This is a genomic window from Vibrio sp. Vb1574, assembly GCF_033338675.1.
In genome coordinates, this window is the sequence record NZ_JAWOTC010000032.1 from 1 (window position 1) to 54211 (window position 54211).

Below are 54211 nucleotides of genomic sequence, written 5' to 3' on the forward strand. Positions count from 1 at the left end.
GGTTGAAAGCACCGGTCTTGAAAACCGGCATACGTTAATAGCGTATCTAGGGTTCAAATCCCTATCTCTCCGCCACTATTAAGAAGCCTCGCTAGAAATAGCGAGGCTTTTTTCATTTCCGTACATCTTTATTACTCTATCTGTGCTTGCCAAAAATCAATTCCATATGCGATCTACTTTTCGACAAAGTAATATTGGTATCGGTATTGGTTGTGATGTTTTGATTTTTGCTAAGAAGTGCAGTTGCCTCTAAAGCTGTTCATCCTCATCACTGCATGCTGTCCAGATAAGGTTGTTGGAGATGCTTTGTTAAGTTGTTGAACCATCTATTGCCTTATCGTTCTCTTAAAGCACTACCATTGCTTCTCTAGCCCCTTTTACCGGATAGACCGAACATAATAAGCATACTAAAATAGCCACTGTTTCACTGATGTATCTTTTTGTTTTGCTCAGTCTAGCGATGCGTGTGCTCTATTGCCTAAATCTAGCTACGTCTTAAAACCATACATCAACAGGCTAAAGTTACGTATTCCTGCATCTTTTAAAATTGTTTTTGGATTCTGCTGGAATGACAGGATCAGAGTAGTCAAAAGAGAAGAGTGAAAGTGAAACGATAGTGAGTTGCTAGGAAGTTGGAAATTACTTGGGAACCAATGAATTTGATAAACATATTGATGTAAGGACTAAAGGGTTAATAGCAGGCAATAAAAAAGCCGACAGTGAGCTGTCGGCTTGGTTAGATGACTGCTACTTAGTCGTTCTGGACGAGCGTGAGAGCTTTACGAGAGACTTCGTGAGCAGCTTTGGTTAGATTTTGCTTCTCTAGTGTGTCTGCTAGGAATGCATAGTCAGAGACGTCAGAGCGAAGCTTTAAGGCGATCTCAAAGTGATCTTGGGCTTCTTGCCACTTCTCTTGACGGAAATAGAAGTGCGCTAATGCGCTATGGGCAGCGGCGTTATCCGGTTCTTTCTTCACTACGCCCTCTAAGAAGACCACGACAGGGTGGGTATCTGGCAGATTTAGATCTGGCAGTAGTTGATAAAGCTCTGGGGCAGGTTGTTTTTTTAATGCTTCTTTTAGCACGGTAAAGGCTTCTGCATCAGCTTTTCGTGTGATGAGTTCTCGAGCAAAACAGGCAACGAGGTGTGTGTCTTGTTTCACTTTACGTGAGAGACTATTCCAATGGGAGATTAGCCCTTCGCTACCTTGTTGTTGCGCTACTTCATGGAGTAAGCCGCACTGCGCCTTTTGAATCAGCTCTGCATGTTCTTCTTCCGTGATGAGTTTTGCTTTGGTTAGTTGTGGCAAGAGGTCAATAAGAGGTTGCCACAACTTTAGCTGCATGTACGTTGTTTTCAGCAAGTTCAATACAATAGAGTTACTCGCATACTGACTTTTTAACGATTGCAAGGTATCGAAAGCGGACTCGAACTCGTTGTCGCGGATAAATTGTTTCGCTCGAGTCAGTTCTACTGCGAGATGGGCGTTCTCTTGTTGGCTCGCTAGCTCTAGATAGTGATCTCGTTTTGCTTTATCACCTTGGCCTTGTGCGGCTTCAGACGCAACCAAGTAGCAAAGCAGCGGCATATCGTGATGATTTGCCCAGCGAGTTACTTTCTTCTCAGCACCTTTCCAGTCACCTTCTAGAAGTTTAATAATGCCTTCATTGGTGTATCGGCGGGAATGGCGCATTTTGCGAACACTGAAGTAGTTCCATGTTGTAGAACTAGCATAAACTAACTTCTTAATCAGGTACTCAAGCAGAAAAAGACCTGCGAGTGCAGCGATAACGAAAACCACTAATGTCGTTACGCTCATCTCGATCGTTTTCTCGGCAATGGAGATGAGTACATAGCCTTGCTGACCAGAAAACTGGGTGCCAACAAATAGTCCTGCGCCTAGTACAACAAATAGGAAAATAAGACGAAACATTACTTATCCTCCATGCCTGTCATCGTTGTGACTTCACGACGTAGGCGTTCACGGATGACATCTGATAGTTGAGACTGACTTTGCAGTTTTGTTGGGTATTCCACTTGAATATTTTGCTGACTTAGTAGGTTAACCGTTTTGTTGAACTCTTTAACAGAATTATCGTCTTGGTTGAAGAAAGCTAATGCCCATTTGTCTGCTGTTTTTAGAGACGTGGTGTAAATTTCACCTTGCTCTTGGTACACCGCTTTTATTGCCGTTTCCAATTTGGCTTTGATGTTTTCTTTCAGGTAAAAGTGTTGCTCAGGAGAAAGCAGTGGAATGACGTTACCATCGCGCGTGCGGAAGGTAATGAAGTTTTCTGAAAAGTCCTTCAAAGAGGTCATTAAGTTATCTTGCCAGTTTGCGATATCTTCAGACACTTCAGTGTTTTCTACGGCTTCAGCTTCAGGTAGCAGTGCATTGGCGAGAGGGAGCTTGTCTACTTGCTGTTGTAGGGCAGTTAAGCGTAGTACCAATCCATCACGGTCAATCAGCGGGATAGTGCGAAGTTTGGTGATATCGTTCGCCATTGCTTTACGTAGTTTGACGAGGCTAGGGTCATTCAGTGCTGCAATGCGTTGGTCTGCACTTTCCATCAGTTGAGTCGCGCTTTCTACATCGTGCTCTAAGAACAATTTACGACCAGCTAATTTGACAAGGTAATCGGCTTCCGCTAATAACCAGTCGTTTGGTCGACGACCTTTCACATCGGCAACGGCGAGCTGTAAGCTTTCAATGCTCTTCTGTTGCTGTCCAAGTACCACTTCCGCTTTGTGTGTCACGGTTGTTGCTTTCTCGATGGTTTCTTCTTGTACCCGGCTGAGTTCTTGCTTCATGGAAGCTTGAGTGCTTTCTAGCTGACTTTTTAGTTGGGCGATCTGCGCTTGGTAATCGGCTTGCTGTTGATGCAGCTTGTACGCGAGGCCACCGCCAAAAATAATCGATAAGATGATAGCGACCGTACCTAGTTTGACACCACGTTTACCTTGTTTTTCTTCAAACTCGACTTTGGTTGGCTCTGCTGTTTTTGGGGGCTCGGCCGCTTGTGGTTGCTCTTTTTTAAGGTCCGCATCCTGCTGCGATGTGGTTTTTTCGACTAGCGGTGCCGATGAGGTTTCTTCGGAAAGGTTTTTATCGTTATTTTTTTGGTCGTTATTTTTACTTGTCATGCCTATATCCTGTGTAGCTAGGGCTGGAGAGCCGCCAGTAATTCTTGGTTGGATGCGCTTCCCGTGCATCTCACGCGAGTGAACCCCCTTTGAATTGCGATGTCAGCGATACGCTGACTGGGGATATACAACTCTTGTTGATTAAGCCAAGTCAATTGCTCCGACGTCAATTGGCTGCACAAATAATCCAGTTGTTCACCACTGGTGACAATAATCTGGTTAATTTGTAGGTTTTTCCATAGTGAGATACAGCTTACTGGATCGAATGGGATGAATTCTCTCTTGTAAGTCTCACTATAGTGAACTTTTGCGCCACGCCTCACCAATGCATCTTTGATCAGCTCTCTTCCGCCGTTACCACGAAGGATAAGAACTTGTTGTTGTGCCACATTGTTGAGCTCTGGCAGTCGCAATAAGTGTTCACTATCACTGACTTGGGGATAGTGTACTTTCTGTTGGGTACATTTGCTTAAATAGTGTGCTGTTTTTTGACCAACGGCAAGGTAAATAGCTTGTTTCGGCCATGACATCCCGTTACTGGCTAAGATTTGCTGTGCACATTGCACGGCATGTCGACTAACAGCGATAACAATTTGAGCTTGATGTAGATGTTTAGAGAGGTGCGTGTCCGTGAGATCGGCGACAATGTCGATCAGAGGATGGTGATATGCGGAAATGCCGTGCCTTTCGAGCAGAGAGCAAAGCGCGTTGCCTTGCTCTCCCGGCCGAGTGACCAACACTGCCATGGTTATTCGTGATCTGCGTACAGCTTAGTTAGGATTTCACGAGCGCCGTTATCTAGCAGCTCATTGGCTAGCTGCACTCCTAATGCTTCGCCATCTTTACGATGGCCACGAATTTCACCACGCACAATTTCGCTGCCATCTGGTTCGCCAACTAATGCGCGTAGCCAAATGTTGTCGCCGTCTAGCAGGGCATAGCTGCCGATAGGTACCTGACAGCCGCCTTCTAGCGTAAGGTTCATTGCGCGCTCACACAAAACGCGGTCTACGGTGTCTTGGTGGTTAAGTGGCTCAAGCAGCTTAAGCAGTCTTTCATCGTCAAGGCGGCACTCAATACCGACAGCACCTTGGCCTACCGCTGGTAGTGATTGCTCTGGTTCGATAAAGCTACGAATGCGTTCTTCAAGCTTCAATCGTTTGAGGCCAGCCGCAGCAAGAATGATTGCATCATACTCACCCGCATCTAACTTACCAAGGCGAGTGCCCACATTACCGCGAAGCTCTTTGATGATGATGTCCGGACGATATTCTTTCAGTTGGCATTGACGGCGCAAACTGCAAGTACCAACCACGGCACCTTGAGGGAGATCATCAATGTGGCTATAGGTATTAGAGACGAAGGCATCACGAGGATCTTCACGCTCACAAATGGTCACGAGGCCAAGGCCTTCTGGGAAATCGACGGGTACGTCTTTCATTGAGTGAACGGCGAGGTCTGCACGTCCTTCTAGCATCGCGATTTCAAGCTCTTTTACGAACAAGCCTTTGCCGCCAACTTTTGCTAGTGGTGTATCTAAAATCACGTCACCTTTGGTCACCATGGTTACTAACTCGACTTCCAAGCCAGGGTGAGCGGCTTGAAGGGCGTCTTTAACAAAGTAAGCTTGCCATAAAGCAAGAGGGCTTTTTCGAGTTGCAATGCGAATCGGTGTGGATTGTGTCATGATCTTCTCAATGCTGTTTGGATTTGGGTTTATCCTACCATTCTCATCAAGAAATGCTTACTGTTAGTTCGTTATCTCTGAAGGCTATGAATGGAATTACATGACGTTATGAAAATAGTGTGACTGGATTCTCAATTAGACTAAGGACTATTATTAGTAATAGGTAATAAGAGCGACACTACCGCGCGATTAATTTTGTGACTAAAGTATGGTTTTGTATCCGGAGTGATACACGGGCGTGAAGCTTTACCCGCACCAATAAAAGTGTTAAATTGATCACGTTTTTAAGCCGTTTTGGTTTAAAACGTCAGCAGATTTTCGTGATTGTTCAACCAAGGAATTCCCCTTGCAGGCTTACACCCAAAAAATCATCCAGCGACTAGATAATTTGAATCAGCAGCGAGTTGATCGCGCGTTGGCGCTTATGGATTCGCAAAGCCAGCAAGTCTTCCACTTGATTCCTGCCTTGTTGAACTACAACCATCCTGTAATTCCTGGCTATTATGATGCCGATGTCCCGTTTGGTGTGCATGGGCTTGAACTAAATAGCATTCAGCAACAATTCATAGATGATATTCAACTTGCCATTGGTCAGCCGCTCAAGACGGTAGAAAAGCCCGCTATATTGGGTTTATACACCATGGGCAGTACCTCCTCGATTGGTCAAAGTACTTCCAGTGATTTGGATATTTGGGTGTGTATCTCGCCCGATATGGATTGTGACGAACGTGAGTTATTGACCAATAAATGCTTACTCATCACGGATTGGGCACAAAGCAAAGGCGTGGAAGCGAACTTTTTCTTAATGGATAAAGAGCGCTTTAGAAGCAATCATTCTGAAGAGATGACGGGTGATAACTGTGGTTCATCTCAGCACTTACTTTTGCTAGATGAATTCTATCGTAGTGCGGTGCGTATTGCCGGACAGCGTTTGTTATGGCAAATCGTGCCGCCAGAAATGGAAGAGTGTTACGACGAGTACGTTTCTCAACTGTGCAGTGATGGTTACATCGACTGTAGTGAATGGATCGACTTTGGTAAATTGAACTGCATTCCTGCTGAAGAATACTTCGGCTCGAACTTGTGGCAGTTATACAAAAGCATCGACTCTCCCTACAAATCGGTATTAAAAGCCATCTTGCTAGAAGCTTACTCGTGGGAATACCCGCATACTCAATTGTTAAGCATCGACACTAAACGTCGTTTCTTTGCCCATGAGCCTGATCTCTATGGCATGGATGCGTACTACTTAATGTTGGAAAAAGTAACCCGTTACTTAGAGCGAATTCAAGACGATACACGTTTGGATTTGGTGCGTCGCTGTTTCTATCTCAAAACCCATGAAAAACTATCTCGTGAGCCGAATGTTGGCTCAGTAGCTTGGCGTCGTGAAGCGCTGAGCGATATGATTGCAAAATGGAATTGGGATGCCAGTGTCGTTGCAGAGCTCGATGACCGCCGTAATTGGAAGGTTGAACAAGTGAAGGTGGTACATCATGCATTGCTGGATGCGTTGATGCAAAGCTACCGTAACTTGATTCAATTTGCGCGTCGTAACGACATCACTTCTGCTATCAGTCCGCAAGACATCAGTATTTTGGCCCGTAAACTCTACGCTGCTTTTGAAGTATTGCCGGGCAAAGTAACGTTACTAAACCCACAGATTTCACCTGATCTGCACGAGCCTGACTTGAGCTTTATCGAAGTGAAAAAAGGGGGAGTGAACAAGTCTGGTTGGTACCTCTATAAACAACCACTTATTGCGCACCGCATTTTGGGGCAACCATATCTAGAGCATCATGAATACTTGAGTAAGTTGGTTGCTTGGGCATTCTTCAATGGCTTGATTACTGAATCGACTCGTTTACATGCCGTGGTACGTGAAGCGCAGCTAGATATTGATAAGTTTTACCAAATGGTGAGTGACTTACGAAATACTTTTGCGTTGCGTAAGCGTCGTCCATCTATGCAGGCGCTAGCGAGTCCTTGTGAAATAAGCCAGCTTGCGATGTTCATCAACTTTGAAAATGATCCGACGTCTGAACTTTCTGGTCGTTCGTTGAAAGTGGATGTTAAGAACACCGATATTTTTAGCTTTGGTCCAGAACATAAAAATTTAGTCGGCAGTGTTGACCTTGTTTACCGTAACTCTTGGCATGAAGTGCGTACGCTGCATTTCAAAGGGGAAACGGCGATGCTGGATGCACTGAAAACCATTTTGGGCAAAATGCACCAAGATGCGTTGCCACCAGAATCAGTGGATGTGTTCTGCTATGCGAAGAACATGCGTGGTGTGATGCGTAATATGGTTTACCAGCTTTTAGCTGAATGTATCGACTTACGCTTGAAACCAGTAGAGCAAGAGAAACGTCGCCGCTTTAAAGCGATGCGTCTTGGTAACCAGACTTATGGGTTGTTCTTTGAACGTCGTGGTGTGTCGGTGCAGAAGCTAGAAAATTCCATCGATTTCTACCGCAGCATTTCTACTAACAAACTCAAAGGCTCGCCGCTGTTAATGCTCGATCGTGAGCAAGAATATCAAATGCCGGAAGCGGTGGATGGGTTTGCCAGTGAAGGTCTGGTGCAGTTCTTCTTTGAAGATAACGAAGATGGCTTCAATATTTATGTGTTGGATGAGTCAAATCAAGTAGAAGTGTATCACCAATTTAGTGGCTCCAAAGATGAAATGATTTCGTCTGTAAACAGTTTCTACACGTCGGTAAAAGACGATAGTCGCGTCGCGTCGAAGTTTATTAATTTTAACCTGCCTCAGTACTATCAAATTATTCACCCTGAAGAGGGGAATGCGTATATCATTCCTTACCGTAATGACGGTTGTTCACCGAGTCGCCCGACCAAAACTGTGAACGCGTAATTAAACCCTTATCAATAAACAAAAAGAGCACTTCGGTGCTCTTTTTGTTTTGGTGACGATTGACCAGTATTATACCCAATCAATGGCTTCGCCCGCGTGCTTTTCACACTCTTGCTTCACCATTTCAAATAGCTCCATACCCGTTTTTGAGCAGGTCCATTTATCTTCAATAAGTTTGAAGTGGAAACCACCAGATTTGGACGCTAGCCAGATCTCATGCATCGGCTCTTGGCGATTAATGATGATTTGGCTGCGGTCTTCAAATTCCAATGTCATTACGTTGCCAGTGACTTCGTAATCAATGTCTGCGCCTGAATCATCGATGGATTCTTCGATGATTTGCATCTGCGCATCCACCAGTTGATGAAATTCAGTATCGTTCATCCGTCTATCCTATTGCTTTTCCTGAGTGTGGTGCGATTATAGGGGGCATTGATTCAATAATCACGATATGCGAAATGAAAAAATTAGTTACTGTGTTGTTTGTGATGGTTGCCGCGACCTTAGCGGGGTGTGGTCAGTCTGGCTCACTATACATTCCAGATGACACTCAACAGAATGAGCAATCACAATAAATAACCGCACCTTAGGGTGAAATTAGGGTTCAGCAGTCGAATAAAATAAGGGAAGCGAATTTTGGATTACTTCAACTATCAGGATGATGGCCAGCTTTGGGCCGAAGACGTCCCACTTCAAGCTCTTGCAGAGCAATATGGCACTCCTCTTTACGTATATTCTCGAGCCACGCTAGAGCGCCATTGGAAGGCGTTTGATAGTGCTGTGGGTCAGCATCCTCACCTGGTTTGCTACGCGGTGAAAGCCAACTCAAACTTAGGCGTATTGAACACGCTAGCGCGTTTGGGATCGGGTTTTGATATCGTGTCGGGTGGTGAACTTGAGCGTGTGATTGCCGCAGGCGGTGATCCGAAAAAAGTCGTTTTCTCTGGTGTTGGTAAAACACCGGCAGAGATGAAGCGCGCTCTTGAGCTAGGTATCAAATGTTTCAACGTTGAATCTGAGCCAGAGCTAGAACGTTTGAACAAGGTTGCGGGTGAGCTTGGTGTGATTGCGCCAATTTCTCTGCGTATCAATCCAGATGTCGACGCGAAAACACACCCTTACATTTCGACTGGTCTTCGCGACAATAAATTCGGCATTGCGTTTGATCGTGCGCCAGATGTTTATAAATTCGCGCAAAGCCTGCCGAACTTGAATGTGCAAGGCATCGACTGCCACATTGGTTCTCAGCTGACCAATATAGACCCATTTATCGACGCGACAGACCGTTTATTAGCTCTGATTGATGATTTAAAAGCACAAGGCATTAACATTCGTCACCTTGATGTCGGCGGCGGTTTGGGTGTGGTCTATCGTGATGAATTACCACCTCAGCCTTCTGATTACGCCAAAGCGTTACTAGGCCGTCTTGAAAATCACCAAGACTTGGAGCTGATCTTTGAGCCAGGCCGTGCAATTGCTGCGAACGCAGGTATCTTGCTAACGCGTGTTGAGTTTTTAAAACATACTGAGCATAAAAACTTTGCGATTATCGACGCTGCAATGAACGACTTGATGCGTCCTGCGCTATACCAAGCATGGCAAGATATTGTGCCAGTTTCACCGCGAAAGGGTGAAGCTCAGACTTACGACTTGGTTGGTCCTATTTGTGAAACCGGCGACTTCTTGGGTAAAGATCGCGCACTCGTTTTGCAAGAAGGTGATCTACTCGCGGTTCGTTCAGCAGGTGCCTATGGTTTTGTGATGTCTTCGAACTACAATACTCGTACCCGAGCGGCAGAAGTGATGGTGGACGGTAAACAAAGCCACTTAGTTCGCCAGCGTGAGGAGCTGACCAGTTTGTGGCAGCTGGAACAGATTCTACCGGAGTAACACACAACAAATGCATTTCCACTTTTCCAAAATGCACGGTTTGGGCAACGACTTCATGGTCGTCGACTGTATTACCCAGAACGTGTTTTTCTCGCAAGACCTGATCCGCCGCTTGGCGGATCGTCATACTGGCGTTGGTTTTGACCAATTGCTTGTGGTAGAGGCCCCTTACGACCCTGAAACCGACTTCCATTATCGGATTTTTAATGCCGATGGTAGTGAAGTTGAACAGTGTGGTAACGGTGCACGCTGTTTTGCCCGCTTTGTTCGCTTGAAGGGGCTGACCAATAAATACAGCATCAGCGTGAGCACCAAGAAAGGAAAGATGATTCTCAACATCGAAGATGATGGGGAAGTGACGGTCAACATGGGCGTACCAGAGTTTGAACCGAACAAAATTCCTTTCAAAGCGAAGCAAAAAGAGAAAACTTACATCATGCGAGCAGGCGACAATACCTTGTTTTGTGGTGCTGTGAGCATGGGTAACCCGCACGTAGTGACCGTGGTCGACGATGTGGATACGGCAGAAGTGGAAACTCTCGGTCCGCTGCTTGAGTCGCATGAGCGTTTCCCAGAGCGCGTCAACGCTGGCTTTATGCAGGTGATGAGTCGTGACCATATTCGTCTTCGAGTTTACGAGCGAGGCGCAGGAGAAACGCAAGCTTGTGGTAGTGGTGCATGCGCGGCAGTCGCGGTTGGGATTCTGCAGGGCTTGTTGGATGAAAACGTTAAGGTTTCTCTACCTGGTGGTGAATTGCGAATTGCATGGCAAGGTCCTGGCAAGCCGTTGTTTATGACCGGACCTACAACGCATGTATTTGATGGTCAATTGTCTTGCTAGTTGAAGAAAAAGGAAACGGTTTGTCTCAAGTAGAAGCAGATGCCTTAACGGCTGAAGTCGTGGCCGAGTACCTCAAAGATCATCCAGACTTTTTTGTGCAACGTCCGGAGCTTGTGGATCGTTTATCTTTCCCACACTCAGACTTAGGCGCGGTATCTTTGGTGCACATCCAAATGAATCGTCAACGTCAGCGCATTGAAGAGTTAGAGGAAGAGATCACTACACTAATGTCGCTTGCGGCGAACAATGATCGCACCTTTTACGAATTTATGGATTTGCAGGGGCAGATTCTAAAGTGTGGTGACTTTAAACAAGTCATTCATTCTATCGAAGATAAAGCCAAAGCATTGGGCTTACGTGCGTTTGTTCGATTGTTTAGTCAATGCGACGCATCAATTCAATTGAGTAAGGAAAGTTATCAACGCTTTGCGACCACTCACTTAAATGGCAAAGATGCGTACTTAGGACGTCTTCGCAAAGTGGATCGTGAAGCTTTGTTTGGCAACATGGAAGTGCCGGAAATGGGTTCCTATGTGGTACTGCCGCTCGTGAAACAGCAAACACTGGGCGTGCTTGCTTTTTCTAGTGAAGATGGCGGCCATTTTCAGCCAGATATGGATACCTTGTTTTTGCGTCACCTATCATTAGTAGTGGCACATCTCGCTCAAACACTGGTATGGCAAAGTTACGATGACGACAACTCCCAACACTCCTCTGCCAAATAGTCTGCAAAAGCCTCTTGAGCGCTTCTATGAATTCTTACGAAGCGAAAAGGGGCTTAGCCTACATACTCAGCGCAATTACAAACAGCAGCTAGAAACTATGGCGCAGCACCTAGCTGAAATGGGGCTCAAAGATTGGTCTCAAGTGGATGCTGGTTGGGTGCGCCAATTAGCAGGTAAGGGCATGCGAGAAGGCATGAAAGCCAGCAGTTTGGCAACGCGCCTCTCATCGCTGCGTAGCTTTTTCGATTTCCTTATTCTGCGTGGCGAGATATCGGCTAACCCAGCCAAAGGGGTTTCAGCACCTCGCAAAAAACGCCCGTTGCCCAAAAACCTCGATGTTGACGAAGTGAGCCAATTACTTGAAGTCAACGAGGACGACCCGCTGGCTGTGCGCGATCGCGCCATGATGGAGCTGATGTATGGCGCCGGCTTACGTTTGGCTGAACTGGTGGGTGTGGATGTACGTGACGTACAACTGCGTAGTGGTGAGCTTCGTGTTATTGGTAAAGGCGATAAAGAACGTAAAGTGCCGTTCTCTGGGATGGCAACCGAGTGGGTCGGGAAGTGGTTACGCGTTCGTGGTGATTTAGCCGCTCCAGGTGAGCCCGCCTTGTTTGTATCTAAGCTTGGAACGCGTATTTCGCATCGTAGCGTGCAAAAGCGCATGGCTGAATGGGGGCAGAAACAGTCTGTCGCAAGCCATATTAGTCCGCATAAATTGCGTCACTCATTTGCGACACATATGCTCGAATCAAGCAATAACTTACGTGCGGTGCAGGAGCTTTTAGGGCACGAGAACATTTCGACGACCCAAATCTACACGCACTTGGATTTCCAACATTTGGCGCAAGCCTACGACCAAGCCCACCCACGCGCACGTAAAAAGAACGGGGAGTGAGCCGAAGTATGAAATTTTATCGCCGTATCGAGCCTATTAAGGCAATGACCTTTGACCTAGATGATACCCTCTATGACAACTATCCTGTGATAGTTCGCATGGAGCGTGAGTTGCTATCTTGGCTCAAGCACCATCATCCAGCGGTTGCTCATATGAACAAAGCGGATTGGTTTGCTCTCAAGCAGCGTGTTGTGCAGCAACAACCCGAGCTGAAGAGCGATGTCACTTTATGGCGTTTAGTGCAACTTCAGCAAGCCTTCTCCCAAGTAGGCTACGACGAAGACGCAGCACATGCCGCCGCGAAAGCCGCAGTAGACGTTGCGTTGGACTGGCGTAACCGTTTTGAAGTGCCGCAGCAAAGCCTCGATGTACTGGAGGAACTCGCGCAGCACATCCCGTTGGTAGCAATCACCAACGGTAATGTGGATTTAGACCGCATCGGTCTTACGCCTTATTTCCAACAGGTACTTAAAGCAGGACCAGATGGATTGGCGAAACCCGCAACCGATATGTTTACTAAAGCGAAGCGATTCTTGGATATTCCTGCGGAGAATATTCTGCATGTCGGTGATCATCTAACCACGGATGTGCATGGTGCAAAGTTGGCTGGTTTTGCAGCCTGTTGGTTTAATGATATGAATAAAAATGTCATTAACCATTCAAAAACACGTACTTTACCTGATATTGAAATCAATAGTTTGCAGCCGTTACTCACACTTTTTTAATTGCTTTCGCATTAATCCATTCTAATCTCATTTTGTGTCTAGAAAAGCAGCGCAAAGCCACGTAAATTATTCTCTATTAAATAAAAATAGTAACGCCACACGTCGTGGTGAAGATAGTGTTACGGCAGTGGTAGGTCCATGCGAGCTTTTTCAAAACTGGTTCACGATGTCAGTCAACTGAATGACTTTTTAGTCACTTTTCCGACTTCCTCAGATAAACAATATTTAGTACAAATATTGTCGACGCAATCGCGCGAAATTACGACCACACTTGCAGACGCCGTTTTGTCGTCGCTGCCGAATGCTCATGTTATGGGGCATAGTACGCGTAATGTGATTCTGGAAGGGGAGATATTTACCTCTGGTTGCCTAGTGAGTGTGATTGAATTTGAGCAAGCCACGCTGACTTCTGCGGTACAAACATACTCTTACTCCCCTGATATTGATGGCGGGGAGCTCAAGCGCTCTCTTCTAATGCAGCATAATTCACAGGTGATCCTCAGCTTTGCTGTGCAAATTGAACGACGTGACTATCCCTTGTTTCAAACCTTCGCCAGTGAAGAAGTAGTGATTTCTGGAGGGTTGGCGCAGAGTATTGACGATGGCTGCTGGGTGCTATATCAAAACCGAGTTTACGATAACGCTGTGGTTGCCGTAGCTTTGCACAGTGATACTTTGAAGCTATGGACTGATGCGTATTCGGAATGGAACCCGATTGGCATGCCACACAAAGTCACTCATGCAAAAGGAACGCGCTTGTATTGTTTAGGTGAGAAGAAAGCGCTGGAAGTATACAAGCGTTACTTGGCGGATGGCCATGACGTGACGCTGAGTCAACTGCTCAGCTTTCCTTTGTATCGAGAAAGCTTAGGGCGAAAGGAAGTTTGTACGGTAACGGAGCTACACGCTGATGGCAGTATGAGCTTCGACAGGCCCTGGTGTCTTGGTGACGAAGTGCAATTTTGCTATAACCATCCCTCGTTAACGCTCGAGCAAGTGCGGCATGGTGTGGTTGAGTTAGCCATGCACCAACCTGAAGTCGTGATGATTTTTAACTGCGCGTCACGGTTAGACTTTATTGACAGCAGCGACGAAGTCCAAGCATTCAAAGATATTGCGACGACGTTTGGTAGTTACTGTATGGGGGAGCTGCATGGTGGTATTGGTCAGCCCGAAATTCTTCATCACAGCCTGACGTATTTAGCGATGCGAGAGGGAGACGAAGTGCAAACATTGAACTTGCCTAAGTCGCCCGTTAGCTCCTCTATTTCACCGCTGTTTAGCTTGATTCGAAATGCGATCGGCGATCTCAACCATATGAACGCGCATATGGGATATCAACTCGATCGCCAAACGCGCAAGTTACAAGAAAGCTATCGACGCGACAGTCGCACGGGATTACAAAACCGGGTCGCATTGCAAGAGCGGCTGAGTAACATCGATTTGGATGAGCATTTGTTGACTCTAAAGCTACTTAACTTTAGTCATATCAACGAAAAATACGGCTACCGAGTGGGAGATCAATTACTCAAAGATCTCTCAATGCACTTTACGAATCGATTACGAAAGCGTTTTGGCATGCCAACGGCTTTGCAGCTTTATAGTATTGGGGTTGGTGAGTGGGCATTCATATTTAAAGCTGACCAAAGCAGCGAAACCATCAAACAGCACTTTACGCGTTTTGCTGACGCGGTAGAACAAACTAATTTTGAGCCAATAGGCCTACGTGAAATAGATTATCTTTCTATCTCGCTATGCGGCGGCTTAGTGAGTCGCCGAGATTTTCCATCCGCTTCAGTGGATGAGCTCTTACTCAAAGGCATCGAAGCGAGACGCTCCGGTGTACGCAGTAATACTCATATCTGTAATGCGAAAGATATTGAAGTCAGTGAGGATGTGCGTAAAGAGCAACTTGGATGGCTAAGTTGCGTCAGTAGAGCCATTCTCAAACAGAACATCATCACTTATAGCCAACCCATTGTGCATGCTGGTAGCCACAAATTGGCAAGCCAAGAATGTTTGGTTCGTATTCTGGAAGCCGATGGAACGGTGATTGCGCCAGGGCGTTTTCTGCCAATTATCTCTGATACGCATCTTTACACTCGACTAAGTCGGCACATGATTCATTCTACGTTGCATTACATGCGAGATAAGCAAGGTGACTTTTCTATAAACTTATCGCCGCAAGATTTGCTCAGTGATAAAACTTTAATACTTTTAGAGCATGAAATTAGCCAGCTAAATGACCCAAGGCGAATTGGTTTAGAAGTGCTGGAATCTGAGCAGATCAAAGACTATGGCCGAATGATAGAAGTGTGCAGTCATTTTAGAAGCTTAGGGGCGCGTATCATTGTTGATGACTTTGGGTCCGGCTATTCGAATATCGATGAAATCCTAAAGTTGGAGCCAGAAGTCATAAAGCTCGATGGCAGCTTGATTCGTGATATTGATAAAGACTTAAAACAGCGCAAGATCGCTTCCCAGTTGGTGCGTTTGTGCCAGGTGTTTAACGCGGAGACGGTGGCGGAGTTCGTCCACAATCAGGAGGTGTGTACCATTGCACAAGACATGGGGGTGGACTATTTGCAGGGTTACTATCTTGGCAAGCCGACTCGACTGTTTTAATGATGTTTCACGTGAAACTTCTTGTCGTAAAAAACGCAGCGTAGGCTGCGTTTTTTGTTTGGTTCTTCTACTGAGCTTAATGGTTAACGCTTAAGAGCGTGTCCACTCTTTTCAGCTTGGAACAGAGCGAGGTAATGGGCAAAAAAGCGCTGCATTTGTTGTTGGTTGTTTTGTTCTCCAAGTTGCCCGAGCAAATGTGCAGCGACTTCAAACGTACACAAATTACCTTGTTGTTGGTTGCGTCGCAGCTGATATTGTGAGTCCGCCGACGCAGACAATCCCATAGTAGGGATACCTTCTAACCAACGGCTCTTATTTATCATCTTGCGCGCCTCTTGCCAGGTGGCATCTAAAATAATAAACAGCGGAGTTTTGGTTTGTTGCTGGCTTTGGAGTACCACATGTTCGAGTGTGATACTTTCTTCACAGGGGAAGAGCAACACCGGATACCGCGACGGATCAGCTAATAGAGTGAGCAATTCTGCTGGTGGCTGTTTGCGATCCCAGATTACTCGCTCAATGTTGAGTTGGCACTGCTCTAGTAGCTGGCCGGTATTAGTATCACGCTTCAGTTCATTCGGATGCATTAACAGCAGGATGTTGTGCTCACTGGTAAGTTTCGGCATTAGCGAGCACATACAATTGAATTGAAAACCGCAGGTTGGACACGGTTGTGACATTACAGACGAACTCCTTCGCGCACCGGGCTTATCCCATCAGAGAACAGACGCACACCACTGACTTGGTTCGGCGTTGCCGTTGGCGCCATGCTTGGGTTGAGTGGGTAGCTAACCCCAGTGTATTGCATCACGTGTTGAGCCGCTTTAGCTCCGCCACCGCTGACATTAAAAATCAGATCTCGCCAACCATGAGAGGTTTGTTGGCCGAGCATAATCGGGCTTTGCACTAGTGTAATGCGGCTATTAAAGCGCCATTCCTTTTCGTGATGTTCAAATATCAGCAATGTACAGCCTCCGGAACCACACCAATCCAACTGTACCAATAGCTCTTCGTTACCATCGCTGTTGAGGTCGTAAGTTAGCCAACGGTATTGGTTATTGTTGGGGGTGGTTTGATGGATAAAGAAGTAGTTGCGCACCGCGGCATCTACTTTTGAATCAAACTCTGCACTAGAAGGGACGTCAGCACTACCGATGGGGTTGTTGGTGCGTTTTTCGGTTGGTTGCATGATGCCTTCATCACGAACGATGGCAGGATAAAGGACTAAACCACCATCGGCGATTGGGTATACTAAGTTACCGACTTTTTCTTTGGTCGCTTTGAGCTGATTGCCTTCTCGAGTAAACAGTCGTTCTGACATTAGCCTTTGCTGTTGATGATGCGTCATGACTACTTGAACCTGAGACGGACTTAACTGTTGCCAGTAACCACGCTCGATTAATGGTGCTTGTCCATTGGCGTAACGATATTTTGTTGTGGCGCTGTGGTCTGGGTTTAAGGTCATTTGTACTTCAAAGCCTTGTGATTGGGTTGAGGTCGCGACATAGGTATTAGCCCAGCCAAGCGTTGCATCGACGTTTGCAGCCATACCACAACCTTGATACGTCTCGCCATCATGTTTTAGTGTTGCTTTCCAGCCATACAAAGAATCGCTCATTGTGTCTGAGCAGAGGTTTTCTGTTAAGCGAAGCTCACCACCTTGCAGTTGATAAGTGCGCTGGCGAGGTTGAAGCTGACTGCTGTTAATCGCTAATTTTGTGGTTTGTTTGCCGATTTGCTGGAATGTTAGTCCATTAGCCTCAAAGCTTGCCGACCAAGAAGGCTCATTACCAAACACGCGAGTTGGTTTGTTTGGTTGCTGACAACGGTTTGGGTTTTCCGTTGTGAGGAAGTTCACTTGTTCCACGACAAAGTTAGCATCGAAATCAGCAGAAAACCCATCGATGCCCGGTGGGTTGAGGTGGCCGATAACCTCGCCATACATAGTCTGGTAAGGCTCGTTATTTAACTGAATTGCTTGTTGCATTTGCTGTGGTGATAGTTGCAACCAATATTGCTTGTCGCTGCCACAAGGCATGATGTATTGGCTCTCGTGACCGACGATCACTTTTCCGCGCAGCATAAAAGTTTGAGGTTGAATGGTTTCAGGCTTATCTAAGGTTGCTGGTGGAGAGGTTGGGTCAGCGGCACCAGATTGTGGCGACTGTGAACTACATGCTTGCAGAACCAGCAGGGTGGCAAGCGCCACTGGGTTTTTCAAAGCCTTCATGTTATATCTTCCTTATTATTGTTACTCAATCGGCATCGGATGGCATTATGGCATATTGGTTATTTAAAACTGAACCAGATACCTTTTCTATTGACACGCTTCGAACCCAAAAGGTTTCATGTTGGGAGGGAGTTCGTAATTATCAGGCGCGCAATATGATGCGTGACCAAGTGAAGGTGGGCGATTTAGTCCTGATTTACCACTCTTCTTGTAAACATGTTGGCGTGGCAGGTATTGCTAAAGTTGTGAGAGAAGCCTATCCCGATCATTTCCAATTCGATCCCGAAAGCGATTATTACGATCCAAAGTCAGACCCAGACAACCCGCGTTGGATTATGGTGGATGTCGAGTTTGTACGTAAAATGGCGCGAGTGATTCCGTTGTCGGTGATGAAAGCGATGCCAGAACTTGAGAACATGCCGTTGGTGAAACGTGGAAATCGCTTGTCGATTATGCCCGTGACAGAAGAAGAATGGGACGCGATTCTTGGCAAAGAGAAGCTGCCAAGTCAGCGATAAAAGAAAAGGGCTGCGAATGTGCAGCCCTTCATAATTTGGAGTATTGAAGCTTACAGCAAGTGTTCTTGTAGGTAGTGTGCAACCGCATCTTCCGCATTGCTGCCAATCACTTCATTATTTGGTAGAGCTTTCATCACTTTTTCGTGTGATGTACCCATAACTAGCCCTTTACCTGCCATCGACAGCATTTCTACGTCATTCATGCCATCACCAAATGCTACGCAGTTTTCTAACGTGAGGTCGAGTTTTTTCGCTACCGCTTCAAGAGCATGGCCTTTAGACACGCCAGCGCTCATTACTTCCAAACACCAAGGCGTTGAAAATGCGATGTTCAGCTTATCACCAAACTGCTCACGTAGTTTGTTTTCAAATACGACCAAACGTTCGTGGTCTTCTCCTGGATGCGTGAAGAAAACTTTCGCAATACCGTCAGTTGGGGCGTGGTCTTCATCAAATAAGACGTAAGTGAATTCATCGTGGAAGTCACGTAACGTTTCATCATCCTTGTTCATCAACCAGCTATCATTTTGATACATGTGAATAAGTATTTCTTGATCATGTTTGATCGTGTCGATCACGCCTTGTACCAGTTCCGCAGGGACATTCTCGCTGTACATTAGCTGATCTTCCTGGTCATGCACTCGGGCACCATTCGACGTGATCATATAAGCTGGAATGCCAACTTGGCGACGGATGCTCGCAACGTCTACGTGGTGACGGCCGGTTGCAAAGACAAAGGTATAACCCTTTTCATGCAGCGCTTTTAGCGTCTCTTTTGAGTAAGCACTGAGCTGATGGTTTGGTGCGAGTAACGTGCCATCCAGATCAGAGGCAACGATTTTGGTGATCTCTTTGCAAGGTAGCGATGTGCTCATGAAGTCCTCGTAAACGGTTTGGATAGTGTGGAACAGGTGAATTGCAAACGGAGTACAGCAGACTGACTAGATCGTACTGCTCCGAATGCGGGGGAACTTGGGCCCGTAGCACTATGCGGTTAAACACTGTGTCAAAGTAGCCAAGTTCAAGCAGTGTACGCCAAAATGAGGATGAAAAAGAGGGTAAATCGATGTGTAGACATTTCCTCTTTAATCTTAGTCGTGAAATGGTCGCCTAGAGTTCTTATTGTGCTTGTTCGTTTGATGGCGATTTAGGGTCATTCATAAAGCGGAAAATCGCATCGAGCGCTTGATTACGATACTTGTCGGTCTCGAATAAGATTTCATGCTGTGCGCCTTCGATGGAAAGCAGCTCCGCGTGCGGGTTGGTTTTCCGCAATTTATCAATAAAACGCTTTTGCGCGAGGTTGCTAACAATCCGATCGTTTCCGGCTTGGATTAGGATTACTGGTATTTTGACTTGGCGAGTTAATAAAAAGCACTGCTTAGCGGCCATGAGCCCTTGCCAAACCCAGCGAGTGCTTGGCCCACCGACTTGCAGTTCCGGTTTTTCCGTATATAGGTTTCGGAACCATTGGTAGCGGCCGTAACTTTGGCTAAGTGGGTTATCTTCAAAGGGCTTAGGGAAGTAGGCCTGATGTCCTGGTGCATAGCGTGGCAAAGTCGATACCGCTGACATAATTTGTGTGACCGGAATCGCTATTGGTGATAGGTACCATGGCAGGTTAATGCCAAACATGGGCGCACTTAGAATCAAACCAGTAAAAGGGTGTTCTGGGTGAGTTTGCAGGTAACGTGTGGCGATCGCGCCGCCCATAGAGTGCGCGATGATGAAGCATTGTTGATATTCGCTAAGGTCGTGTTTTTTTACGACGATGTCCATATCATCAATATAATCAGTAAAGTCATAGACGTGACCCATATCTGAGTCAGATAATAAACGATCTGATAAACCTTGTCCGCGGTGGTCAAAGGAATAGACATCGAAACCTTGGCGGTAGAGATCGTAAAACAGCTCTTGGTATTTCCAGGAAGACTCAATGCGTCCATTTACGATGAGCACGGCTTTTTTATGCTCTGGGTTGGTTAGCTTGCACCAGTAAATGTTCTTTTTCTCAGTCCCTTTAACAAAGCCCTCTTGGCGAGTTTGCCAAAGTGCTGCGATCGGACCACCAATTGCTTGCTCAAATAATGTCTCTTGAGTATAAGTCAAAGGTGAATGGTTAGTCGCCATTAGTTGATTACCTGAAGATACGTTGTTTACGCGATGTATCATCGAAGAATTAGTGAGGAAATGCAATGGATACCCATGTCTGGTTAGCTTATGTAGTAACAGCAATCGTTTTTAGTTTGGCTCCGGGCTCTGGCACGGTGAACTCAATCAGTAATGGTTTGAGTTACGGTACCCGTAAATCACTGGGTGCCATTATTGGCTTACAAATTGGTTTAGTTATCCACATCGCGCTGGTGGGGGCGGGTATTGGTGCGCTTGTCGCGCAGTCAGCAACCGCATTTTCTGTCATTAAATGGGTTGGTGCCGCTTATCTGGTTTGGTTGGGGATTCAGAAATGGCGCGATACATCAAGCTTAGTCGCAGCTGAAAACCACAACGAGATGTCAGGCACGGCGCTGTTGTACAAGGCAGTGTTGATTAACCTCACCAACCCTAAATCGATTGTTTTTCTGGTGGCGTTGTTCCCGCAGTTTATTGACCCGGCAAAAGACCAAATCACGCAACTGTTGGTGCTTGGCGTCACTACGGTCGTGATTGATGCGTGTGTAATGTTGGGTTACACGAGCTTGGCAGCACAAATGGGACGCTTTATTCGCTCCGATAAAATCATGGGAAAAATAAACAAAGTATTCGGTTCAATGTTCATGGGTTGTGGTGCATTATTAGCAGCTGCAAAGTCATAAGCCATTTATAGGTCCTTCTTTAGCATGAATACAACGTATGTCGCTCGCCAGCCGATCTTTAACCGAAAAAGACAGACGCTGGGTTATGAATTGTTGTTTCGAGACGGGGAGAGTAACGCATACCCTTCACATATTGATTCAAATCGAGCGACATACCGACTGATCGTCGAAAACTTCCTATCACTGGGTACTAACCCAGTGATTGCCTCTTCAAGATGCTTTATTAACTTTCCTCATCAAAGCTTGGTGCGACGTTTGCCGCGCAGTTTGCCGAAAAACAAAATTGTCATCGAAGTGTTGGAAACGTGCCAACCTACGGATGAGCTTCTTGATGCGATTCGTGAGTTTTATCGAGAAGGTTACTTGATCGCTTTGGATGACTTCACCCTAACACCAGAATGGCGTCGTTTTTTGCCATATGTGCATATTGTGAAGCTCGACATTATGGCGATGGGGCTCGAAAAGGCCTGTGAACTGGTCAAAACACACCTGGCCAAACGCGTCAAATACCACTTTTTAGCAGAACGTGTTGAAACCGCAGAAGAGTTTGAGCAAGCGAAAGCGGCTGGCTTTAAATTTTTCCAAGGTTATTTTTTTAGCAAGCCACTCGTCTCGCAGACTAAATACGTCAGTCCTGAGCAAGTGTTGGCATTGCAACTGTTTCGTGAAGTTTGTGCTCCTGAGCCTGACTTTACTCGTATCGAGTCCATCATTACGCAAGATGTCGCGTTGTCATATAAATTATTGCGTTTTGTAAATACGCAAGCGCCGAATTTGGCTGTCGAAATCAGCTCTTTTCGTCAGGCATTGATTTATCTTGGCCAGGATAACCTTAAGCAGTTTGTCTCTTTGGTTGTGGCATCGTATATCTCCAGTAACAAGCCTCGAGAGCTGTATCACCTTTCATTGCAACGAGCTCAATTTTGCCAATTGATGTCGCGCTATCAGCCATTCTCTCACCTCAACGAGCAAGGTTTCATGGTTGGTTTGCTGTCGATTCTAGATGCGCTGCTGGATCTTTCGGTGGAATCTTTAGTTAGGCAGTTACCGCTTAGTCATTCAGTACAACAAGCGCTATTACATCGCAAAGGGGTTTATGGTGCACTTATTTCCCTCGAAGAGTGCTACGAGCGTGCCGATTGGTCAGGGGTTGAAAAAATCACGATGCAATTGGGGTTGCCTTTAGAGGAAGTGAAGCTCTCCTTAGGTGAAGCGGCTCGCTGGAGTCAAAGCATCGCGACTGCATAATTTCTTGTCTTATCTTTTATCTCTTTGAATCTCTCTCTTTACAATCAAGCTGTTCGTTAGATGTGAAACTTTTATGACGATGGACGGTTTCCTCTTGACGATATATCTTAATTAAATAAACATATACGCATATCCATATATAGGTATGTTCATTATGCTTCCACATCAGTTTTTTAAGCTGTTATCCGATGAAACACGCGTACGTTGTTTAATGCTCGTGGCCCGTGAAGGTGAAACTTGCGTTGGTGATTTGGCGTTTGCTCTACAAGAGAGCCAGCCGAAAGTTTCTCGTCATCTTGCTCAGTTACGATCCAGTGGCATCTTGGTGGATAAACGCCAAGGACAATGGGTGTATTACGAGTTATCACAGCAATTACCAGGTTGGATGCGAAAGTTAATTGAAGACTTAGTGGCATCAAACTGTTTGAAGCAGGAATACCAAGACGACATCACACGCTTACACGATAAAAGTCGTGAGGCTTGCTGTTAACAGCGAATAGAGATTCAAGGTAGAAGATTAGAGGGTAAAACTATGACAATTAAAGTAGGAATTAATGGCTTTGGCCGAATTGGTCGCTTAGCGCTGCGAGCGGCATTTGATTGGCCAGAATTGGAGTTTGTGTTAATCAACGATGTCGCAGGTGACGCCGCTACGCTTGGTCACTTATTAGAATTCGATTCAGTGCAAGGTCGTTGGCATCATGGAGTTCAGGTCGAAGGCAGTGAGCTCGTCATCAACGGCAAGCGTGTCGCCACGACTCAACAACGCGATATCGATGCGGTGAACTGGTCTGATTGTGATGTTGTGATTGAAGCGACAGGCGTACATCGCAAAACATCATTCCTAAACAAATACCTAGAGCAAGGCGTGAAACGTGTCGTGGTAAGCGCACCTGTGAAAGAAGAAGGTATTGCGAACATTGTGGTGGGCGTGAACGACCATATTTTCGACCCTGAAAAACATCGTATCGTGACAGCAGCTTCGTGTACGACTAACTGTATCGCACCTGTGGTTAAAGTCATTCATGAGAAATTGGGTATCGAACAATCTTCTTTTACGACCATTCACGACCTGACGAATACGCAAACTATTTTGGATGCGCCACACAAAGATCTACGCCGTGCAAGAGCATGCGGCATGAGCCTTATCCCGACCACGACGGGTAGCGCGAAGGCGATTGTCGAAATTTTCCCAGAATTAAAAGACAAAATTAATGGTCATGCGGTTCGCGTACCTCTAGCAAACGCATCGTTAACAGACATCATTTTTGATGTGAAGCGTGATACCACAGCAGAAGAAGTGAATGCACTGTTAAAAGAAGCATCTGAAGGTGATTTGAAAGGCATCCTTGGCTTCGAAGAGCGTCCTTTAGTTTCTATCGATTATAAAGGCGACCAACGTTCAACCATCGTTGATGCGCAATCAACCATGGTTGTGGGTTCTCGTATGGTTAAGATTTACGCTTGGTACGATAACGAAATGGGTTATGCAACGCGCACAGCAGAGCTGGTTCGTAACGTTGGTTTGGCTTAAAAAGGGGGTCACAATGTCTCATCCTACATGGCAATTAGATTTGGACTCCGGTGCTTTAATCTTAACATCGTGCCCAGGAACGAAAGGTGTCGATTTGCATGCGTCGTTAGAACAGTTGAAAGAGCAGGGTGTTCAAGCGGTCGTTACTGCATTAGATGATAGTGAATTAGCTGCGAAGAATGTCTCTGCATTGGGTGAAGCCACTCAGCAACTGGGTATGAAATGGTTCCAGATCGAGATTGAAGACGACTGCGCACCAAATGAAGAATTTGCGACGAAGTGGCAACAAGCCAGTCCGGAACTGCACGCGATTCTTGCTCAAGGTGGCAAAGTTGCGATGCATTGTATGGGTGGTTCGGGGCGCACAGGTTTGTTCGCTGCTCACCTACTCCTAGAAAAGGAATGGCAGTTAGAAGATATCGTGCGAGAAGTGCAGGCATTGCGCCCTGGTGCATTTACAAAACCTGTGCAAGTTGAGTACATCGAACGCGTGGCTCAAGACGCTTGATCAGCTTAAATAGCTTTTGGTTCATTATGATCCAAAAGCTAAATTCGAGCTTCTTTAGGATACGACTGTTTACAAGAAAAGCCATTAATATTAACTAATGCATTGTTTTTAAGGTGTATTTTGCTTTTTATTGATGTTGGGGCATTTTTTGAAAATCACAGCAACATTGTATTGGTCAATGTTGCTGTACAGGTTAGGAAGTATTTAGAACATGATGATCTAAATGCTTCTATCGCTGTACATATGAGGTCAATATGATTTCTCAATTAAGCAAAAGTATTCGTCAGTACATGTTAGTGACGTTTAACTATTGGAACTTTACGGTGACCGATGGCGCACTGCGTATGCTGGTGGTGCTCTATTTTCATGACTTAGGTTATTCCACGTTAGCTATTGCCTCACTGTTTCTTTTCTATGAATTTTTTGGTGTGGTGACAAACCTGGTTGGTGGTTGGTTGGGCGCAAGGTTAGGCCTAAATAAAACCATGAACATTGGTTTAGCGATGCAAGTGTTTGCGTTGCTGATGCTCGCAGTACCAAATGCATGGCTGACCATTCCTTGGGTGATGGCAGCGCAAGCTCTGTCGGGGATTGCCAAAGATCTGAACAAAATGAGTGCTAAGAGCGCGATTAAAACGCTAGTACCAGACGAACAGCAAGGTGCGCTCTACAAATGGGTAGCGATTTTGACTGGCTCGAAGAATGCACTCAAAGGAGCGGGCTTTTTTGTTGGTGGCTTGCTGCTGTCTTGGGTGGGTTTTCAAAACTCGATGTTTATTATGGCGGGTGTACTTACATTAGTGTTTGTTTGCAGCATGATCTGGCTAGAAGCGGACATGGGTAAAGCAAAGAGTAAACCTAAGTTTCGCCAAATATTCTCCAAGTCTGAATCGATAAACATTTTATCCGCAGCACGCATGTTCTTGTTTGGTGCTCGTGATGTGTGGTTTGTCGTTGCTCTGCCTATTTATCTTGGTAGCGTGTTTGGCTGGGATCACTTGTGGGTTGGTAGCTTTCTCGCAGCGTGGGTCATTGCTTATGGGTTTGTGCAAGGCTTTGCGCCGCGTATTACTGGCAAAGCGCAAGGTCGTGTGCCTGATGGTAGTGCAGCATTGGTGTGGGCAGGAGTCCTAGCGTTAATTACGGCTGGTATTGCTTATGGTGTGCAAATCGGTTGGCAGCCTGAATTGGTGATTGTGGTAGGTTTGATGATTTTTGGCGCTGTGTTTGCCATTAACTCTTCGCTGCACTCGTACTTGATAGTGAGCTACGCTAAAGGCGATGGCGTCTCGTTGGATGTCGGTTTTTACTACATGGCCAATGCGATGGGACGTTTGATTGGCACGGTATTATCGGGTTGGATCTACCAAGAGGCTGGTCTTGCAGCGTGCTTATGGGTTTCTTTTGCTTTCTTGGCACTGACGACGCTGATTTCAATTAAGTTGCCAAAAGCTGATGTTGCTACTGCGTAACTATCCCCAGTATCGCTATCTGTAGATGGTATAAATGGCTCCAAATCGGAGTTTTTTTTGTTTCTTATGCGCCGTTTGCTGTAATCAGATTGTGTCGGTTTGGCATCGAGAGTGAATACTGATGCTTGGTTTTTGGTTCTCGTTAAGTGATTAGAGTGGTGATGAAATCCCCGTTGTAGGTCATTGTTGAGTTAGAAATAAGCAAAAACAGATTGTTAACCATTTCACTGGTTGAGATTTACCCTATGCTATAAACGATAAGCGACTCAAAGTAGGGAAAGGTATGAGAGAAAGGGTTCTGTTTTTTGATTTATTGCGCTGCTTCGCAGCGGTAGCAGTGATCGCCATTCACGTCTTGGCACCGTATCGAAATGAGTTAGGAGTGATTCCATTTGACCAATGGCTGACAGCGGTAGGCGTGAATAGCGTAACCCGCTGGGCAGTGCCAGTTTTTATTTTGATCACCGGAGCGCTAATGTTCAGTGACACTCGACCATTTGACGGTAAGTATTATATCAAAAGGCGTTTGGGCAAAGTTTTAGTTCCATTTCTTATTTGGTCGATGTTTTATGCATACCTTTCAGGTTGGACTTCTCAAGGCTTTGATTTTGAAACCGTAAAAGAGGTATTAAGCAATAGCCCATTCCACGCAACGTATTACCATCTCGGCTTTTTCTATTACTTTATACCACTGTATTTTGTGATTCCGCTGTTTCAATGGATGGTACGCAACGTGGATGATAACGTCTTGTATACCTATCTCGCATTTTGGCTTTTCACCAGCACACTGTTCTTGTTCAAGATTGATGGCCCGTGGAGTAATCAGATGTGGCTTTATATGGGTTACCTTCCACTGGGGTATGTTTTATTTCAAAAGGTACCTTTGAATCGCTCTATGGTGACCTTATTTGTTGGGCTAGGACTCGTGGCGTTGGCAGTGACCTTTACGATGGTTGTGACAAATAGCTTAGAGGCGGAGAAGTATACGGTTGGGCGCTGGCTCTCTTATAAAACACTGAATGTGATTCTAGCGGCTTCGATGATTTTTATGATCGGGCGTTACTTTGGTGAAGGCTTATCACCAAAAGTACAAAAAGTGGTTAGTGTGATCAGTCAGCACAGCTTAGGGATTTACTTACTTCACCCTATTTTCTTATGGCCGATGAAAGAGTTCGGTTGGTACACAGGACATCCTGCGTGGGTGATTCCAGTCTGGATCGTTCTAAGTGGAGCTGGAGCCTTGGCGATGAGCTATCTCTTTTCTCGTTCTGCCAAGACTCGTTGGTTACTGCCTTAACGTTTGATAGCGAAGTGAAGGAACTTGTTGCCGCGATAGGTCAGTGTTCCCTTATCTCCAGGGTTGAGTGCATGGTAGTAATGCACTCCAATTTGGAATTCACGCTTTGGACCGATAGAACCACGTTGAACGTAAATCCAATACTCTTGATCGTCTTGACCTGGTGGTGCGTTTGGTATGTCTATCGCTTGTTTATCTAAAACCGTTACCTGCGCGCTTTGCTCTGGAGCGTCTTCGCCCACATAGTGCTTACTATAAAAACGGAAAAACACCCACGCGCCCAAGGCAATAAGGGCGAATAGGGCGAAAATAAGTGAGATTGGCATATTAACCTCCAATGTTTTATCGGGTCCCATTCTACAGAACTCGCTGACGAAACGATGAGTTGAGGTAACTTATTCATAATCTAATGAAAGGGACATGAATTTTATTCGGCGCACTTCACGGTTTATCTCAATGGGGACGCGATGAAATTGTTGCTTCATCTGTAAGCTACGTCACTAAAGCTGAACTAAGCAGCTTTCACTTGTCTGGCTATATGAGCTCAAGGGCACAAATTGAAAGTAAAATTGCACTTAACGGCTCGAAAAAGCTCTAAATTTATAGAAGAATAAAAATAATGAACATAGGAAGGGTCTGGTAAGGAGGGTTACGATGTCAGAGATTGAAAAAGTAGTCATGCGTACCCGAACGATCGAAAAACTTTTGCGTACTCAGTACCATGCAGAAGGGAAAGGGTTGCACCAACTTATTAATAGTTGTGAAGAACGTTTACCGCATGACGTGATAGCAAAGCTTCGATTCATCGCAACCGTGCGTAACAAAGTGGTGCACGAAGACGATTACAAGCTGGATGATCGTAAAGGCTTTATGGCGGCATGTGATGCTTGTGAAAAAGAGCTGACACCAAGAAGCTCTCGCTTTATTTGGCGTACAGCAATTTTGCTAATGACGTTGATTACGCTGGCCGCTCTTGGTTTCTACTATATGCACTGGGATATTTTGTCTAAGCACATTCAGTAGAGCTATACAGATAAATAAAAAAGGACGCATTTGCGTCCTTTTTTATTTTAAATCATTGGGTTAGTACATCATTGGCAGTGTCATTAAACCCACAACCACTGCAATCATAACCAGCCCTTGTTTTTGAGAAGATGAAATCATAACACTACCCCTTAATCTTTGATGAACTCGATGAATTTAATATAGCACTGTTTTTGGGGTTTGATCAACATATGCTCGTTAATCTTTTCAAAAATCACACTTAACTTGTCTGGTTTTACGTGATTCTGACTAATGAAACTATGTTTTTTGTGCTGTATTTAAAGTGTTCACATTGTTTTATTTCTATCCTTTTTTGTTTTAAGTATATGATTTTATAATGTTAAATGGTTTGTGATGTTGGCTTTGTAATTGTTTTTTGTTTCGAATGGTATGTTGGGTGTTTATTTTGTCTGTATTTCTCAAAAATTGAGAAAATTAAAAAATGTGCTATGAGGTTGCATCGTCAAATCGAAAGCATGGAGTGAGATTTTCTTACCTTATGAGAAAATATGGGCTTCAAAAGTGTTTAGTGATTTTATGGTTTATGAAGTCCGCACTTTTATCTGTTATTGAAATTATGGTTTTATTTATCATTGACTTACTTTTCTTGTCTGATGTTTTTTTTACTGAATTAAGGTCGGTTTTCTTAGTTTTTACCCCTAGTCATCAGTGGTTTCTCCTCTCTTAGAGCGCTACTAAGACTATTTTCTATTTTGTGTCTGTTATTTATTCTTGTTGCCTGCATTACATACATCCTGGTGGTTTAATCGTCAGTTTGTGAAATGGCGGCTTACCTGGAGCACTTATCTGTTTTTCAGTTAAATAGTTTTAGAAAGCGTTGGTTATTGTGTCGTGTGATTTGATGGGTTCGGCTGATGAGCAAAGCTTGGCCCCAATGTTTAGTGGCATCATTCAGGCTCATCGGCTTTATTATTACGTAGGCTGAGGGTTACAAAATGTTTCGAATCGCTAGCGAGATCCAACTTTCGTAGATTGTGTCTTTACATCAAAACTGGTCTACCTAGACTAGCGGCGAGTTTAAGTAAAAGGTGTATACTGCATGTGGAGTTGGCTGGCGATAGGGCTATCAGGTGTGTATTCCGTGTTGGGAGCAAAGCAAGCTAACCCGACACAATCCCTCGTGTTTAAAATCTTTACTCTGCTACTTCTTCTTGTGTTGGTGTTAACTCAAGGTGCATCCGCAACATATACCTACTGGATTGCGGGTGGGCTTATTGTGTCTATGGTGGCAGATACGCTGCACTCGTTTAAAACTCGTAAGCTAATCTATTTTACGGCTTATCTGGTTGCCCAGGTATGCTACAGCAAGTCATTTTGGGTGCAGCTTAATGGTGAGATTGTCTGGTGGCTGTTGGCCCTGCTGCTTGCAGCGAGTATCGTGGCGTTCTTTTTGTTGCTACCTCAACTCGACTCTCTGGTATTCCCTGTTGTGATCATGGGGATGATGCTGGTTCAACTTGCTTGGGCAGCCGGTGAAGTTTGGTTACAAGTGCCGAGTTACGCCAATGCTATCGGCTTTAGCGGAACCTTAGTTCTCATCTATTCGGCGCTGGCATACGCGATACACGGTTATCGAAAACCGATGAAACACGCCTATTTGTGGGTGAGTGGCAGTTACTTTTTTGCTCATGCCCTCATTGTTGCCTCAATCATTTACTAATTTAAGTCAAAGCAGCTCTTGAGGATTTCAGTAAACTGAACGCATTGTTCTTAATAACTGGAGTCAATAATGAGTGAAATCCATGCTCACGAGCTGCTAAACCTACTTAGAGAAACACCAATGGATCGCGAAGCCCTCACACAGCACTTTGGTGCTAGCGTTCGCTTTCACACCTGTAAACTGAATGATCTAGACTTAGATGCATTACTAGCATTTTTGCTCAAGCGCGACAAAATTCGTGAGCTTGAAGGTAAGTTTGTGGTCAATATGGCGCGAGTTTGCAATCACTAAACGGCGGCTAAGATCGAGGGTGACTATGGTGTTTTCACCCTCAGTCATATACTCATGTTGTCAGTTTGCTATACACTGGCCGCCATTTTTTAGGTGAGGCCAGAATATGGACATTCTTTCTGCAGCGACCATGCTGTTTCTAATCATGGACCCTCTCGGTAACTTGCCGATTGTGTTGTCTATTCTCAAACATATCGATCCCAAGCGTCGTCGTAAGGTATTGATTCGTGAACTACTGTTTGCCTTACTGATTTTGATGTTGTTTCTGTTTGCAGGACAAAGCATCTTAAGTTTTTTGCATGTCCAGCCAGAAACGCTCAGCATTTCAGGTGGCATTATTCTCTTCATTATTGCGATTAAGATGATTTTCCCGAGTGCTGGCAGCATCACTGGACTGGCAGCAGGCGAGGAGCCCTTTATTGTTCCGATGGCCATTCCTATGATCGCGGGCCCTTCAGTGATTGCAGCCTTGCTTTTACTGTCTTCGCAACATCCAGAGAAAATGTTGGAAATGTCAGCATCAGTCGTAATTGCGTGGGGCGCAACATTTTTTATACTGATGTTTTATGGCTTCTTTAATCGCTTGTTGGGTGAACGTGGCTTGAAGGCGGTAGAACGCTTAATGGGCTTGTTACTGGTGATGATCTCCACTCAAATGTTCTTGGATGGTGTAAAAAGTTACATTGGGTGACGAACGAAACGCAGAAAAAAAGCCGCTCACAAGAGCGGCTTTTTCGTATCTGAGCGATTACATCATGTGTTTACGACGAATATCGAGTAGGGCAAAAATACCAAAAATCAGGATTGAATATTTTTCCCAACTGCTCATTTTTATTTTGTCGCCAAATGCACCAATGAAGATGGCCATTTGTAAACCGTGCATGATGAACAAAAAAGCGGTCATGATGTATAGCGCAATCGCGGCATTGCCGGGAAAGGGCATAAAAATATTTAGGATTAATACTAACCAAACAAAGGCGATAGCCGCTTTGGCCAGCATAATTAGTGCTTTCATTTAAGTATCCTTTTAAATCGAGGCGTTATGCGGAGGTACGTTCGTACAGACGATAGCTCACTTGGCCTGCTGTTTTTTCTCGATGTAATTGCCAGTTTTCTGGTAAGTCGGCAATATTGAGTTCTTTTTCTGTTTCAATATAAATCATCGCATCTTCCGCGAGCCAGCCATTTTGTTCTAGCAGAGCCACGGTCTCATCCAATAGACCTTTGCGAAACGGTGGGTCAATAAACACCACATGGTGAGCAGAACCCGGTTGCTTCAAAAAACTCAGTGCGTCGGTATTTACCACTTGGATGTTGTTCGCGTTAAGAGAGGCAACATTCTTTTGTAACTGTTGGAAAGCTTGTGGGTTTAGCTCAACCATGGTCACTTGCTCTGCTTGGCGCGAAGCTGACTCAAATCCCAAGCCGCCAGAGCCAGCAAACAAGTCGAGACATTTTGCCTGTGGTACATCTTGAGCTAACCAGTTAAACAGCGTTTCTTTGACGCGATCTGTCGTGGGGCGTAAGCCTTCAGCATCGTGTACAGGAAGTTTTCTGCCTCTCCATAAGCCACTAATAATGCGAACAAAGCCCGTTGTTGGCTTTTTTTGTGATGAGTTTTGCTGGCGACGTCTTACCATAGATTTTTTGACCGCTAATAAAGTGATACTATATCTAATCGCCCAAGCAATGAGCTTGGAGATTGGATACAGCCCAGAATATTCAAGATGACAGAGTGTAACACTAATAAGATTAGAATTACCTAATCGGAAAGTTTTCAGAACTTTGTCATTAGCCTTTTTTAGACAGATAATAATCTTGTCAAAAAAGAGTCATTAATAGATAAAAGAACAATCTAGGATAGCCCCAGATGACGGAAAAAAAGAAGCGCGGATTACTTTCGTGGCTAGGTTTTGGTGACGAAGAACAAAGCCCAAAACCAAAAACTGAAGAAACAGTAAAAGAAGAAGCAGTGGAAGCGCCTTCTGAAGAGCAGCAAACCGAAGCGGTTGCTGAGCAAGCGGAAGCAACGCCAGAACTTGAAGAAGAAGCGAAACAATCAGAGGCTGCCCCAGCAGAAGCAGAAGCAGAAGCAGAAGCAGAAGCAGAAGCAGAAGCAGAAGCAGAAGCAGAAGCAGAGGAGCCAGAAGTCGTATCGGCCGCGCCTCGTGTTCAAGAACAAGAAAAGCCAACAGAAAGCTTTTTTGCTCGTCTTAAACGCAGCCTAAGCCGAACAAAAGCAAATATTGGTGCTGGCTTCTTCGGTCTGTTCAGCGGTAAGAAAATCGATGAAGACTTATTTGAAGAGCTAGAAGAGCAACTGCTTATTGCTGATGTGGGCATGAATACCACAACAAAAATCATCAACAACCTGACAGAAAAAGCCACACGTGGCGATCTGAAAGACGGCGAAGCCCTTTATGGTTTGTTGAAAGAAGAAATGGCTGAGATTCTTTCTAAAGTTGAACAGCCACTAGAAATCGATAGCAACAAAACGCCTTACGTCATCTTGATGGTGGGTGTAAATGGCGTGGGTAAAACCACGACCATCGGTAAGTTAGCGAAGCAGTTCCAAACTCAAGGCAAAAAAGTGATGCTTGCAGCGGGCGATACTTTCCGTGCCGCAGCGGTTGAGCAGCTACAAGTGTGGGGTGAACGTAATAATGTTCCTGTGATTGCTCAACATACTGGAGCAGACAGTGCCTCTGTTATCTATGATGCGATTGAAGCGGCAAAAGCACGTGGTGTGGATGTGGTGATTGCTGATACAGCAGGTCGTCTACAGAACAAAGCGAACCTAATGGAAGAGCTGCGTAAGATTGTACGTGTGATGAAGAAAATTGATGACTCTGCACCACATGAGATCATGCTAACGCTTGATGCAGGTACAGGACAAAATGCCATTAGCCAAGCGAAACTTTTCAGTGATGTTGCCCCTCTAACCGGGATTACTTTGACTAAGCTGGATGGTACAGCCAAGGGCGGCGTAATTTTCGCTATTGCTGATCAGTTCGGTATTCCAATTCGTTACATTGGTGTGGGTGAAGGTATCGAAGACTTGCGTCCATTTGAAACTCAAGAGTTTATTGACGCACTGTTTAGTCGTGAAGAATAAAAAGAGTTAGAGGAAATCAACGGTGATCAAATTTCAGCAAGTAAGCAAAGCTTACCGAGGTGGTCGACAAGCACTGCAAAAAGTCGATTTTCACCTGAGGCGCGGTGAAATGGCGTTTTTAGGCGGACATTCCGGGGCTGGTAAAAGTACCTTGCTGAAATTGATCTGCGCGATAGAGCGACCAACCGATGGCAAAATCCATTTTAATGGCCACGACATCACGCGTATTCCAGGCAAAGACATCCCTTTTTTGCGCCGCAATATTGGGATTGTTTTTCAAGATCATCGCCTATTGATGGATCGCAGTGTGTACGACAATGTCGCTCTACCAATGCGTATCGAATCGATTTCTGAAAACGAAATCAAACGCCGTGTTTCTGCGGCGTTAGATAAAACGGGCTTACTCGATAAAGCTCGTTGTCTACCTAGTCAACTTTCTGGTGGTGAACAGCAGCGCGTCGGTATTGCCCGTGCTGTGGTTAATCGACCAACGTTGCTGGTGGCTGATGAGCCTACGGGTAACCTTGACCCAGAATTATCCAACCGTGTGTTGCGTCTATTCGAAGAATTTAACCGTGCGGGCGTGACTATCCTACTTGCCACGCACGATGTGGGGTTAGTAAACACTCGCCCACAGTATCGTCATTTTGAATTGAACCAAGGCTTCCTAAGTGAGGTAGAAGACTATGGCAGGTAACAAGCACTCCCAAAAGAAGGGGAAAGGCCGCAGTGCCAAGCGTGCGAATACCGATGGTTTTTTCTCTGTCCACGCAAAACAAGCTAAATCCTCTTTTAGCGCCTTATGGCAACGACCACTAGGCAACATTCTGACTCTAGCGGTCATCTCCATGGCACTTGCCATGCCAGCTTGTTTGTATCTATTGGGGAAAAACGTTGCGGGGGCAGCGGAAGATGTCGCTTCTCCTTCACAAGTTAGTGCTTACTTAGTTGAAGGCATGCCGGATGCACGAGTGATGGTTCTCAAAGATCAAATTGAAACTTGGCCTTTGGTAAAAGAGGTAGAATATATTTCACCGCAACAAGGTCTATCTGATTTAAGCCAATATGCAGGGTTCGACCAAGCTATCAGCCTTTTAAGTGGCTATGCGCTACCTGGTGTGTTGGTGATTACGCCAGATTCGGAGCTAAAAAGTGATATTCAGTCATTAGCCAAAGACGTTCGAGAGCAACAAGATGTGACCGACGTGAGACTTGACGAAGACTGGCTGGCGCGTCTTGATGCCATCAAAACTCTCGCGAGTATTATTGTCATTACCCTGACAGTGCTGATGCTCGGTGCGGTATTTTTAATCGTTGGCAATACATTGCGATTTAATGTGCTGGCGAATAAAGAAGAGATTCAAACCATGAAACTGATCGGTGCGACGGACAGTTTTATTCTGCGCCCTTACTTGTACACAGGTATGTGGTTTGGCGTGTTAGGTGCCACTATTGCGTGGTTGGTAACGGCTTTAGTGACCATTGTCATGAATAGTGCGGTGGAAGACCTTGCTGCGTTGTACGATAGCCAGTTCCGCCTGATTGGTCTAAGTTGGGATGAATCTTTGTTATTAATCATCATTGGGAGTCTTTTGGGATGTATTGCGGCGCGTTTTTCTGCGCAACGACATTTAAAAGAAATTGAACCAGTTTAAGTGATGGCGGTCTTATTACTTGGATTTCATTAGCACTAGCTAATTTTGAACCCTTGCTTAGACCAAATGTTTATGGATAATTGCTTCCCCTTCTTGAAACTTGTTCATTTTGAGTTCAAGATATCGAAGCTAAATTGCAATGTAATGCTCCAGATCAGAGATTGATGAGGAATTGAATGACAAAAGAAGCGTATCCGATGGCTCTAGTCACGCAAGATAGCCTTGATAGCTATATTCGCTCAGTAAACAGCTACCCAATGCTGACTGCAGACGAAGAGCGTGAGCTGGCAGAACGATTACACTATAAAGGTGAGATTGAGGCTGCAAAAGGTCTAATTCTTTCGCACCTACGATTCGTTGTTCACGTTGCTCGTGGTTACTCTGGCTACGGTTTGCCAATGGCGGATCTTGTGCAAGAGGGTAACATCGGTCTAATGAAAGCCGTTAAGCGTTTTAACCCAGAAGTAGGGGTTCGCTTGGTTTCTTTCGCTGTCCACTGGATCAAAGCAGAGATCCACGAATACGTGCTACGTAACTGGCGTATCGTGAAAATTGCGACCACTAAAGCGCAACGTAAATTGTTCTTCAACCTGCGTAAGTCGAAAAAGCGCTTGGGTTGGTTTAACAACGGTGAAGTAGAAACCGTTGCGCGCGAGTTAGGTGTTGAGCCTTCTGAAGTTCGCGAGATGGAATCACGCTTAGCGGCGGTGGATTCAACCTTTGATATGCCAACTGATGAAGACGACAGCTCAAACGCTTACACAGCGCCGATGCTATACCTAGAAGACAAATCGTCTGATGTGGCCGACAACATTGAAGCCGCCAACTGGGAAATGCATACCAACAATCGCTTGGGTCATGCATTAGCGAGTTTGGATGAGCGTAGTCAGCGCATCGTGCGTTCTCGTTGGTTAGATGATGAGAAAGCAACATTGCAAGACTTAGCTGATGAGTTCGGTGTTTCTGCCGAGCGTATTCGCCAGCTAGAAAAAAATGCAATGAAGAAACTAAAATTGGCTGTGGGTGAATTTTAATTTCCACTGCTAATTGAAAGTAAGATTTTCATAGAAAGCCGAGATCATGTGATCTCGGCTTTTTTATTGTCGATCGAAAATCGATAGCGTTTGCGATCCGGATTTTATGTGCTACCTGTGTATAACTCTGTGAAGTAATTATTTATCAACTGTTCGAAACCCGGACAAAATAAGGGATTCAAGCACTTTTCCATCTGGGGATAGTTATAGATATACACACAGTTAGATCAGGATCATCACTACATATTGTGGATCAAAAGATCCAAATACACTTTATCAACGCAATTCACAGCTTTATCCACAAATGGTTGGAATGTGTACACTTTTGAAAAGCCTGATTATCCATGTGTCTAAGTTTGCCGTTGGATAGGTTACAATAGCGGCAGTATACCCAAGCAGCTTCAAATATGGATTTTATGCTGTACCACGGGTGCTGATTAGTACGTTAGGTTCGAGGTTGCTTGGGTATATTAATAAGACAATGAGAAAGTAAATGGATCAGTTTAAGCATATCGATGTACAAGGTGCGCAAGCGCTGCTCGAGCAGGGTGATGCGAAGCTTGTAGATATCCGTGACCCTCAATCGTTTGCCGTTGCACATGCGGAGTCCGCGTATCACTTAACTAACGATACGATCGTTGCGTTTATGGATGAAGTGGAGTTCGAACAACCTATTCTAGTGATGTGTTACCACGGTATTAGTAGCCAAGGTGCGGCGCAATATTTGGTTAACCAAGGCTTTGAACAGGTGTACAGTGTAGATGGTGGCTTTGAAGCCTGGCATCGAGCAGAACTACCGATAGTGAGAAGTTAATGAAGAGATTGGTAACGTTAAATAATCCACGTATGGCGCAAGCCTTTATTGATTATATGGCCTCTCGCCAAATTGACATCGAAATGATGCCAGAAGGGGATGGGCAATTTGCGCTGTGGCTGACTGATAGCCAGCATGAAATAGAAGCGGAAGCCGAACTTAAGCTGTTCCTTGCTAACCCGTCTGATTCAAAATACAGCGCCGCCTCGTGGGACGTTGCCGATACTCGTAAGAGCACATTTCATTATTCCAGCCCGAGTATCATGAGCATGGTCAAAGCGAAAGCTGGCCCCATGACTTTACTGATCATGACAGTCTGTATCATCATCTACTTGTTACAAATGTTTGGCTTTGGCAATGGCGTGTTTAAGTTGTTGCACTTCCCGGCTTTTGAGGGGCAACAATGGCAAGTGTGGCGATGGCTAAGTCATGCGTTACTGCACTTTTCAGTAACTCACATCGTGTTTAACTTACTATGGTGGTGGCAGTTGGGTGGCGACATCGAACGTCGTCTCGGTTCCGGTAAGCTATTGCAACTCTTTGTGGTGTCGGCAGCGCTTTCAGGGGCTGGCCAGTTCTATGTTGAAGGGGCTAACTTCGGCGGCTTGTCTGGCGTGGTCTATGCACTGCTTGGTTATTTGTGGATATTGGGTTACCGCTTGCCACATTTAGGCCTTACGCTACCCAAGCCAATTATCGTCTTTATGTTGGTATGGTTAGTTCTTGGTTTTGTGCAGCCATTTATGGCGATTGCAAACACCGCTCACTTAGTTGGGCTACTGTCGGGGATGGCGATTGCGCTGTTTGATTCAGGCAAGATGAAATACCAACAGCAAGCCTAAAGCAGATGAAATGAAAAGACCGCTTAAGAGCGGTCTTTTTTTATGTTCAAAACGGATTTGGGTTTATTGATAAAGGTATTTTGTAAACAACAAATCGGCAATGATGGTTTTACCTGTTTCAGGCAAAAGCGTTTCGTTGAGGGTCGTCACTAGGGTTTTGCGCAGATCTTCTCGGCCAGACAGGGACTTAATCGTATCTTCTGTTTGCTTACCCAGTAATTCAATCACTGCATCGCGAATCAAAGGTTGGTGATGCTCAACAACTGATAAATCTTGTTGACTCATTACCATGATGTCGATGCGCACTTGCACATAACCTAACTTTTTGCCTTTGGTATAAAAGTTAGTAGTGAGGTCAGGCTCTAGGGTAAAGTATGCCAACTTAGGTCCAGCTTCTTCCGTTTCAGCCCAACTTGGTGCGGCGAATAGTATGGTTAACGCAAAAATAATTTGGGCTATATAACGTTTGTACATATTTCTAACTTTTCTTTCTCTGGATCGCGATATTCGAATCGCTTCAGTCTTGATACAATGGGCCGTCTATAACAAATAACGGAACTTACGGTTACATACATTACTATGGACGGTAAGTTGTTGCTTTATTGTACGCATAAAGCCTCCAATTGAATACTAGTATGAATCAGCCAACATCACTCTATCTTGCTTCTTTATTGGAAGTAGAGTGGCAAAACCCCGAAGAATTCGAATTTCCAAATGAATTTGCCAAGCACTGGCTTGAAGAGCAAGGGTCTTTGTCACGTCGTTTAAAACAGCACTGCCAAGCGTTAACGGTAGAATTGCTACAAAATCAGATCGTCACTGCAGCGACATTAAAACAGGACGAAAGCCAGTTATTGTCCGAACAAGATTGCTTACTGAGAGAGGTAATTTTGTGCGGTGACAATAATAACTGGGTTATTGGGCGGACATTGATTCCTCGTTCAACCTTAGTTGATCAGCAGTATGATTTGGCTCAACAAGGGGATATCCCATTAGGACTAACTGTGTTTAGCGCAGATAACGTTGAGCGGGACTCTTTGCAAATGGGATGGGTAGCCGTACCAGAAGGACGTTTGTTAGCACGACGCTCAAGGTTGTGGATGAATCACAAACCGATGCTAGTCGCCGAGTTATTCTTATCTAATTCACCAGTTTACGCTAAGGAGACAGTGTAAATGTCTGCAGAAAAAGCCAAAGCATATTGGCAACTGATGCGCATGGATCGCCCGATTGGTTCACTGTTACTGATGTGGCCAACGATTTGGGCGCTAATTATCTCAGCCCAAGGGATGCCAAGTTGGGATGTATTCATCGTGTTTGTATTGGGTGTTTTCCTAATGCGTAGTGCGGGGTGCGTGATTAATGATTTTGCAGATCGCAAAGTCGACGGCCATGTAAAGCGTACTAAGCAACGTCCACTGCCATCAGGGAAAGTGACAGCAAAAGAAGCGATTGGATTATTTTTGGTTTTGGGTATCAGCTCGTTTTTGTTAGTGCTGACCATGAACCCGCTGACGATTCAGCTATCCTTCGCTGGCATTGTGTTGGCGTTCATCTATCCATTTATGAAGCGTTACACTCATATTCCACAGCTATTTTTAGGCTTGGCTTTTAGCTGGGCGATTCCAATGGCGTGGGCTGCACAAACTGGGGAATTACCATTGATTGTTTGGTTTTTGTTCCTCATTAACGCTTTGTGGACCATTGCGTACGACACTCAATATGCGATGGTAGACCGAGATGATGATCTAAAGATTGGCATTAAATCGACGGCAATTCTGTTTGGTCGTCATGACAAGCTTATTATTGGTGTGTTGCAACTTATTACACTCGCGATGTTGGTTTGGTTAGGGCAGTTCTACCAATTGGGACAAAGTTACTACTGGACCCTTTTGATTGCAGCGTCGTTGTTTGTTTATCAGCAGCACTTAATTCGTCACCGTGAGCGTGAGTTGTGCTTTAAGGCTTTCCTTAACAACAATTATGTTGGCATGGTGATAGCGATAGGGTTACTGGTCGCATTTTGGTAAGCGAAGAAATAGAAAAAGGCATCCGATTGGATGCCTTTTTTCTTATTGGAAGAAGGTAAAACGGTTACGACCGAAGTTGGTGAATACTCTCTTCGATCGTCAGTTTCACTTCTGGATAAAGCAGAGTGAACAGTAGCCGTGCAAATTGCTGCGTTTTCTTCGTGTCACAGTTACCATCGTTATCGAGGTATTTTTGCTGTTTGAGCGTATTGAACATCGCGGTAAACACACCTTTATCGAAGAATTCTGGCGCATTAATACCGTGCAAACGCCCTAGGCGCTGAGCAATATCTTGGCTCTTCTGCTCTAGGTCCGATTTACCGAGTTCAGGGTAAGCAACAAGCAAGTTCATCGCGATAGAGTAGCGTTGCAGCGTTTCAGTTATCGTTCGACCTAACAGAACCAAAGGCTGGTTGTTCGATTGATTGATCTCTAGCTTATCACCATCAAGACTAATCATTTTCTGATCGGCAAATTCATGCAGTGTTTTAACGACCAATTCATCTAACTCGTCTTCTTGGTAACTTAAGAACAGCTCTTTCTTCAAGAATGGGTAGATTTGCGCGACATTCGCTTGAATCTTGGCTACCGAAAGGTTGCGCTGACGAATGAGCATTTGGGCAATTAATGACGGCAGAGCGAACAAGTGAATGATGTTGTTGCGATAGTAAGTCATCAGGATCGATTGGCTACGGTCCAGCGAAATGATGTCACCCATGCTATCGGTTTCAATCACGAACTTATCAAGCGAAATTGCATGATCGACCAACTCCTCAGCACTTTCGGTAGGGATAGTGGAGGTGCTTGAGTACGGGTTATTTTTGAGTAGCTTTAAGTAACACTCGATCTGATTGATCAGCGAGTCACGAGAAAGTGCACGTTGACGAGAAGCAAGCAGTGCGGTTGCACACAAGGTCAACGCGTTTGCTGCCGCCGCATCATTGATGTGCGTCATCATCTTATTAGCAAGGTCGTTGACCACAGGATTCATCCATTGTGGTTTGTTACCACCCATGCTGTCGATGTCTTTCGTCCACTCAGGAGCATGCTCGTTCAAGTATTGGTTGAGCTGAATTGGCTCACCGAAGTTCACATAGCCCAAACCAAAGTTACGCAGTTTACGCAGAGTACGCAGTACAAGCCCTGCGTTTTCTTTCTCTTTGCGTTTGCCACGCAGCTCTTTCGCGTAAGTGCCTACTTCCATTACGTGCTCGTAACCGATGTAGACCGGCACTAGTGTTACTGGGCGGTTTAGACCACGTAGCATTGCTTGGATGGTCATAGCCAGCATACCCGTTTTCGCTTGCAGTAAGCGACCTGTACGTGAACGACCACCCTCACTGAAGTACTCGACTGAATAGCCTTTGGCAAACAGCTCAGCTAGATACTCACGGAAAATGGTTGAGTACAGTTTGTTGCCTTTAAAACTACGACGAATAAAGAACGCCCCACCACGACGGAAAAGAGGACCGGCCGGGAAGAAGTTCAAGTTAATGCCTGCCGCAATGTGCGGAGGCACCATGCCTTCATGGTATAAAACATAAGACAAAAGCAGGTAGTCCATGTGACTACGGTGACAAGGAACGTACACAATTTCGTGGCCGTCTTGCGCTAAACGACGCACAGTCGAGGCGTTATTGATGTGCAAACCTTGGTATAGTTTTGTCCATAACCAACTCAGGATGCGGTCGCCGTTTTTCACCAGACTATAGGAGAAGTCGGCAGCGATTTCATCCATGATGTCGTGGGCTTCTTTACGTGCCTTATCAATCGAGATGTTTTTGCTCTTGGCTTCGTCAGCAATCGCCAGTTCAATAGCTGGAGACTTTAGTAAACGAGCAAACAACACTTGGCGTTGTGGCAGGTTTGGGCCTGAAGCAGCCAGTTTCTGGCGTGAGAAGTGGATACGCGCCACGCGAGCCAGTTTGTGCGCAATTGCGCTGTCGGTACCGTGGGAGTCTGCCATATAACGCAGAGATACCACGGGACTAAAGCGAACTAAGCAGTCGCGTCCCGCCGCCATTACCGCTTTGGCTTTTTGCGGACCATTCATCGGTTGAAGGTAAGGCTTTTGGTTCTCTTCTTTACCTGGCTTACGACCCCAAAGCACGGTTGCAGGGATCATTTGAACATCCAACTCACTATCCAGCTTGTGCAGTTCCAGTAAGTCAGTGAACAGAGAAACAGAATCGGTTGGGACATCATTATCGTTGTTCATCACAGTTGGACGCGCAGCGATAAAGACGAAACGGTTCAGCGTTTTGCCATTGATTTCCAGCGGGCTGAGCGGGTCGGGTAGACCAAGGCTCATGGCTTGTTTTTGCAGTGTCAGCAAATCCACGTTCGAGCGGAACGGCAGGGCATATACAATCGGTTTAGTTAGGTCGATGTTCAGATCTTCAATCGGGTTCGACGGGATTGCGGTGCCCTTTACCAGTACCGATAAAGGTAGTTTTAGTAATGAACGTGAAAATGATTGTCCAGAAGACATAAAGTTCACAGCCTCAATAGGTATTCAAACAGGCCTAACCTTATTTCAGTTTCCGCTTTGCATGTCTTCTCTATAAAAAGAGATGAGTACGGCAATAGAAATAAGCCTAGGCGATAAAATTTAAGCGCTGCAAGGATACCAGAAACTGGTCAAACCTTTTAATTTTATTGGCTGTAAATTAGTCGAACCCCTAAGTTATTGCTTTGACTTGATTAACTGAAAAGTCGGTGTTTTAAACGAATAAAGAATGAACTTAATTGGTAAGCTGAAAGCTCCCCACAAATAAATTAAAAAACAACCAATTGGGTTTTCATTTGAGCATTTACTGGATATACTCACAGTTAACTGTATAAAAAGACAGGTGAGACATGAAGCCGTTAACGCCACGCCAACAACAAGTCTTCGATTTGATTAAAAGTAAAATCGACGACACCGGAATGCCACCAACTCGTGCAGAGATTGCGCGTGAGCTTGGCTTCCGCTCTGCGAATGCCGCAGAGGAACACCTAAAAGCGCTTGCTCGTAAGCAAGCAATTGAAATTATTCCAGGCGCTTCTCGTGGGATTCGTATCCTGCTTGAAGACGCAGCCAATGATGAGCAGGGTTTGCCATTGATTGGTCAAGTTGCAGCGGGTGAGCCAATTCTGGCTCAAGAGCACGTAGAGGCGCACTACCAAGTCGATCCTGCGATGTTCAAACCGCAAGCGGATTTCTTACTTCGTGTAAATGGCGAGAGTATGAAAGACATCGGGATTATGGATGGCGATTTGCTCGCGGTGCATAAAACCCAAGACGTGAGAGACGGTCAAGTTGTCGTTGCGCGTGTTGATGATGATGTGACTGTGAAGCGTTTGGAGCGCAAAGGTTCAACCATATTACTGCATGCTGAGAATGAAGAGTTTGCCCCAATTCAAGTGGACTTAACGTCTCAGCACCTTACGATTGAAGGTTTAGCCGTTGGTATTATTCGTAATACCGATTGGATGTAAGTGTATTTAAGCAGCCCAGTTGATCTGGGCTGTTTTGTCTTTTCTCTTTTTCTACTTCCTCCAAAAGCTTGCTCATCATCTTAACCTTGTTTTTTTTGACCAATTTATAAGCTTGATAATGTAATTGATATTCATTATCATCTTTATTAATGTCTATGTTTTCTCTCTGGCGCAGGAAATGCCCATGTCTCAGTCTAAACATCAAGTTCCTAACCATTTATTAAAGCCACTGTTATTGCGTAGCCGTGAAAGCATGGTCGACAATGGCTTGGTGTACGATCCGATAGCTGCTAAAGCGTGTTTGAGCTGTAAGATGGCGCCGGACTGTTTGAGTGGTGATATTGCGCAGAAGCAATTGCTGCACGTGACGCTGACTCAGCTTTGTGACCAGCAGGTTAGTCACTTCTTACAGCAGTATCCCGATGCTTGGATAATCAATGTCGGAGCGGGGCTGGATACCCGCTTTTATCGTTTGGATAATGGACGCTGCCATTGGATAGAGTTGGATGTGACGGAAAATTTGGTATGGCGTCAGCGCTTGTTCCACAAAAATGAACGCTATGAACATCGCTGTGGCAGTGTGGATGAAATGTCGTGGCTAGAGACGTTAGCCATTCCAGAGCAAGCACCAGTACTCATTTTATGTGAAATGGCACTGCTCGATTGCACAGAGCGCCAAGTCGCGAAATTTATTCAAACCTTGGGTCGACATTTTGTTTCTGCTGAACTGTGTATGGTGCTGGCAGGAGATTTAACGGAAACCAAGTGGGGGCAAAAGCTTGGCTCTGATCGTTATGCTCATGGCTTTGAAGCGCCTGCAGCACAGATATTGCAATGGTTACCATGGGCACAATGGGTGAAAGCTTTCTCGCCATTCGATAGATTCTGTTCTCGTTGGAAAGCTTGGCAGCGTTGGCTTAATAAGATTCCAATGTTGAAGCATCGCCTCACGCCAGTCCTCGTTCACATCAAGTGGTAATTGGCTAGTCGTTAAGCGCTCAGGTACACTCGTCGATCTTACTGATGAGGTGCCTGTGACAAATTCAATCTTCTCTCCTTTATCTAACCCAAAAGTTCATCGCCAAGTCTTAGCTTTAGCGATACCTATGGTGCTGTCGAATATTACTGTTCCATTGCTCGGTTTGGTCGATGCTGCGGTGATTGGTCATCTAGACCACGCTTGGTATTTGGGTGGTGTTGCGTTGGGCAGCACCATGATCAGCGTGACGTTTTGGCTGCTTGGTTTTTTGCGTATGTCGACTACTGGGTTGGCGGCGCAGTCCTATGGGGGTGAAGACCGAAAGCAACTTGCCTTGGTGTTTATGCAAGGCTCACTTATGGCGCTGCTGTTTGCGTTAGTCTTCCTTATTGCCCATACCCCGATAGCTGATTTGATCTTTGGCTGGAGTGACGCCAGCGCAGAGGTAAAACACTACGGCATGCAATATTTCTCTATCCGTGTGTGGAGTGCCCCCGCAGCACTAATGAATTTTGTGTTGTTGGGGTGGCTGCTCGGAACGCAAAATTCCAAAGCACCAATGTGGATGGTGATCATCACCAATGTCACCAACATCGCTCTCGATTTGTTATTTGTGATGGGCTTAGGTTGGAAAGTTGAAGGTGCTGCGCTTGCATCCGTGATTGCTGATTACTCAGGCATGGCGTTTGGTTTGGTCTGCGTGTGGAAGACATGGCAAGCACGTCAGTTGCCGTCACCCAAGCAATTACTTGCTGACACTCAGCATGGGTTAGGGCGCTTCGTGAAATTGAATCGCGATATTTTCTTGCGCTCTTTGTGTCTGCAAGCGGCTTTTAGCTTTATGACGTTCCAAGGTGCGAGCTTTGGTGATGAGGTTGTCGCTGCAAATGCGGTTCTGATGAGCTTCCTGATGATTATCTCGTATGGCATGGATGGCTTTGCTTACGCAATCGAGGCCATGGTCGGGAAGGCGATTGGTGCCAAAGATAGGCAACAATTGAGTGCATCGCTTGTCGGCACTTTCTTTTGGAGTTTGGTTATTTGCTTAGGACTGACCGCGCTCTTTGGTTTGGCGGGATCGCAGTTGATCGCCATGATCACTTCAATTGAGGTGGTACAACAGCAAGCAGCGGTGTATCTACCTTGGCTGGTGGTGATGCCACTTGCGTCGATGTGGTGCTTTCTATTGGATGGCATTTTTGTCGGTGCAACCAAAGGCAAAGACATGCGCAATAGTATGTTTGTCGCGACCAGCAGTTTCTTCGTTGTCTTTTACTTATTCGCCGAGTGGGAAAATCACGCGCTGTGGTTTGCAATGATGAGCTTTATGTTGATGCGGGGTATTGGTTTAGGGGTTATCTTTCTCTACCAATGGCACAAGGATACCTTCCTAACACAATGTTGATATAAAAACAGCAGGTCCAAGCCTGCTGTTTTTCTGTCTGCTATCAAGAAGCATAGATTAGAACAAGCGGTTCAAACCATTCAACGCAGCGACACGATACGCTTCGGCCATTGTTGGATAGTTGAAGGTGGTATTGACGAAATACTCGATGGTATTCGCTGAGCCTTTTTGCTCCATAATGGCTTGACCGATGTGGATAATTTCCGCAGCACGTTCGCCAAAGCAGTGAATCCCTAAAATTTCTTTGGTTTCACGATGGAACAATATCTTCAAGCTGCCGATGTCTTTCCCTGCGATCTGTGCACGAGCTAGATGCTTGAACGAAGAGCGTCCTACTTCATACGGTACTTTCGCAGCTGTTAGCTCTTGCTCGGTTTTACCCACAGAGCTAATCTCTGGGATGGTGTAGATACCCGTTGGAATATCATCAATCAGGTAGTTTTCTGCCTGACCTTTCGTAATGGCTTGTGCGACAAATCGCCCTTGGTCATAAGCGGCGCTTGCAAGGCTAGGGTAACCGATGACATCGCCTACAGCGTAAATGTGTTCGATATCGGTTTGGTAGTTACGGTTTACTTTTAGTTGTCCGCGAGAGTCCGCTTCCAGACCCACTGCACCCAAATTCAACTTATCGGTGTTACCTGTTCGACCATTCGCATACAACAAGCAGTCTGCCTTCATCTTCTTGCCAGATTGTAGGTGAATAATCACGCCATCTTCTGTGCCTTCGATTTTTTCATAGGTCTCATCATTACGAATTACTACACCGCTGTTCCAGAAGTGGTAAGACAGCGCATCTGACACTTCGTTATCCAAAAACTCCAACAAGCGGTCGCGGGTATTGATAAGGTCGGTTTTCACTCCAAGGCCGCGGAAGATAGAAGCGTATTCACAACCGATAACGCCCGCACCGTAAATGATGATATGGCGAGGGTCGTGTTTCAGGCTCAAAATGGAATCACTGTCGTAGATGCGCTCATGCAAGAAATCTACGTCGTTAGGCTGATACGGGCGAGAACCCGTCGCGATGACAAACTTATCCGCAGAATAGATTTCTTCTGTACCGTCGCTTTGCATCACTGCAATTGAGTAGTTATCGATAAATCGCGCGGTTCCGAACAAAAGTGTGCATGAGTTACGGTCATAAAAGCCCTGACGAAGTCGAGTTTGCTTATCAATGACCGATTTAGCATGACCTAAAATGTCAGAAAATGTTGCATGAACGCTGGTGTTGTTTCGACAAAATAGCGGGTTGCTATTAAATTCGATGATGCGGCTAACGGCATGACGCAGTGCTTTTGATGGAATGGTACCCCAGTGAGTACAACCGCCGCCGACACTGCTTTCTTTCTCGACAATGGCAACATTCAGTCCCGCTTTGGTTAATCCCATTGCAGCCCCTTCTCCGCCAGGGCCACTACCGATTACGATCACGTCATAGTGATTAACATGCGCCATGATGCCTTCCTTGTTATATTTGCTTAACATTGCTTTAGCGCGATTTTAACTCATTTACTCTATTGGTACACGTAATGCCTGTTAGAGAGTGGAAGTGATCACGCAGAATCGACCAAAAGGGTGATTTGGTATGTTGTATGTCTATAAATTGCATCGAGAACATTGCAATTAGATGCATGCCAATAGTAACGTTCTCGGCGCTCAGAGCGAGCGAAGCAACATATCTTTCTCCGTAGGAGCAAATTGCGTTATATTGAGGCTCTTGTACCCTACAGAAAAAGAGCAAGTTAAGAATGAAATCGATGGGAATCCGCGCACAGCAAAAAGAGAAGACACGTCGATCATTGATCGATGCGGCATTTAGTCAGTTAAGTGCGGATCGCAGCTTTTCCAGCCTTAGCTTGCGAGAAGTCGCCCGAGAGGCAGGGATTGCACCGACTTCTTTTTACCGCCACTTCAAAGATATGGATGAGCTAGGCTTAACCATGGTCGATGAAGGCGGTTTGCTACTACGTCAACTGATGCGTCAGGCGCGTCAACGTATTGTGAAAGAAGGTAGCGTAATTCGTACCTCGGTCGAAACCTTTATGGAATTCATTGAAAGTAGTCCGAACGTTTTTCGTTTGTTGTTGCGTGAGCGCTCCGGCACTTCTGCTGAATTTCGTACCGCTGTTGCTCGAGAAATCCAGCATTTTGCGGCAGAATTAACCGAGTATTTAATGAGCACCGGCGTGACCAGAGAAGAGGCGTATACTCAAGCAGAAGCGTCTGTGACTTTGGTTTTCAGTTCGGGGGCTGAAGCTTTAGATTTAGATCGACGTGAGCGCGATGAACTCGCCGAGCGATTGATCATGCAATTGCGAATGATAGCCAAAGGGGCCTATTGGTATCGCAAAGAACGTGAACGTAACCGATTAAAAGGCGGGATAGAATAATGTCGAATGGAAATAAATCTGAAAAGAAAACGCTGATTTTGGCACTGGTTGCAGGTATGTGTGGTGATGCTTTGTTGTCATGGTTGACCATGAGTGAAGTATCGTTTTCAATCTTCCCATTGATTGCACTCGTACTGGCTGTACAAGCTCTTTACCAAGAGTACCTAAATAATCCGGTATCAGAAGATATCCCATTAGTTGGCTTGGCGTGTTTCTTCGTAGGTGCGTTTGGTCACTCTGCGTTTATTAAAGCGCAATACCCAGAAGCAGGCTCAAACTTCTTTGCGATCATGGTTTCAATGATTTTACTCGCATGGATTGGTAAGAAGCTAGGTTTTGTCAGCAAGAAGACTTCTGCGGAATAAGCAAAACGAATCAAATTAAAAAAAGCGAGCCATTGAGCTCGCTTTTTTTGTATTTGACGCGGTGGGTTACGCTTTGCGTTCCAATAGCACGCCCGCTTCCATGTGGTGGGTATAAGGGAATTGGTCAAACAGAGCAAAACGCGTTACGTTGTGTGTTTCGCATAGAGTGTCCAAGTTCTCTTTTAGAGTCTCAGGGTTACAAGAGATGTACATGATGCGCTCGTAACCTTGCACCATTTTACAAGTATCGACATCCATCCCAGCACGTGGTGGGTCGACAAAAATCGTATTGCAGTTGTAGCTCTTCAGATCTACACCTGCATCTTGTAGACGACGGAATTCACGCTTACCTTCGATCGCTTGAGTAAATTCCTCTGCTGATAGACGTAGGATTTGTACGTTATCAATCTTATTGGCAGCGATGTTGTACTGTGCAGATACCACAGATGGCTTCGCTAGCTCAGTTGCCAGTACGCGGTCGAAATTCTGTGCCAACGCCAGCGAGAAGTTACCGTTACCACAGTAAAGTTCTAGTAGGTCACCAGTGCTTTCTTGGGTACAGTCGACCGCCCATTCCAGCATCTTCTCTGCGACTTTGCCGTTCGGCTGAGTGAAGCTGTTCTCTACTTGTTGGTAGATGTAGCTTTGACCATTTACATCGAGCTTCTCGATCACGTAGTCGCGGTCTAGGACAATCTTCATCTTACGAGCACGACCAATGATGTTTAGATTGAAGCCTTCATCATTTAAACGCTGTTTAAGGGCTTTCGCGTTTTCAATCCACTCTTCATCAAGTTGGCGATGGTAAAGGAGTGAAACCAGAATCTCACCACTTAGCGTCGATAGGAAATCCACTTGGAACAGTTTACGACGTAGTGAGTCGTTGTCTTTCATCGCTTCAACCAATAGCGGCATCAAATCGTTGATCAGACGGCTGGCTGCTGGGAATTGGTCTACGCGGTATTTCTCACGAGTCTCTTGGTTGAACATGATGTAGTACAGGTCTTCACCTTCATGCCAAACACGGAACTCAGCACGCATACGGTAATGCTGCTCTGGTGATTCAAACACTTCCAGTTCTGGCACGTTGTATGGCGCGAACATATCAGTGAGACGTTCGACTTTTTCAGCCAGTTGTTCTTGGTAGCGTTGTGGGTTTACATCAAGAGTAGCCATGATCTTACCTTTTATGGTGCATTCAATTTAAGAGCGCAGATTTTATTCAATCTCAATAGGATGTCCAGTTTTGTACTGGAATTGATTTAAAGATAGTGCGTACAGGCAGAGTAGAAAGCAAAATCAATCAAAACGTTACAACTTCTAAGGGCAATATTGGCTGGACAAATAATCAATAGCTGAATAATATTTGCCTCAAGTTGGTGCTATCTAGCAATCTAGATGGCTGAAATGGGAATCTGGTGTGAATCCAGAACTGACGCGCAGCGGTAAAAGAGAACGAACGCTCATCAGACACTGCATTAGTTTATGTGGGAAGTCGAGCAAGTAGGCGGTACACCCGTGCTCTTGAGTCCGAATACCTGCCAACAACTGAGCCACAGCACTGGACTGTCATGATGACAGGGCTCGGAAGGAATTACGCGATTTAGGACAATACAATGAGAAAATCCGCACTGGCGATCACTTTGGCATCGCTGCTTTCACCTGTCTCTTATCTACAGGCCCAAGAAACCTCCACTGACGAAACCATCGTTGTTACTGCAAACCGTTTTGAGCAAGCCGAAAGCCGTACGTTGGCAGATGTCGAAGTAGTTACTCGACAAGACATCGATCGCATTCAAGCGAAAACCCTACCAGATGTATTGCGTCGCCTTACCGGAATTCAAGTTTCACAAAATGGTGGTCGTGGTCAGTTAGCGTCTTTATTTGTTCGTGGAACCAGTTCCGACCAAGTTTTAGTACTGGTTGATGGCGTACGTTTTGCACGAGCAGCGAAGGGCGCTGTGGACTTTAACCAAATCCCACTTACTTACGTTCAACGTATTGAGTACGTGCGTGGTGCGCGTGCGTCACTTTACGGCTCAGAAGCGATTGGTGGCGTGATCAATATCATCACCATTGCGCGTGCTGACGAAGAAGGAACGAAGTTAAGTGCGGGTTTAGGCAGCTTAGATTACCAGGAATTGAGTGTGGCATCTGGTATTAAAGTCACAGAGAGCGGCCAGCTAAATATCGCGCTTGGTAGTGAAAGTGATGATGGTTATAACGTTCGTCCTGTACTGGGAGTTAATGACGGCGATCGCCATGGCTTTGATACAAAGAATGGTCTGCTAGGTTACGTGCACAACTTCAATGACCAGTGGTCTGCATTTGGTAACCTACGTGCTTACGAAAATGTTTATCAATATGACAGCAGCTACGGCAGTCGCGGTTACTACGAAGCAGAAAAAGACGATCTTTCTGTCACTCTGGGCGGTAAGTATCAGTCTGATAATGTGATGTCAGAACTGCAAGTAACGGCACAGAAACAGAAGTCTTGGAACTATGAGCAAGCAAAAGGCAAACACTCAGGTACTGAAGATGAACTTGAGCAGCAAAATGTCCAGTGGACCAACAGTTACTTGCTAAACAACAATACGACGTTGGCTGGTGGTATTGATTGGCGCAACGAGTCTTATAAAGACAAGAGTGCGAATAAAACGTTTGATCGGACTAATGGCGCTCTGTTTGGTATGGCAACCACTAGTATTGATAAAGCAATGCTCGAGGGCAGTGCTCGCCTTGATGATAACGAAGAATACGGTAGTGAGTTCACTTACAGTTTAGCGGCTGGTTACCAGTTTGTACCAGAGTTTGGGGTTAAAGCCTCTTTTGGTACTGCGTTTAAGGCTCCAAACCTATATCAACAGTATGACCCAACATACGGTGAGAAAGATCTGAAGCCGGAAGAGTCAGATGCTTGGGAGCTAGCATTCAGCGGTGATGTCCAAGGCGTTTTTTGGTCCGTAACGGGTTATGACTATAAAATCACGAATCTTATCGATTACCATCCAACCACATACAAATATTTGAATGTCGATGGTGAAACACATATCCAAGGTGTGGAGCTTGTTGCTGAGTTTGATACAGGGATTGTGCAGCACCAGTTGAGTGCAGATTACAAAGATGCTGAAGACGATAAAGGGCATCAGTTGCAGCGCCGCGCTAAAGAAATGTATAAGTGGAATGCTTTAGTGAGCTTCGATAAAGTGGATTGGTCGGTTAGCTATCAGTACGTCGGTAAGCGTTCAGATGTGGATTACAGCACTTGGCCTTCACAAGATATTACGCTTTCTTCTTACTCGTTGGTTGATACGGCGGTGACTTACTATCCGAATGAGTCGACCTCTATTAGCGCTCGTATCGATAATCTACTTGATGAAGAGTATGAGATGGCAAAAGGTTACCCCGCTGCAGAGCGAGCGTACTATATCAACGTTGGCTACGAATTCTAATCGTGAATGAGCACAAACCGCCTTCGGGCGGTTTTTAATATTTTGTGGTGGAAAATCGAATGAAGAAACCCAAGCGAGTGGTGATCAGTTGGTCCAGTGGTAAAGATTCGACATTAACGCTTGAGCGCCTTAACGAGAATCCAAATTATCAAGTTGTCGGTTTGTACACGACTTACGTAGGGAAAGAAGTCCCTTTCCAAGCAACTCCGCTTGAAGTCGTACAAATGCAAGCAGACTTACTTGCGCTTCCGCTCATTACTATCGAGCTACCTGAAATCTTTCCAAGTAACGACATTTATCAATCGACCATCGTTAATGCATTACAAAGTAGTGGTCTGAACATAGAAGCTGTCGCATTTGGTGATATGTTTTGTAATGGCATTGCCGATTACCGACGCAGCTATATTGAACCTGTTGGCTGGGAATGCGTCTTTCCTCTATTAGGGGAGAGCAGCGAAAAACTAGCGATGGAAATCATAGAGCGTGGTATTCAAACGATGTTAATCACCATCGACGGAAGAGTTCTCCCTCCAGAATGGTGTGGTCGCTGGTATGACAAAGCCCTAATAGAGTCATTACCAAGTCAAATTGATCCCTGTGGGGAAAATGGTGAATTTCACACATTGGTCACGTCTTCGCCATCTTTTCAAGGACATATCGAGTTGACGAAGCGAGATGTAGAATCTGGAGATAGATTCAGCCGTCAAAGATACCATGCTAAAGCATTGCCAAAACAAATCTACGCAGTATGATCGCAACGTTTCTGTTCTTTAGGTAAGGCTCGTGCGAGTAGCAAGTAAGAAAAAAGTCCTAGTTTTTGACTCCGGTGTTGGTGGCCTTTCTGTATTCCAAGAGATACATCGCCTATTGCCCCAGCTAGACTACTTATACTTATTCGATAATCAGGCTTACCCTTATGGTGAACTCGATCAGGCTGTACTCATTTCACGAGTTAACCAACTGGTCTCTTCATTAGTCGAAGAACACCAAGTCGACATTGTTGTCATTGCTTGCAACACGGCGAGCACCATAGTGCTTCCTTCCTTACGCGAAAATTTATCGATTCCCGTTGTTGGTGTTGTCCCTGCGATTAAACCCGCATCGCTTTTAGCATCAAAAGGAGTAGGGCTGATCGCCACTCCGGCGACAGTAACACGCCAATATACTCACGAGTTAATACGGGACTTTGCGCAAGGTAAACCAGTTGAGCTGGTGGGATCAACTCGCTTGGTAGATATGGCCGAAGAGAAATTGCGGGGCAACAGCGTTTCTCTCGACGAACTGACAAATATCCTGCTTCCCCTTCGCGATAAAGTCGATGTTGCGGTGCTCGGTTGTACTCACTTCCCTTTAATCAAAGAGGAGATTCATCAAGCTTTGGGTGGGGACGTTACTTTAATTGATTCAGGCGCAGCGATTGCACGTCGAGTAAAAGCATTGCTATTAAGTGATGAAATTGAGGATACAGAAGAGGGAAGTAAGTCGATTTATGCCAGTGCAACTCCTTGGCAGGAAGATGCACTGAACATTTGTTTAAAGAAGCTAGGTTTTAATCCTGTTCAGGTTTACCACCATCCGGATGTTTAGGATCGTTCGCAATTCTCACTTTTAGCGTTCTCTCCATATATTCCTTTTCATTAAGTTTAGCGATAGCTGGCTTGGCATCTGCCGCAGCCATCACTACAAAACCAAACCCTCTTCTTTTTCCAGTACGCTTATCTTTCATTAAGCGTACCGCATAGACCTGTCCATATTCAGCAAACAAATCGCGAACATGACTCTCATTGGCCTTATAAGGAAGGTTGCCGACATACAGCGTTTTAGTTGAAGGATCAGGATCCGAAGATTGAAGAACAGGTGTTTTGCTAGAAAATGAAAAAAGAAAAGCAGTAGCGATAACACCAATGAGGAAGCTCAAGGCTGGTGGGATGATGAATTGAGAGAAGATGATTCCCCCAACGATGGCCAGCCCAACACATAAAATCAGATTTTTTTTAGACGTCATTTTAATTACTACACATAGTGATAAAGAGATCGATTGTCCATTAACAGAATAGACACATGAATCTTACGTATATGGTTGGTGTTTTTCCAACCAATTGCTGTGATATGTCTCAAATGTGACGAAGAAATATGCAAATATCGCACTTTTGGATAATTTGTGACCGGTTGGTTTTTTATTTGCAAAAAACGCTTGTACTAATTTCTCAACCCCCTATACTGCGCATCCACCGACACGGAGTGAGACGAAAGTCACACAGCGAGTCGAGAAGAGAGAAAAAAGAATTTGAAAAAAATGCTTGACTCTCTCACGGTGTGAAGTAAGATACGCCCCCCTAACGACGAGCAACTAAGTTGCTGAAAATGTTAGAAAAGCTCTTTAAAAATAAGAACCTATCAATCTGTGTGGGCACTCGTTGATGATAATCCAATTAGATACCTCGGTATCAAATTAGGTTTCAATGAAACGAAGTGACCATTGAATCTTCGGATTCAGCACAGTCAATTCAAACATTACTTATGTAATGTTCAGTATTCATTGAGCCGAACAAAATCTTAAATTGAAGAGTTTGATCATGGCTCAGATTGAACGCTGGCGGC

At 45.3% G+C, this 54211-nt stretch carries 53 protein-coding genes and 1 riboswitch; of the genes, 36 read left to right on the forward strand and 17 right to left on the reverse strand.

The features are described 5' to 3' along the window. Window positions 1–751 precede the first annotated feature (751 nt). The 4 genes from R7O12_RS17200 to hemC are packed head-to-tail and all read right to left on the reverse strand — an operon-like array spanning window position 752 to window position 4831. Window positions 752–1933 (reverse strand): heme biosynthesis protein HemY, encoded by a 1182-nt coding sequence (locus R7O12_RS17200; protein WP_042523916.1) that lies wholly within the window; start codon window positions 1931–1933, stop codon window positions 752–754. After that, window positions 1933–3144 carry a uroporphyrinogen-III C-methyltransferase gene (locus R7O12_RS17205; protein WP_005378751.1) on the reverse strand — a complete coding sequence of 404 codons (1212 nt, stop codon included), beginning with the start codon at window positions 3142–3144 and terminating at the stop codon, window positions 1933–1935. Before R7O12_RS17205 ends, R7O12_RS17200 begins: the two co-directional genes overlap by 1 nt. A gap of 17 nt (window positions 3145–3161) precedes the next feature. Continuing rightward, window positions 3162–3890: a uroporphyrinogen-III synthase gene (locus R7O12_RS17210; RefSeq protein ID WP_005383386.1), complete on the reverse strand. Its 729-nt coding sequence runs from the start codon at window positions 3888–3890 to the stop codon at window positions 3162–3164. A gap of 2 nt (window positions 3891–3892) precedes the next feature. Then, the gene (gene hemC / locus R7O12_RS17215) at window positions 3893–4831 is read right to left on the reverse strand and encodes a hydroxymethylbilane synthase (RefSeq protein WP_104979848.1); all 939 of its coding nucleotides are present in this window, start codon (window positions 4829–4831) and stop codon (window positions 3893–3895) included. Window positions 4832–5177: 346 nt separating this feature from the next. Between hemC and R7O12_RS17220 the strand changes: the two genes are divergently transcribed. Next, a complete protein-coding gene (locus R7O12_RS17220) occupies window positions 5178–7706 on the forward strand; it encodes a class I adenylate cyclase (RefSeq protein WP_054702152.1) in 2529 nt (842 codons plus the stop codon). Window positions 7707–7775: 69 nt separating this feature from the next. On the opposite strand, the gene cyaY is transcribed toward R7O12_RS17220, so the two are convergent. Then, entirely contained in the window at window positions 7776–8090 is a 315-nt protein-coding gene (gene cyaY, locus R7O12_RS17225) for an iron donor protein CyaY (protein ID WP_017636091.1), read from the reverse strand. Window positions 8091–8164: 74 nt separating this feature from the next. On the opposite strand from cyaY, the gene lptM reads away from it, so the two are divergent. The 7 genes from lptM to R7O12_RS17260 all read left to right on the forward strand — a co-directional run bounded on the left by lptM (window position 8165) and on the right by R7O12_RS17260 (window position 15410). Further along, window positions 8165–8281 carry an LPS translocon maturation chaperone LptM gene (lptM, locus tag R7O12_RS27305; protein WP_005378746.1) on the forward strand — a complete coding sequence of 39 codons (117 nt, stop codon included), beginning with the start codon at window positions 8165–8167 and terminating at the stop codon, window positions 8279–8281. Window positions 8282–8342: 61 nt separating this feature from the next. Further along, window positions 8343–9596: a diaminopimelate decarboxylase gene (gene lysA / locus R7O12_RS17235; RefSeq protein WP_005378745.1), complete on the forward strand. Its 1254-nt coding sequence runs from the start codon at window positions 8343–8345 to the stop codon at window positions 9594–9596. Between the two features lie 10 nt (window positions 9597–9606). Further along, window positions 9607–10437 carry a diaminopimelate epimerase gene (gene dapF / locus R7O12_RS17240; RefSeq protein WP_005378744.1) on the forward strand — a complete coding sequence of 277 codons (831 nt, stop codon included), beginning with the start codon at window positions 9607–9609 and terminating at the stop codon, window positions 10435–10437. Further along, a complete protein-coding gene (locus R7O12_RS17245; protein WP_017636089.1) occupies window positions 10431–11162 on the forward strand; it encodes a DUF484 family protein in 732 nt (243 codons plus the stop codon). The genes dapF and R7O12_RS17245 overlap by 7 nt, the downstream gene beginning before the upstream one ends. Further along, on the forward strand, window positions 11128–12060 hold the full coding sequence (gene xerC, locus R7O12_RS17250; protein WP_064368853.1) for a tyrosine recombinase XerC: 933 nt from the start codon (window positions 11128–11130) through the stop codon (window positions 12058–12060). The genes R7O12_RS17245 and xerC overlap by 35 nt, the downstream gene beginning before the upstream one ends. Window positions 12061–12068: 8 nt before the next feature. Beyond that, window positions 12069–12785 carry a 5-amino-6-(5-phospho-D-ribitylamino)uracil phosphatase YigB gene (gene yigB / locus R7O12_RS17255; protein ID WP_053350826.1) on the forward strand — a complete coding sequence of 239 codons (717 nt, stop codon included), beginning with the start codon at window positions 12069–12071 and terminating at the stop codon, window positions 12783–12785. 138 nt (window positions 12786–12923) lie between these two features. After that, window positions 12924–15410, forward strand: a complete 2487-nt coding sequence (locus R7O12_RS17260) for an EAL domain-containing protein (protein ID WP_213906367.1) — start codon at window positions 12924–12926, stop codon at window positions 15408–15410. Window positions 15411–15493: 83 nt separating this feature from the next. Here the strand turns inward: R7O12_RS17260 and R7O12_RS17265 are convergent, their stop codons facing one another. Beyond that, entirely contained in the window at window positions 15494–16090 is a 597-nt protein-coding gene (locus tag R7O12_RS17265; protein WP_042523926.1) for a tRNA-uridine aminocarboxypropyltransferase, read from the reverse strand. Continuing rightward, window positions 16090–17640, reverse strand: a complete 1551-nt coding sequence (locus tag R7O12_RS17270) for a COG3650 family protein (RefSeq protein WP_213906368.1) — start codon at window positions 17638–17640, stop codon at window positions 16090–16092. The genes R7O12_RS17265 and R7O12_RS17270 overlap by 1 nt, the downstream gene beginning before the upstream one ends. A 47-nt stretch (window positions 17641–17687) precedes the next feature. Here R7O12_RS17270 and R7O12_RS17275 point away from each other — a divergent pair, with 47 nt between their 5' ends. Then, window positions 17688–18158, forward strand: coding sequence for an EVE domain-containing protein (locus tag R7O12_RS17275; RefSeq protein WP_182039479.1), 471 nt, complete (start codon window positions 17688–17690; stop codon window positions 18156–18158). Between the two features lie 50 nt (window positions 18159–18208). Here R7O12_RS17275 and R7O12_RS17280 read toward each other — a convergent pair whose 3' ends face one another. Continuing rightward, window positions 18209–19033 carry a Cof-type HAD-IIB family hydrolase gene (locus R7O12_RS17280; RefSeq protein WP_017636084.1) on the reverse strand — a complete coding sequence of 275 codons (825 nt, stop codon included), beginning with the start codon at window positions 19031–19033 and terminating at the stop codon, window positions 18209–18211. 244 nt (window positions 19034–19277) lie between these two features. Then, window positions 19278–20288 (reverse strand): alpha/beta fold hydrolase, encoded by a 1011-nt coding sequence (locus R7O12_RS17285; RefSeq protein WP_005378733.1) that lies wholly within the window; start codon window positions 20286–20288, stop codon window positions 19278–19280. 65 nt (window positions 20289–20353) lie between these two features. On the opposite strand from R7O12_RS17285, the gene rhtB reads away from it, so the two are divergent. The 7 genes from rhtB to R7O12_RS17320 all read left to right on the forward strand — a co-directional run bounded on the left by rhtB (window position 20354) and on the right by R7O12_RS17320 (window position 27030). After that, window positions 20354–20971, forward strand: a complete 618-nt coding sequence (rhtB, locus tag R7O12_RS17290) for a homoserine/homoserine lactone efflux protein (protein WP_005378732.1) — start codon at window positions 20354–20356, stop codon at window positions 20969–20971. Window positions 20972–20995: 24 nt separating this feature from the next. Next, complete coding sequence (locus R7O12_RS17295; RefSeq protein ID WP_005378731.1) at window positions 20996–22219, forward strand: EAL and HDOD domain-containing protein; 1224 nt, start codon at window positions 20996–20998, stop codon at window positions 22217–22219. A 154-nt stretch (window positions 22220–22373) separates the two neighbouring features. Further along, window positions 22374–22709 carry a metalloregulator ArsR/SmtB family transcription factor gene (locus R7O12_RS17300; protein WP_005378730.1) on the forward strand — a complete coding sequence of 112 codons (336 nt, stop codon included), beginning with the start codon at window positions 22374–22376 and terminating at the stop codon, window positions 22707–22709. A gap of 42 nt (window positions 22710–22751) precedes the next feature. Next, on the forward strand, window positions 22752–23753 hold the full coding sequence (locus R7O12_RS17305) for an ArsJ-associated glyceraldehyde-3-phosphate dehydrogenase (RefSeq protein ID WP_005383630.1): 1002 nt from the start codon (window positions 22752–22754) through the stop codon (window positions 23751–23753). A 13-nt stretch (window positions 23754–23766) separates the two neighbouring features. Then, window positions 23767–24261: a cyclin-dependent kinase inhibitor 3 family protein gene (locus tag R7O12_RS17310; RefSeq protein ID WP_213906369.1), complete on the forward strand. Its 495-nt coding sequence runs from the start codon at window positions 23767–23769 to the stop codon at window positions 24259–24261. 254 nt (window positions 24262–24515) lie between these two features. Continuing rightward, window positions 24516–25733 carry an organoarsenical effux MFS transporter ArsJ gene (gene arsJ, locus R7O12_RS17315; RefSeq protein ID WP_053307419.1) on the forward strand — a complete coding sequence of 406 codons (1218 nt, stop codon included), beginning with the start codon at window positions 24516–24518 and terminating at the stop codon, window positions 25731–25733. Window positions 25734–26016: 283 nt separating this feature from the next. Continuing rightward, a complete protein-coding gene (locus R7O12_RS17320; protein WP_318126168.1) occupies window positions 26017–27030 on the forward strand; it encodes an acyltransferase in 1014 nt (337 codons plus the stop codon). Here the strand turns inward: R7O12_RS17320 and R7O12_RS17325 are convergent. After that, a complete protein-coding gene (locus R7O12_RS17325) occupies window positions 27027–27356 on the reverse strand; it encodes a DUF2500 domain-containing protein (protein WP_005378719.1) in 330 nt (109 codons plus the stop codon). The genes R7O12_RS17320 and R7O12_RS17325 overlap by 4 nt on opposite strands. A gap of 328 nt (window positions 27357–27684) precedes the next feature. Here R7O12_RS17325 and R7O12_RS17330 point away from each other — a divergent pair, with 328 nt between their 5' ends. The 4 genes from R7O12_RS17330 (at window position 27685) to R7O12_RS17345 (ending at window position 30737) form a co-directional block, all read left to right on the forward strand. Further along, window positions 27685–28053: a DUF4145 domain-containing protein gene (locus R7O12_RS17330; RefSeq protein WP_213906370.1), complete on the forward strand. Its 369-nt coding sequence runs from the start codon at window positions 27685–27687 to the stop codon at window positions 28051–28053. 1081 nt (window positions 28054–29134) lie between these two features. Then, window positions 29135–29755, forward strand: coding sequence for a lysoplasmalogenase (locus R7O12_RS17335; protein ID WP_005389670.1), 621 nt, complete (start codon window positions 29135–29137; stop codon window positions 29753–29755). Between the two features lie 69 nt (window positions 29756–29824). Further along, a complete protein-coding gene (locus R7O12_RS17340; RefSeq protein WP_005378711.1) occupies window positions 29825–30046 on the forward strand; it encodes a YecH family metal-binding protein in 222 nt (73 codons plus the stop codon). Window positions 30047–30152: 106 nt separating this feature from the next. Further along, window positions 30153–30737 (forward strand): YhgN family NAAT transporter, encoded by a 585-nt coding sequence (locus R7O12_RS17345; RefSeq protein WP_005389671.1) that lies wholly within the window; start codon window positions 30153–30155, stop codon window positions 30735–30737. A gap of 57 nt (window positions 30738–30794) precedes the next feature. Here R7O12_RS17345 and R7O12_RS17350 read toward each other — a convergent pair whose 3' ends face one another. Then, a complete protein-coding gene (locus R7O12_RS17350) occupies window positions 30795–31061 on the reverse strand; it encodes a DUF1145 domain-containing protein (RefSeq protein WP_005378704.1) in 267 nt (88 codons plus the stop codon). A gap of 25 nt (window positions 31062–31086) precedes the next feature. After that, window positions 31087–31686 (reverse strand): 16S rRNA (guanine(966)-N(2))-methyltransferase RsmD, encoded by a 600-nt coding sequence (gene rsmD, locus R7O12_RS17355; protein ID WP_005378702.1) that lies wholly within the window; start codon window positions 31684–31686, stop codon window positions 31087–31089. 230 nt (window positions 31687–31916) lie between these two features. On the opposite strand from rsmD, the gene ftsY reads away from it, so the two are divergent. From ftsY to glpG, 6 genes are all read left to right on the forward strand, one after another. Next, complete coding sequence (gene ftsY / locus R7O12_RS17360) at window positions 31917–33161, forward strand: signal recognition particle-docking protein FtsY (RefSeq protein WP_047103980.1); 1245 nt, start codon at window positions 31917–31919, stop codon at window positions 33159–33161. 22 nt (window positions 33162–33183) lie between these two features. Beyond that, window positions 33184–33858: a cell division ATP-binding protein FtsE gene (gene ftsE / locus R7O12_RS17365; protein ID WP_005378697.1), complete on the forward strand. Its 675-nt coding sequence runs from the start codon at window positions 33184–33186 to the stop codon at window positions 33856–33858. Beyond that, window positions 33848–34816: a permease-like cell division protein FtsX gene (gene ftsX, locus R7O12_RS17370; RefSeq protein ID WP_005378695.1), complete on the forward strand. Its 969-nt coding sequence runs from the start codon at window positions 33848–33850 to the stop codon at window positions 34814–34816. Before ftsE ends, ftsX begins: the two co-directional genes overlap by 11 nt. Before the next feature lie 176 nt (window positions 34817–34992). Then, entirely contained in the window at window positions 34993–35850 is an 858-nt protein-coding gene (rpoH, locus tag R7O12_RS17375; protein WP_005378693.1) for an RNA polymerase sigma factor RpoH, read from the forward strand. Between the two features lie 493 nt (window positions 35851–36343). Further along, entirely contained in the window at window positions 36344–36664 is a 321-nt protein-coding gene (glpE, locus tag R7O12_RS17380; RefSeq protein ID WP_005378691.1) for a thiosulfate sulfurtransferase GlpE, read from the forward strand. Continuing rightward, window positions 36664–37506 carry a rhomboid family intramembrane serine protease GlpG gene (gene glpG, locus R7O12_RS17385; RefSeq protein WP_017636076.1) on the forward strand — a complete coding sequence of 281 codons (843 nt, stop codon included), beginning with the start codon at window positions 36664–36666 and terminating at the stop codon, window positions 37504–37506. Before glpE ends, glpG begins: the two co-directional genes overlap by 1 nt. Before the next feature lie 63 nt (window positions 37507–37569). Here the strand turns inward: glpG and R7O12_RS17390 are convergent, their stop codons facing one another. Further along, on the reverse strand, window positions 37570–37980 hold the full coding sequence (locus R7O12_RS17390; RefSeq protein ID WP_005378687.1) for a flagellar basal body-associated protein FliL: 411 nt from the start codon (window positions 37978–37980) through the stop codon (window positions 37570–37572). 161 nt (window positions 37981–38141) lie between these two features. On the opposite strand from R7O12_RS17390, the gene R7O12_RS17395 reads away from it, so the two are divergent. Together R7O12_RS17395 and ubiA are read left to right on the forward strand one after the other, a co-directional pair. After that, on the forward strand, window positions 38142–38681 hold the full coding sequence (locus tag R7O12_RS17395; protein WP_005378686.1) for a chorismate lyase: 540 nt from the start codon (window positions 38142–38144) through the stop codon (window positions 38679–38681). Further along, a complete protein-coding gene (gene ubiA, locus R7O12_RS17400; RefSeq protein ID WP_005378684.1) occupies window positions 38682–39536 on the forward strand; it encodes a 4-hydroxybenzoate octaprenyltransferase in 855 nt (284 codons plus the stop codon). Window positions 39537–39600: 64 nt separating this feature from the next. On the opposite strand, the gene plsB is transcribed toward ubiA, so the two are convergent. Next, window positions 39601–42027 (reverse strand): glycerol-3-phosphate 1-O-acyltransferase PlsB, encoded by a 2427-nt coding sequence (plsB, locus tag R7O12_RS17405; RefSeq protein ID WP_033907264.1) that lies wholly within the window; start codon window positions 42025–42027, stop codon window positions 39601–39603. Window positions 42028–42395: 368 nt separating this feature from the next. On the opposite strand from plsB, the gene lexA reads away from it, so the two are divergent. The 3 genes from lexA to dinF all read left to right on the forward strand — a co-directional run bounded on the left by lexA (window position 42396) and on the right by dinF (window position 45400). Continuing rightward, window positions 42396–43016, forward strand: coding sequence for a transcriptional repressor LexA (gene lexA / locus R7O12_RS17410; protein WP_005378682.1), 621 nt, complete (start codon window positions 42396–42398; stop codon window positions 43014–43016). 184 nt (window positions 43017–43200) lie between these two features. After that, a complete protein-coding gene (locus tag R7O12_RS17415; RefSeq protein ID WP_005378679.1) occupies window positions 43201–43995 on the forward strand; it encodes a class I SAM-dependent methyltransferase in 795 nt (264 codons plus the stop codon). Between the two features lie 55 nt (window positions 43996–44050). After that, entirely contained in the window at window positions 44051–45400 is a 1350-nt protein-coding gene (gene dinF / locus R7O12_RS17420) for an MATE family efflux transporter DinF (RefSeq protein ID WP_017821292.1), read from the forward strand. A 57-nt stretch (window positions 45401–45457) separates the two neighbouring features. Here the strand turns inward: dinF and sthA are convergent, their stop codons facing one another. After that, the gene (gene sthA, locus R7O12_RS17425; RefSeq protein ID WP_005389689.1) at window positions 45458–46888 is read right to left on the reverse strand and encodes a Si-specific NAD(P)(+) transhydrogenase; all 1431 of its coding nucleotides are present in this window, start codon (window positions 46886–46888) and stop codon (window positions 45458–45460) included. 263 nt (window positions 46889–47151) lie between these two features. On the opposite strand from sthA, the gene fabR reads away from it, so the two are divergent. Together fabR and R7O12_RS17435 are read left to right on the forward strand one after the other, a co-directional pair. Further along, entirely contained in the window at window positions 47152–47793 is a 642-nt protein-coding gene (gene fabR / locus R7O12_RS17430; RefSeq protein WP_005378632.1) for an HTH-type transcriptional repressor FabR, read from the forward strand. Continuing rightward, window positions 47793–48158 (forward strand): YijD family membrane protein, encoded by a 366-nt coding sequence (locus R7O12_RS17435; protein ID WP_005378634.1) that lies wholly within the window; start codon window positions 47793–47795, stop codon window positions 48156–48158. Before fabR ends, R7O12_RS17435 begins: the two co-directional genes overlap by 1 nt. A gap of 66 nt (window positions 48159–48224) precedes the next feature. Here the strand turns inward: R7O12_RS17435 and trmA are convergent, their stop codons facing one another. After that, the gene (gene trmA, locus R7O12_RS17440; protein ID WP_017636070.1) at window positions 48225–49334 is read right to left on the reverse strand and encodes a tRNA (uridine(54)-C5)-methyltransferase TrmA; all 1110 of its coding nucleotides are present in this window, start codon (window positions 49332–49334) and stop codon (window positions 48225–48227) included. Window positions 49335–49518: 184 nt separating this feature from the next. Next, a riboswitch (cobalamin riboswitch) is annotated at window positions 49519–49719 on the forward strand. A gap of 55 nt (window positions 49720–49774) precedes the next feature. On the opposite strand from trmA, the gene btuB reads away from it, so the two are divergent. The 3 genes from btuB to murI are packed head-to-tail and all read left to right on the forward strand — an operon-like array spanning window position 49775 to window position 53197. Further along, window positions 49775–51610: a TonB-dependent vitamin B12 receptor gene (gene btuB, locus R7O12_RS17445; protein ID WP_318105934.1), complete on the forward strand. Its 1836-nt coding sequence runs from the start codon at window positions 49775–49777 to the stop codon at window positions 51608–51610. Between the two features lie 59 nt (window positions 51611–51669). Beyond that, window positions 51670–52362, forward strand: coding sequence for an ATPase (locus R7O12_RS17450; protein ID WP_318105931.1), 693 nt, complete (start codon window positions 51670–51672; stop codon window positions 52360–52362). Window positions 52363–52393: 31 nt separating this feature from the next. Continuing rightward, window positions 52394–53197, forward strand: a complete 804-nt coding sequence (murI, locus tag R7O12_RS17455) for a glutamate racemase (protein ID WP_005389694.1) — start codon at window positions 52394–52396, stop codon at window positions 53195–53197. On the opposite strand, the gene R7O12_RS17460 is transcribed toward murI, so the two are convergent. After that, entirely contained in the window at window positions 53160–53615 is a 456-nt protein-coding gene (locus R7O12_RS17460) for an RNA-binding protein (RefSeq protein WP_017636066.1), read from the reverse strand. The two genes, murI and R7O12_RS17460, sit on opposite strands and share 38 nt — an antisense overlap. Window positions 53616–54211: the final 596 nt, after the last annotated feature.

Excerpts from the sequence above, each read along its gene's own strand:
- R7O12_RS17200 (WP_042523916.1), bottom strand. The coding sequence starts at position 1,933 with ATGTTTCGTCTTATTTTCCTATTTGTTGTACTAGGCGCAGGACTATTT.
- R7O12_RS17205 (WP_005378751.1), bottom strand. The coding sequence starts at position 3,144 with ATGACAAGTAAAAATAACGACCAAAAAAATAACGATAAAAACCTTTCC.
- R7O12_RS17210 (WP_005383386.1), bottom strand. The coding sequence starts at position 3,890 with ATGGCAGTGTTGGTCACTCGGCCGGGAGAGCAAGGCAACGCGCTTTGC.
- hemC (WP_104979848.1), bottom strand. The coding sequence starts at position 4,831 with ATGACACAATCCACACCGATTCGCATTGCAACTCGAAAAAGCCCTCTT.
- cyaY (WP_017636091.1), bottom strand. The coding sequence starts at position 8,090 with ATGAACGATACTGAATTTCATCAACTGGTGGATGCGCAGATGCAAATC.
- lptM (WP_005378746.1), top strand. The coding sequence starts at position 8,165 with ATGAAAAAATTAGTTACTGTGTTGTTTGTGATGGTTGCCGCGACCTTA.
- dapF (WP_005378744.1), top strand. The coding sequence starts at position 9,607 with ATGCATTTCCACTTTTCCAAAATGCACGGTTTGGGCAACGACTTCATG.
- xerC (WP_064368853.1), top strand. The coding sequence starts at position 11,128 with ATGACGACAACTCCCAACACTCCTCTGCCAAATAGTCTGCAAAAGCCT.
- yigB (WP_053350826.1), top strand. The coding sequence starts at position 12,069 with ATGAAATTTTATCGCCGTATCGAGCCTATTAAGGCAATGACCTTTGAC.
- R7O12_RS17260 (WP_213906367.1), top strand. The coding sequence starts at position 12,924 with ATGCGAGCTTTTTCAAAACTGGTTCACGATGTCAGTCAACTGAATGAC.
- R7O12_RS17265 (WP_042523926.1), bottom strand. The coding sequence starts at position 16,090 with ATGTCACAACCGTGTCCAACCTGCGGTTTTCAATTCAATTGTATGTGC.
- R7O12_RS17270 (WP_213906368.1), bottom strand. The coding sequence starts at position 17,640 with ATGAAGGCTTTGAAAAACCCAGTGGCGCTTGCCACCCTGCTGGTTCTG.
- R7O12_RS17275 (WP_182039479.1), top strand. The coding sequence starts at position 17,688 with ATGGCATATTGGTTATTTAAAACTGAACCAGATACCTTTTCTATTGAC.
- R7O12_RS17280 (WP_017636084.1), bottom strand. The coding sequence starts at position 19,033 with ATGAGCACATCGCTACCTTGCAAAGAGATCACCAAAATCGTTGCCTCT.
- R7O12_RS17285 (WP_005378733.1), bottom strand. The coding sequence starts at position 20,288 with ATGGCGACTAACCATTCACCTTTGACTTATACTCAAGAGACATTATTT.
- rhtB (WP_005378732.1), top strand. The coding sequence starts at position 20,354 with ATGGATACCCATGTCTGGTTAGCTTATGTAGTAACAGCAATCGTTTTT.
- R7O12_RS17295 (WP_005378731.1), top strand. The coding sequence starts at position 20,996 with ATGAATACAACGTATGTCGCTCGCCAGCCGATCTTTAACCGAAAAAGA.
- R7O12_RS17300 (WP_005378730.1), top strand. The coding sequence starts at position 22,374 with ATGCTTCCACATCAGTTTTTTAAGCTGTTATCCGATGAAACACGCGTA.
- R7O12_RS17305 (WP_005383630.1), top strand. The coding sequence starts at position 22,752 with ATGACAATTAAAGTAGGAATTAATGGCTTTGGCCGAATTGGTCGCTTA.
- R7O12_RS17310 (WP_213906369.1), top strand. The coding sequence starts at position 23,767 with ATGTCTCATCCTACATGGCAATTAGATTTGGACTCCGGTGCTTTAATC.
- arsJ (WP_053307419.1), top strand. The coding sequence starts at position 24,516 with ATGATTTCTCAATTAAGCAAAAGTATTCGTCAGTACATGTTAGTGACG.
- R7O12_RS17320 (WP_318126168.1), top strand. The coding sequence starts at position 26,017 with ATGAGAGAAAGGGTTCTGTTTTTTGATTTATTGCGCTGCTTCGCAGCG.
- R7O12_RS17325 (WP_005378719.1), bottom strand. The coding sequence starts at position 27,356 with ATGCCAATCTCACTTATTTTCGCCCTATTCGCCCTTATTGCCTTGGGC.
- R7O12_RS17330 (WP_213906370.1), top strand. The coding sequence starts at position 27,685 with ATGTCAGAGATTGAAAAAGTAGTCATGCGTACCCGAACGATCGAAAAA.
- R7O12_RS17335 (WP_005389670.1), top strand. The coding sequence starts at position 29,135 with ATGTGGAGTTGGCTGGCGATAGGGCTATCAGGTGTGTATTCCGTGTTG.
- R7O12_RS17340 (WP_005378711.1), top strand. The coding sequence starts at position 29,825 with ATGAGTGAAATCCATGCTCACGAGCTGCTAAACCTACTTAGAGAAACA.
- R7O12_RS17345 (WP_005389671.1), top strand. The coding sequence starts at position 30,153 with ATGGACATTCTTTCTGCAGCGACCATGCTGTTTCTAATCATGGACCCT.
- R7O12_RS17350 (WP_005378704.1), bottom strand. The coding sequence starts at position 31,061 with ATGAAAGCACTAATTATGCTGGCCAAAGCGGCTATCGCCTTTGTTTGG.
- rsmD (WP_005378702.1), bottom strand. The coding sequence starts at position 31,686 with ATGGTAAGACGTCGCCAGCAAAACTCATCACAAAAAAAGCCAACAACG.
- ftsY (WP_047103980.1), top strand. The coding sequence starts at position 31,917 with ATGACGGAAAAAAAGAAGCGCGGATTACTTTCGTGGCTAGGTTTTGGT.
- ftsX (WP_005378695.1), top strand. The coding sequence starts at position 33,848 with ATGGCAGGTAACAAGCACTCCCAAAAGAAGGGGAAAGGCCGCAGTGCC.
- rpoH (WP_005378693.1), top strand. The coding sequence starts at position 34,993 with ATGACAAAAGAAGCGTATCCGATGGCTCTAGTCACGCAAGATAGCCTT.
- glpE (WP_005378691.1), top strand. The coding sequence starts at position 36,344 with ATGGATCAGTTTAAGCATATCGATGTACAAGGTGCGCAAGCGCTGCTC.
- glpG (WP_017636076.1), top strand. The coding sequence starts at position 36,664 with ATGAAGAGATTGGTAACGTTAAATAATCCACGTATGGCGCAAGCCTTT.
- R7O12_RS17390 (WP_005378687.1), bottom strand. The coding sequence starts at position 37,980 with ATGTACAAACGTTATATAGCCCAAATTATTTTTGCGTTAACCATACTA.
- R7O12_RS17395 (WP_005378686.1), top strand. The coding sequence starts at position 38,142 with ATGAATCAGCCAACATCACTCTATCTTGCTTCTTTATTGGAAGTAGAG.
- ubiA (WP_005378684.1), top strand. The coding sequence starts at position 38,682 with ATGTCTGCAGAAAAAGCCAAAGCATATTGGCAACTGATGCGCATGGAT.
- plsB (WP_033907264.1), bottom strand. The coding sequence starts at position 42,027 with ATGTCTTCTGGACAATCATTTTCACGTTCATTACTAAAACTACCTTTA.
- lexA (WP_005378682.1), top strand. The coding sequence starts at position 42,396 with ATGAAGCCGTTAACGCCACGCCAACAACAAGTCTTCGATTTGATTAAA.
- R7O12_RS17415 (WP_005378679.1), top strand. The coding sequence starts at position 43,201 with ATGTCTCAGTCTAAACATCAAGTTCCTAACCATTTATTAAAGCCACTG.
- sthA (WP_005389689.1), bottom strand. The coding sequence starts at position 46,888 with ATGTTAAGCAAATATAACAAGGAAGGCATCATGGCGCATGTTAATCAC.
- fabR (WP_005378632.1), top strand. The coding sequence starts at position 47,152 with ATGAAATCGATGGGAATCCGCGCACAGCAAAAAGAGAAGACACGTCGA.
- R7O12_RS17435 (WP_005378634.1), top strand. The coding sequence starts at position 47,793 with ATGTCGAATGGAAATAAATCTGAAAAGAAAACGCTGATTTTGGCACTG.
- trmA (WP_017636070.1), bottom strand. The coding sequence starts at position 49,334 with ATGGCTACTCTTGATGTAAACCCACAACGCTACCAAGAACAACTGGCT.
- btuB (WP_318105934.1), top strand. The coding sequence starts at position 49,775 with ATGAGAAAATCCGCACTGGCGATCACTTTGGCATCGCTGCTTTCACCT.
- R7O12_RS17450 (WP_318105931.1), top strand. The coding sequence starts at position 51,670 with ATGAAGAAACCCAAGCGAGTGGTGATCAGTTGGTCCAGTGGTAAAGAT.
- R7O12_RS17460 (WP_017636066.1), bottom strand. The coding sequence starts at position 53,615 with ATGACGTCTAAAAAAAATCTGATTTTATGTGTTGGGCTGGCCATCGTT.